Origin of the sequence: Niveispirillum sp. KHB5.9 (assembly GCF_048066115.1) — a bacterium.
Lineage (GTDB): Bacteria > Pseudomonadota > Alphaproteobacteria > Azospirillales > Azospirillaceae > Niveispirillum.
Genome location: NZ_JBLTYX010000009.1, coordinates 1 through 56299 on the forward strand (window position 1 = coordinate 1; position 56299 = coordinate 56299).

The 56299-nt window shown below is 65.5% G+C and carries 53 protein-coding genes (1 of these 53 cut by a window edge); 23 read left to right on the plus strand and 30 right to left on the minus strand.

Annotation, left to right across the window (positions count from 1 at the left end; all coding sequences use genetic code 11):
• Positions 1 to 100 precede the first annotated feature (100 nt).
• On the minus strand, positions 101 to 1621 hold the full coding sequence (locus ACM9HJ_RS15825) for an SWIM zinc finger family protein (RefSeq protein WP_416572716.1): 1521 nt from the start codon (positions 1619 to 1621) through the stop codon (positions 101 to 103).
• A gap of 827 nt (positions 1622 to 2448) precedes the next feature.
• Between ACM9HJ_RS15825 and ACM9HJ_RS15830 the strand changes: the two genes are divergently transcribed.
• The gene (locus tag ACM9HJ_RS15830) at positions 2449 to 2787 is read left to right on the plus strand and encodes a hypothetical protein (RefSeq protein WP_416572717.1); all 339 of its coding nucleotides are present in this window, start codon (positions 2449 to 2451) and stop codon (positions 2785 to 2787) included.
• Positions 2788 to 2985: 198 nt separating this feature from the next.
• On the opposite strand, the gene ACM9HJ_RS15835 is transcribed toward ACM9HJ_RS15830, so the two are convergent.
• A complete protein-coding gene (locus ACM9HJ_RS15835) occupies positions 2986 to 3915 on the minus strand; it encodes an alpha/beta fold hydrolase (RefSeq protein ID WP_416572718.1) in 930 nt (309 codons plus the stop codon).
• Positions 3916 to 4061: 146 nt separating this feature from the next.
• Here ACM9HJ_RS15835 and ACM9HJ_RS15840 point away from each other — a divergent pair, with 146 nt between their 5' ends.
• Positions 4062 to 4976 carry a LysR family transcriptional regulator gene (locus ACM9HJ_RS15840; RefSeq protein ID WP_416572719.1) on the plus strand — a complete coding sequence of 305 codons (915 nt, stop codon included), beginning with the start codon at positions 4062 to 4064 and terminating at the stop codon, positions 4974 to 4976.
• A 6-nt stretch (positions 4977 to 4982) separates the two neighbouring features.
• Here ACM9HJ_RS15840 and ACM9HJ_RS15845 read toward each other — a convergent pair whose 3' ends face one another.
• Together ACM9HJ_RS15845 and ACM9HJ_RS15850 are read right to left on the minus strand one after the other, a co-directional pair.
• On the minus strand, positions 4983 to 5864 hold the full coding sequence (locus ACM9HJ_RS15845) for an AraC family transcriptional regulator (RefSeq protein ID WP_416572720.1): 882 nt from the start codon (positions 5862 to 5864) through the stop codon (positions 4983 to 4985).
• An 81-nt stretch (positions 5865 to 5945) separates the two neighbouring features.
• The gene (locus tag ACM9HJ_RS15850) at positions 5946 to 6569 is read right to left on the minus strand and encodes an MSMEG_1061 family FMN-dependent PPOX-type flavoprotein (protein WP_416572721.1); all 624 of its coding nucleotides are present in this window, start codon (positions 6567 to 6569) and stop codon (positions 5946 to 5948) included.
• An 84-nt stretch (positions 6570 to 6653) separates the two neighbouring features.
• Between ACM9HJ_RS15850 and ACM9HJ_RS15855 the strand changes: the two genes are divergently transcribed.
• From ACM9HJ_RS15855 to ACM9HJ_RS15870, 4 genes are read left to right on the plus strand one after another with little or no spacing between them, the layout of a single operon-like run.
• Positions 6654 to 7436: an AraC family transcriptional regulator gene (locus ACM9HJ_RS15855; RefSeq protein WP_416572722.1), complete on the plus strand. Its 783-nt coding sequence runs from the start codon at positions 6654 to 6656 to the stop codon at positions 7434 to 7436.
• A 45-nt stretch (positions 7437 to 7481) separates the two neighbouring features.
• Positions 7482 to 7832 carry an ArsR/SmtB family transcription factor gene (locus tag ACM9HJ_RS15860; RefSeq protein WP_416572723.1) on the plus strand — a complete coding sequence of 117 codons (351 nt, stop codon included), beginning with the start codon at positions 7482 to 7484 and terminating at the stop codon, positions 7830 to 7832.
• An 11-nt stretch (positions 7833 to 7843) separates the two neighbouring features.
• Positions 7844 to 8101, plus strand: a complete 258-nt coding sequence (locus ACM9HJ_RS15865) for a hypothetical protein (protein WP_416572724.1) — start codon at positions 7844 to 7846, stop codon at positions 8099 to 8101.
• Positions 8102 to 8104: 3 nt separating this feature from the next.
• The gene (locus ACM9HJ_RS15870; protein WP_416572725.1) at positions 8105 to 8506 is read left to right on the plus strand and encodes a hypothetical protein; all 402 of its coding nucleotides are present in this window, start codon (positions 8105 to 8107) and stop codon (positions 8504 to 8506) included.
• Between the two features lie 3 nt (positions 8507 to 8509).
• Here the strand turns inward: ACM9HJ_RS15870 and ACM9HJ_RS15875 are convergent, their stop codons facing one another.
• Genes ACM9HJ_RS15875 through ACM9HJ_RS15885 form a run of 3 tightly spaced genes read right to left on the minus strand, consistent with a single transcriptional unit; the run spans position 8510 to position 10563 of the window.
• Positions 8510 to 9064, minus strand: coding sequence for an NADAR family protein (locus tag ACM9HJ_RS15875; protein WP_416572726.1), 555 nt, complete (start codon positions 9062 to 9064; stop codon positions 8510 to 8512).
• Between the two features lie 3 nt (positions 9065 to 9067).
• Complete coding sequence (locus tag ACM9HJ_RS15880; RefSeq protein ID WP_416572727.1) at positions 9068 to 9730, minus strand: DUF2987 domain-containing protein; 663 nt, start codon at positions 9728 to 9730, stop codon at positions 9068 to 9070.
• A gap of 14 nt (positions 9731 to 9744) precedes the next feature.
• A complete protein-coding gene (locus ACM9HJ_RS15885; RefSeq protein ID WP_416572728.1) occupies positions 9745 to 10563 on the minus strand; it encodes a class II glutamine amidotransferase in 819 nt (272 codons plus the stop codon).
• Between the two features lie 227 nt (positions 10564 to 10790).
• Here ACM9HJ_RS15885 and ACM9HJ_RS15890 point away from each other — a divergent pair, with 227 nt between their 5' ends.
• The 4 genes from ACM9HJ_RS15890 to ACM9HJ_RS15905 all read left to right on the plus strand — a co-directional run bounded on the left by ACM9HJ_RS15890 (position 10791) and on the right by ACM9HJ_RS15905 (position 15123).
• A complete protein-coding gene (locus ACM9HJ_RS15890; RefSeq protein WP_416572729.1) occupies positions 10791 to 10970 on the plus strand; it encodes a CsbD family protein in 180 nt (59 codons plus the stop codon).
• Between the two features lie 269 nt (positions 10971 to 11239).
• The gene (locus ACM9HJ_RS15895) at positions 11240 to 12172 is read left to right on the plus strand and encodes a ribose-phosphate pyrophosphokinase (protein WP_416572730.1); all 933 of its coding nucleotides are present in this window, start codon (positions 11240 to 11242) and stop codon (positions 12170 to 12172) included.
• Between the two features lie 171 nt (positions 12173 to 12343).
• Positions 12344 to 13825 (plus strand): amidohydrolase, encoded by a 1482-nt coding sequence (locus ACM9HJ_RS15900; protein WP_416572731.1) that lies wholly within the window; start codon positions 12344 to 12346, stop codon positions 13823 to 13825.
• Positions 13826 to 13833: 8 nt separating this feature from the next.
• Positions 13834 to 15123: an amidohydrolase family protein gene (locus tag ACM9HJ_RS15905; protein WP_416572732.1), complete on the plus strand. Its 1290-nt coding sequence runs from the start codon at positions 13834 to 13836 to the stop codon at positions 15121 to 15123.
• Between the two features lie 7 nt (positions 15124 to 15130).
• Here the strand turns inward: ACM9HJ_RS15905 and ACM9HJ_RS15910 are convergent, their stop codons facing one another.
• Complete coding sequence (locus tag ACM9HJ_RS15910) at positions 15131 to 16744, minus strand: serine hydrolase domain-containing protein (RefSeq protein WP_416572733.1); 1614 nt, start codon at positions 16742 to 16744, stop codon at positions 15131 to 15133.
• A 91-nt stretch (positions 16745 to 16835) separates the two neighbouring features.
• Between ACM9HJ_RS15910 and ACM9HJ_RS15915 the strand changes: the two genes are divergently transcribed.
• The 4 genes from ACM9HJ_RS15915 (at position 16836) to pth (ending at position 21117) form a co-directional block, all read left to right on the plus strand.
• On the plus strand, positions 16836 to 17366 hold the full coding sequence (locus tag ACM9HJ_RS15915) for a MarR family winged helix-turn-helix transcriptional regulator (RefSeq protein ID WP_416572734.1): 531 nt from the start codon (positions 16836 to 16838) through the stop codon (positions 17364 to 17366).
• A gap of 131 nt (positions 17367 to 17497) precedes the next feature.
• The gene (locus ACM9HJ_RS15920) at positions 17498 to 19666 is read left to right on the plus strand and encodes a TonB-dependent siderophore receptor (protein WP_416572735.1); all 2169 of its coding nucleotides are present in this window, start codon (positions 17498 to 17500) and stop codon (positions 19664 to 19666) included.
• A gap of 190 nt (positions 19667 to 19856) precedes the next feature.
• Positions 19857 to 20438: a 50S ribosomal protein L25/general stress protein Ctc gene (locus tag ACM9HJ_RS15925; protein WP_416572736.1), complete on the plus strand. Its 582-nt coding sequence runs from the start codon at positions 19857 to 19859 to the stop codon at positions 20436 to 20438.
• A 91-nt stretch (positions 20439 to 20529) separates the two neighbouring features.
• On the plus strand, positions 20530 to 21117 hold the full coding sequence (gene pth / locus ACM9HJ_RS15930) for an aminoacyl-tRNA hydrolase (protein WP_416572737.1): 588 nt from the start codon (positions 20530 to 20532) through the stop codon (positions 21115 to 21117).
• A gap of 230 nt (positions 21118 to 21347) precedes the next feature.
• Here pth and ACM9HJ_RS15935 read toward each other — a convergent pair whose 3' ends face one another.
• The 3 genes from ACM9HJ_RS15935 to lexA all read right to left on the minus strand — a co-directional run bounded on the left by ACM9HJ_RS15935 (position 21348) and on the right by lexA (position 23029).
• The gene (locus tag ACM9HJ_RS15935; protein ID WP_416572738.1) at positions 21348 to 21698 is read right to left on the minus strand and encodes a DUF1428 domain-containing protein; all 351 of its coding nucleotides are present in this window, start codon (positions 21696 to 21698) and stop codon (positions 21348 to 21350) included.
• A 243-nt stretch (positions 21699 to 21941) separates the two neighbouring features.
• Positions 21942 to 22166, minus strand: a complete 225-nt coding sequence (locus tag ACM9HJ_RS15940) for a hypothetical protein (RefSeq protein WP_416572739.1) — start codon at positions 22164 to 22166, stop codon at positions 21942 to 21944.
• Positions 22167 to 22282: 116 nt separating this feature from the next.
• A complete protein-coding gene (gene lexA, locus ACM9HJ_RS15945) occupies positions 22283 to 23029 on the minus strand; it encodes a transcriptional repressor LexA (RefSeq protein ID WP_416572740.1) in 747 nt (248 codons plus the stop codon).
• A gap of 418 nt (positions 23030 to 23447) precedes the next feature.
• Here lexA and ACM9HJ_RS15950 point away from each other — a divergent pair, with 418 nt between their 5' ends.
• Positions 23448 to 25082 (plus strand): PAS domain S-box protein, encoded by a 1635-nt coding sequence (locus tag ACM9HJ_RS15950; RefSeq protein WP_416572741.1) that lies wholly within the window; start codon positions 23448 to 23450, stop codon positions 25080 to 25082.
• A gap of 110 nt (positions 25083 to 25192) precedes the next feature.
• On the opposite strand, the gene glp is transcribed toward ACM9HJ_RS15950, so the two are convergent.
• From glp to ACM9HJ_RS15975, 5 genes are all read right to left on the minus strand, one after another.
• Complete coding sequence (gene glp, locus ACM9HJ_RS15955) at positions 25193 to 26392, minus strand: gephyrin-like molybdotransferase Glp (protein ID WP_416572742.1); 1200 nt, start codon at positions 26390 to 26392, stop codon at positions 25193 to 25195.
• 92 nt (positions 26393 to 26484) lie between these two features.
• The gene (gene moaC / locus ACM9HJ_RS15960) at positions 26485 to 26970 is read right to left on the minus strand and encodes a cyclic pyranopterin monophosphate synthase MoaC (protein WP_416572743.1); all 486 of its coding nucleotides are present in this window, start codon (positions 26968 to 26970) and stop codon (positions 26485 to 26487) included.
• Positions 26967 to 27788: an indole-3-glycerol phosphate synthase TrpC gene (trpC, locus tag ACM9HJ_RS15965; RefSeq protein ID WP_416572744.1), complete on the minus strand. Its 822-nt coding sequence runs from the start codon at positions 27786 to 27788 to the stop codon at positions 26967 to 26969. Before trpC ends, moaC begins: the two co-directional genes overlap by 4 nt.
• Positions 27785 to 28810 carry an anthranilate phosphoribosyltransferase gene (gene trpD / locus ACM9HJ_RS15970; RefSeq protein WP_416572745.1) on the minus strand — a complete coding sequence of 342 codons (1026 nt, stop codon included), beginning with the start codon at positions 28808 to 28810 and terminating at the stop codon, positions 27785 to 27787. The genes trpC and trpD overlap by 4 nt, the downstream gene beginning before the upstream one ends.
• Before the next feature lie 11 nt (positions 28811 to 28821).
• On the minus strand, positions 28822 to 29424 hold the full coding sequence (locus tag ACM9HJ_RS15975) for an anthranilate synthase component II (protein WP_416572746.1): 603 nt from the start codon (positions 29422 to 29424) through the stop codon (positions 28822 to 28824).
• A 248-nt stretch (positions 29425 to 29672) separates the two neighbouring features.
• On the opposite strand from ACM9HJ_RS15975, the gene ACM9HJ_RS15980 reads away from it, so the two are divergent.
• On the plus strand, positions 29673 to 30830 hold the full coding sequence (locus ACM9HJ_RS15980; protein WP_416572747.1) for a divergent polysaccharide deacetylase family protein: 1158 nt from the start codon (positions 29673 to 29675) through the stop codon (positions 30828 to 30830).
• 117 nt (positions 30831 to 30947) lie between these two features.
• Here the strand turns inward: ACM9HJ_RS15980 and ACM9HJ_RS15985 are convergent, their stop codons facing one another.
• From ACM9HJ_RS15985 to ACM9HJ_RS16025, 9 genes are all read right to left on the minus strand, one after another.
• Entirely contained in the window at positions 30948 to 32888 is a 1941-nt protein-coding gene (locus ACM9HJ_RS15985) for an alpha/beta hydrolase family protein (RefSeq protein ID WP_416572748.1), read from the minus strand.
• Positions 32889 to 32916: 28 nt separating this feature from the next.
• Entirely contained in the window at positions 32917 to 34851 is a 1935-nt protein-coding gene (locus ACM9HJ_RS15990) for an alpha/beta hydrolase family protein (RefSeq protein WP_416572749.1), read from the minus strand.
• 93 nt (positions 34852 to 34944) lie between these two features.
• On the minus strand, positions 34945 to 37164 hold the full coding sequence (locus ACM9HJ_RS15995) for a primosomal protein N' (protein WP_416572750.1): 2220 nt from the start codon (positions 37162 to 37164) through the stop codon (positions 34945 to 34947).
• Positions 37165 to 37166: 2 nt separating this feature from the next.
• Positions 37167 to 37517, minus strand: coding sequence for a type II toxin-antitoxin system RelE/ParE family toxin (locus ACM9HJ_RS16000; protein ID WP_416572751.1), 351 nt, complete (start codon positions 37515 to 37517; stop codon positions 37167 to 37169).
• Positions 37518 to 37522: 5 nt separating this feature from the next.
• The gene (locus tag ACM9HJ_RS16005) at positions 37523 to 37816 is read right to left on the minus strand and encodes a type II toxin-antitoxin system ParD family antitoxin (protein ID WP_416572752.1); all 294 of its coding nucleotides are present in this window, start codon (positions 37814 to 37816) and stop codon (positions 37523 to 37525) included.
• A 60-nt stretch (positions 37817 to 37876) separates the two neighbouring features.
• Positions 37877 to 39127 carry a Bcr/CflA family multidrug efflux MFS transporter gene (locus ACM9HJ_RS16010; protein ID WP_416572753.1) on the minus strand — a complete coding sequence of 417 codons (1251 nt, stop codon included), beginning with the start codon at positions 39125 to 39127 and terminating at the stop codon, positions 37877 to 37879.
• A gap of 297 nt (positions 39128 to 39424) precedes the next feature.
• The gene (locus ACM9HJ_RS16015) at positions 39425 to 39958 is read right to left on the minus strand and encodes an SRPBCC family protein (RefSeq protein WP_416572754.1); all 534 of its coding nucleotides are present in this window, start codon (positions 39956 to 39958) and stop codon (positions 39425 to 39427) included.
• Complete coding sequence (locus ACM9HJ_RS16020) at positions 39951 to 40274, minus strand: ArsR/SmtB family transcription factor (RefSeq protein WP_416572755.1); 324 nt, start codon at positions 40272 to 40274, stop codon at positions 39951 to 39953. The genes ACM9HJ_RS16015 and ACM9HJ_RS16020 overlap by 8 nt, the downstream gene beginning before the upstream one ends.
• 128 nt (positions 40275 to 40402) lie before the next feature.
• Positions 40403 to 42529 carry a methyl-accepting chemotaxis protein gene (locus ACM9HJ_RS16025; protein ID WP_416572756.1) on the minus strand — a complete coding sequence of 709 codons (2127 nt, stop codon included), beginning with the start codon at positions 42527 to 42529 and terminating at the stop codon, positions 40403 to 40405.
• Between the two features lie 361 nt (positions 42530 to 42890).
• Between ACM9HJ_RS16025 and ACM9HJ_RS16030 the strand changes: the two genes are divergently transcribed.
• The 3 genes from ACM9HJ_RS16030 (at position 42891) to aat (ending at position 45823) form a co-directional block, all read left to right on the plus strand.
• Positions 42891 to 43697 (plus strand): ATP-binding cassette domain-containing protein, encoded by an 807-nt coding sequence (locus ACM9HJ_RS16030; protein ID WP_416572757.1) that lies wholly within the window; start codon positions 42891 to 42893, stop codon positions 43695 to 43697.
• A complete protein-coding gene (locus ACM9HJ_RS16035) occupies positions 43694 to 45100 on the plus strand; it encodes a hypothetical protein (protein WP_416572758.1) in 1407 nt (468 codons plus the stop codon). The genes ACM9HJ_RS16030 and ACM9HJ_RS16035 overlap by 4 nt, the downstream gene beginning before the upstream one ends.
• 69 nt (positions 45101 to 45169) lie before the next feature.
• A complete protein-coding gene (aat, locus tag ACM9HJ_RS16040) occupies positions 45170 to 45823 on the plus strand; it encodes a leucyl/phenylalanyl-tRNA--protein transferase (RefSeq protein WP_416572918.1) in 654 nt (217 codons plus the stop codon).
• Here the strand turns inward: aat and ACM9HJ_RS16045 are convergent.
• The 4 genes from ACM9HJ_RS16045 to ACM9HJ_RS16060 all read right to left on the minus strand — a co-directional run bounded on the left by ACM9HJ_RS16045 (position 45757) and on the right by ACM9HJ_RS16060 (position 48590).
• The gene (locus tag ACM9HJ_RS16045) at positions 45757 to 46251 is read right to left on the minus strand and encodes a DUF2155 domain-containing protein (RefSeq protein ID WP_416572759.1); all 495 of its coding nucleotides are present in this window, start codon (positions 46249 to 46251) and stop codon (positions 45757 to 45759) included. The genes aat and ACM9HJ_RS16045 overlap by 67 nt on opposite strands.
• An 83-nt stretch (positions 46252 to 46334) precedes the next feature.
• Positions 46335 to 46820: an outer membrane lipid asymmetry maintenance protein MlaD gene (mlaD, locus tag ACM9HJ_RS16050; RefSeq protein WP_416572760.1), complete on the minus strand. Its 486-nt coding sequence runs from the start codon at positions 46818 to 46820 to the stop codon at positions 46335 to 46337.
• Between the two features lie 247 nt (positions 46821 to 47067).
• Complete coding sequence (locus ACM9HJ_RS16055) at positions 47068 to 47457, minus strand: NADH:ubiquinone oxidoreductase subunit NDUFA12 (RefSeq protein WP_416572761.1); 390 nt, start codon at positions 47455 to 47457, stop codon at positions 47068 to 47070.
• 92 nt (positions 47458 to 47549) lie between these two features.
• The gene (locus tag ACM9HJ_RS16060; protein WP_416572762.1) at positions 47550 to 48590 is read right to left on the minus strand and encodes a UPF0104 family protein; all 1041 of its coding nucleotides are present in this window, start codon (positions 48588 to 48590) and stop codon (positions 47550 to 47552) included.
• A 410-nt stretch (positions 48591 to 49000) separates the two neighbouring features.
• On the opposite strand from ACM9HJ_RS16060, the gene ACM9HJ_RS16065 reads away from it, so the two are divergent.
• From ACM9HJ_RS16065 to ACM9HJ_RS16080, 4 genes are all read left to right on the plus strand, one after another.
• Positions 49001 to 52780 (plus strand): vitamin B12-dependent ribonucleotide reductase, encoded by a 3780-nt coding sequence (locus tag ACM9HJ_RS16065; RefSeq protein ID WP_416572763.1) that lies wholly within the window; start codon positions 49001 to 49003, stop codon positions 52778 to 52780.
• A gap of 221 nt (positions 52781 to 53001) precedes the next feature.
• Positions 53002 to 53775, plus strand: coding sequence for an N-acetylmuramoyl-L-alanine amidase family protein (locus tag ACM9HJ_RS16070; protein ID WP_416572764.1), 774 nt, complete (start codon positions 53002 to 53004; stop codon positions 53773 to 53775).
• A gap of 121 nt (positions 53776 to 53896) precedes the next feature.
• Positions 53897 to 54463 (plus strand): BON domain-containing protein, encoded by a 567-nt coding sequence (locus tag ACM9HJ_RS16075; RefSeq protein WP_416572765.1) that lies wholly within the window; start codon positions 53897 to 53899, stop codon positions 54461 to 54463.
• The gene (locus ACM9HJ_RS16080; RefSeq protein ID WP_416572766.1) at positions 54444 to 55814 is read left to right on the plus strand and encodes a hypothetical protein; all 1371 of its coding nucleotides are present in this window, start codon (positions 54444 to 54446) and stop codon (positions 55812 to 55814) included. The genes ACM9HJ_RS16075 and ACM9HJ_RS16080 overlap by 20 nt, the downstream gene beginning before the upstream one ends.
• A 10-nt stretch (positions 55815 to 55824) precedes the next feature.
• On the opposite strand, the gene ACM9HJ_RS16085 is transcribed toward ACM9HJ_RS16080, so the two are convergent.
• A protein-coding gene (locus ACM9HJ_RS16085) for an MmcB family DNA repair protein (RefSeq protein ID WP_416572767.1) crosses the window boundary here: on the minus strand, positions 55825 to 56299 show its 3' portion. Its footprint extends 35 nt past the window's final position; the window shows 475 of its 510 coding nt (coding positions 36-510); its start codon lies off the right edge, out of view; the stop codon is at positions 55825 to 55827.

Below are 56299 nucleotides of genomic sequence, written 5' to 3' on the forward strand. Positions count from 1 at the left end.
CTCTCAACGAGTGCCGCCTGCGCGGCCGGGGGCTGGAGGGCGGCCATGCGGGCAAGCAGCCGGCAGGCCTCGGCATAGTTGCCATTGCCGCCTTGCTCGATCAGCTTGTCGATATGGGCGGCATAGATGGCCAGCGCTTCGCCAGGATGCGTGGCCTCCCCGACAGCCGCAACCCGTCGGAGAGGCGGTGCTGGCGGGCGGCGTCCCAGGCGTCGGCGATCAGACCTTCCTCCAGCTGGACCCGGACCAGAAGGTCGGCCGGGAAATCCCAGCCGTTTCCGGGCGCCGCCTTGGCCAGTTTTCCGCGCAGCCAGTCAATGGCATGGTCGCGGAAATCCGGACCCAGCACCTCGCGGACGTACCGGTAAAGATCAAGGCTTGGCAGCCGCGTGAAGCACTTCCAGAGAAGGGAGGCGGCCTTCTCCGTCCGCCCGGCATCCAGCAGCAGCCTTGCCGCCAGCTTGACTAGGCGCTCGTCGGGACGGTCATCCTCGAACAGCCAGAGCCCATCCTCCGCCCATTGCAGGGCCGCCTCCGTCCGCCCGGCCGAGAGGCAGAATTCCGCCAGATGCAGATAGTCCCAGGGATTTCTCAGCACCTTGGCCCGGATGGCGATGCGGGCATCGACATCGCCGTCACGCGCCGCGAAGAAATCGAGGATGCCCATCAGGCGCGGCCGGTCAGTGTCCGCGTCATAGGCCGCCTTGCGCCCCGGGGACAGGGCTGGCAGCCGGTTCCAGGCCTCGGTGGCCAGCCTTCGATATTCCGCCAGGCCGGTGTCGCCGAGGATGTCGGCATAGGTCTCGGCTGCGCGGGCGAACTGGCCCCACTCATCCTCCATCTCCCGCTCGAACAGGTCGCGGGCCAAATCGACGGGAGCGGGCGGGGCTGCCCGGCAGGTGTCCAGATGTAGTCTTGCCACCTGTTCCAGCAGGTTCGAACCCTGTCCGTCCTCGTCGGTCTCGGCTAGGGCGCCCCCGATCCGGGAGCAGGCATGCTCGGCCAGCCGCAGGGCCAATGCCGCCTTGCCGGCCGGGATCAGGCCGGCAATGGCATCCAGCACCGCTTCCACTCCCGCCGCCCAATCGTCGATCTCCTCATAATCGACATGGCCGCCCGTGCGGGTGGCGTCGTTGATGGCCTGCCGGAAACGGGTCAGCAGGGCCTCGTCATCCCCATCGGCAGCCGTGGAGGCCAGGTCCAGCCGGCGGAACAGGGTATCGTCCCGCTCGGCCAGGTCGGTCAGCATCGCCACCAGCGTGTCGATATCCAGTCCGCGCAGATGGCGGCGGATGCGGTCCATCGGGCTGGCTGAGGGGGCGACGCCCGCGCTGATTGCGTCATTGGCGGTCAGACCGACGGCCACCAGGTGCTTGCAGAAGCCGTAATCCTCGAAGGCGGGACAGGTGCATTCGCCCCCGATCCGCTTGGCCTTGCCCATCAGCACGGACCGGTAGGTCTCGCTGCCCGCCACCCGGGCCAGCACGCGGTCCGCCTCCAGCGACAGGATCGTGACCTGTCCCGCCTTGTGGTAGTCGCGGCCCCGCGCGAATGCCCGATCGCCGGCCAGGCTCCGCAAGGTCTCGACATCGAAGCGCGATGGGGCGGCGGGGGCGGGCATTCAAATCCTGTCCTGGCAGATGTCGATCCGGGCGATGGTCATGCGGGTGCCCCGGCATGCCCGGATCACCATCATAATAATGCAGCCACGGTCGCAACCCTCACCTTGCCGATCCCAGAGGCCCCGAGCCATTTCAACACGTCAGCCGTTGCGGCATGATGCTGTGGAAACATCGTTAGCTTGTGGCAGATGTATTCACGGCATCGGTCCCAATGGGCTAGGTCGGATTTCCCATTCCGGCGAGGAAGGGGGTGAATACCCTGATCGTGAAGCCCGGCAGCCAAGGGAGAGCTTCCCTCCTATGCGTCTATTGCGCATCTGGACTGCGTTTATGCGTGAATGGACAATGAAAAGTCAGCCCGACTGCTCTGTACTGGGAGAGGCCACGAAGCCTACTTCCGAGGTTATTTGATGTAGATTTCGGAATTTCATAGAGCGATGATTCCGTTTGAGAAAATGTCGGTGCTAAATTTCGGTAGTCATATGATATCGTAGCATCGGCGGAACGCACTTTCCGCCCAAAATTATTTTCTATGACTTTCACATTCATGATAGATGCCGAAAATATACTCCATTGATGCACTGGAAAAAGCGCAATGTTTTCAGAAGCTCTCCATTTTGGAGAAGTTCTGATCGATACCCAATTGACGTAAAAATATTTTTTGCATTCATTTCAATGCGTTGACGGCCTGGTTGAGAAACGAGTGGGAATGAGACGAGGCTTCAACCTAATCATGGTATCGGGTGAGCCTCACGACGACGTGAAAGGCATGTTCATCCACCGATGAACATGCCTTTCACGTGGGGCATTTCCCGAGGGAGGCTTAATGGCTTGGTCGGCGGCAACTGAAAGCGAAATCCGGGACAGCATAAACGCCGCCGAAGAGAGGATGTCGGCTGAGCAGTTGCGCCTATGGGAGTGCATCTCAGTCATCCCGAACAAATGGGTGCAGCACCCATATGGTGATCTCGGAGGCGGCTTTTGGGTAGTAGCGATCGTCGGTAGATTTGTTGTCTGGTTCAACGACATTGAAGATGGCTTTGACGTCTCCGAGTATAGCGTTTACGGCGAGATCTCAGGATACGGTGCTTCACAGTATGCTCTTGAAGTCGCTGTCCAGCACCTCGTCAACATGATCGCCAACGGGATAGGCCGACGCATCTAACGGCAAGTTTCATCTGTCCTGCCGACCCAGCTAAACGACCAACATTGGGGCGACGCCCAGTCATGGCATTTTTCATGGCATCGGGCGATGATGTGCACAAAATATTGAAATATGATCTGTTTTCGGAATTTTATCATCGAGCGGGAGTGATCTGAACCATCCCCGGCGCGTCATACCCACGACGCGCCGGGGACGTTCTTACTTACCCCCATCCAGGAACCCCCGGATCAGCTTCACCGTTGCCTCGGGCTGTTCCTCCATCACCCAATGGCCGGAATTGGGCACGATCCCTTCGGTGACATTCTCCGCTGCATACCGCATGACCGCCGCCATGGCCGGGCCGAAGGATTTCTCGCCCCCCACGGCCAGGACCGGCATGGTCAGCTTGCCTTCCGCCAGGAATTCCTTGTCATCGATCGCATCCTGATCGAACGCCGCGAACTGGGCGAAGCCGGCATGCATGGCGCCAGGCTGGGCATAGAGCTTGGCGTAATGCACACGCGCTTCTTCACTGAACTTGGCCGGCGTGGCCGAAAACTCGTTCCAGAACCGGTCCAGATAGATGCGCTCCCGCCCCGCGACCAGCCGTTCCATGTCCGGCCCGCCGAAGCGGAAATGCCAGAGCAGCGGATTCTTCAATATCTCTTCCCACGGCCCGATGCCAGGCAGCGGCGCATCCATCAGGGCGAAGCGTGAAACCCGGTCGCGATTCTGCGCGACGAAGGCATAGCCGACCATGTTACCGATATCATGGGTGACCAGATCGACCTTGCCGACCTTCAGCGCATCCAGCATCCCCGCAATGTCGCGCCCCTGGGTCTTCTTATCATAGCCACTGGGCGGCTTGGCCGACAGGCCCATGCCGCGCAGGTCGGGCACGATGACGGTATGATCGCGCATCAGGTCGGTGGCCAGCGGCACCCACATGTCCCCGGTCTCGCCATAGCCGTGCAGCAGCACGACGGCCGGCCCCTTGCCGCCGACCCGCACATACAGGGTCGTGCCGTTGGTCTGTATTTCCTTCGTCTGGAATCCCGGCGGATAGGTCAAACCCACCGCCCCCGCCTGACCTGACACAATCATACCGGCAACAAGCAGCGCGCCGGCGACGATGTTCCGCAATTTCACTTCGGCCTCCCCAAGGGTCGTGTTTGCGGGAAACGCGTGCATGAAAATGAACAGCAGCTAGGCGATATCCCGCTGATCTGTATATACTTTACCGCTCACACCCCTTACAGGTCGGAAAATCCGAACCAACCGTCCGGAGATGTCGAATGATGAAGCTCGATGGCATCGTGGCCTTCGTCGCGGTGGCGGACAGGGGATCGATCAACGAGGCGGCGCGTCATCTTCGCCTGTCGAAATCGGCGATCAGCGAACGCCTGACCGAACTGGAGCGCGCGCTCGGCGCCAGCCTGCTTCAACGCAACAGTCGGCAACTGGCCCTGACGGAAGACGGCCTGACCTTTCTGGAACGCGCCCGCCGCATCGTGGTCGAGGCGAACGAGGCCGCCGACGAACTGGCACAGCGGCGGGGCGAAGTGTCCGGCCCCCTGCGCATCGCCGGCCCGCGCGGCTTCGGCGACCAGCATCTGGGGGCCGCCCTCTATGGCTTCATGGCGCGCTATCCCGATGTCGCGGTCACCGCCGATTTCGATGATAGGATCAGCGAGGCGGCGGGCGGGTACGACGCCGTCATCCGCATCATGGCCGGCGAATTGCCGAAACTGGCCGTACAGCCCCTGACCACCAGCCGCCGCACGCTGGTGGCCGCCCCCGCCTATCTGGAACAGTACGGCCGTCCGACCAGCATAGATGACCTCACCCGGCACAAGGCCATCCATTACATGGAACGCGGCCCGGATGACTGGGCTTTCAAGAGCGAGAATGAGCTGCTGATCGCCCGCGTAGCCCCCCGGCTGCGCGTCACCTCCTGCATGGCGATGCGGGAGGCGGCGATTGCCGGGCTGGGCATCGCCATGCTGCCCACCTTCCACACCCACAAGGCACTGAAGGCCGGTGCGCTGGAGATCATCGATATCGGCACCGCCCCCGACCTCACGCAGATCGTCATCGCCTATCCGAACGACCCGCGCCCGTCGGCCAAGCTGACCGCCCTGATCGGGCATCTGCGGCTGGCCTTCGGCGATCCGCCCTATTGGGATGAGGGGTTGCCCATCCCTGCGTAACCGGCGTCATTTCAGCGGCAGGAACAGTTCCGCTACCGCCTCATGCTCCGGCACTTCCGGGAACAGGCTCAGCCGCTGGCAATAGATCGGGAAGTCGCGCGCTTCTTTGCCACTGGCCGGCAGCCAGTCGTGATAGAGGTATAAGGCGGCAGGTTCCAGATTGTCGGTATTGCCGACAACGCGCAGCACGGCGCAGCGCCCGCCGGGGATCTCACCCGCCTTGATCTGCCCCCCATGCGCGTCGATCGGTTTGTCAGTGCCGGCACACAGGTCCACGCTGTAATCGGCAATCAATGCGGGACAGCGTTCGGAACGCCAGACATTGAAGGTCGGACTGATCCTGGGGTGCGGGCCGGCAGCCTTTCGCCAGGCGATGAAGCGCTGGATCGTGGTGCCCAGCGTTGCCGGGTCGCCGCGATGCTCCATGATCGCCACCTTGATGGTGGGAACGTCCCGGATCGTCACATCGTCGGCACTGTAAATCTTCTGCATCAGCTTGCACCTCGCATCATCGAGAGGCCCGAAGGCCGCAAGCCACGGTTCCCAGTCGGGCGACTGCCGGAACGACAGGGGCGATTGCCCGAACCGTTGCCGAAAGGCACGGGCGAAGGCGTCCGGCGCCTCGTATCCGGCATCCATCGCGATATCGGTGACGCGTTCATCGTCCCGATAGGCCAGCCGGTATGAAGCGCGCTTCATGCGGGCCAGTTGGATATAGCGATGCGTGGAGACCCCAAAGGTCGCCGTGAACTGCCGGTGGAAGTGAAACTTCGAGAAGGCGGCGACCGCGCTCAGCACATCAAGGTCGAGATCGTCATCGAGATGCCGGTCGATATGGTCCAGCACCCGCTGCATCCGCCTGTGATAGTTCTGAACCGCTGCGGTCATCTTCGTCCCGGTCTCCGTGGCAGCCCAACCTTGATCGCTCCGGCGACAGGCTGCTCCACCGAACTTGCGGTTCTGCGCGGATCACCCATAAAGACCGTTATGCATGGCGTGATCATAATGCGCGTCGATGGCAACGGCCGCCGCCTCATCCTGCTTGTTCATCGCCGCCGCCATCTTGCCCGGACTGGGCAGGGTCTTACGGTCGATCAGCGAGTCCGCGGACCAGAGTTTGGCCCGGTTGATGGCCTTGCCGCAATGGAACAGCACCTCCTCCACCGCCACGACAGTCGCGGTCTTCGGCACCTTGCTGCCTTCCGCCAGGCTGGCGCACAGGGCCGCATCGTCGGTGACGCGGCCACGGCCATTGATCCGCATGAAGATGTCCAGGCCGGGGAACAGGAACAGCATGGCCAGCCGGTCATCGGCCACGATATTGCGCAGGGATTCGATGCGGTTGTTGCCCGGCCAATCGGCGAACATCACGGTTTTCGCATCCAGCACCTTCACGAAGCCCGCCGGCCCGCCGCGCGGTGAAGCATCCAGGCCCGTCTCCCGCCCCGTCGCCAGACAGAAAAAGGTCGCGCGGGCCAGATAGTCCAGATGGAACGGAATCAGTTCCTTCACCACGCCCTTCTGCACATGCTCCATCGGCGGATCGTAAAGGCTGTCCAGGTCGGGCGTCTGTTGGGCGTCGTGGTCGGTCATCCTGTCCTCCTGTCAAGGAACATCCTACCCAAGCCGGAACGGCGCCGCTAAGCTACAGCAGCCAATCGATAGCGGGTTTACGCCATGTCGGAAGAGAGATTCGCCCGCGCCGCCGCCGATCCCCACAACCCGGTGATCCTGGCCATCTATGAAACCCAGGCCGAACATCGCGACCTGGGCATGCACAGCCATCCGCGCGGCCAGCTTTCCGGCATCCGTCGCGGACTGCTGACCATGGGGACCGAGGCCGGTGCCTGGGTGGTGCCCGCCGACCAGGCGGTGTGGCTGCCGCCGCACCAGCCGCATTATGGCTACACCCATGGCGCGGTGGAGGGCTGGGTCTGCTACATCGCAGAAGCCGCCTGTGGGCAATTGCCCGACCGGCCCTGCACGATCCGGGCATCCGGTCTGCTGCGCGAGGCGGTGATCCGCGCATCGGCCTGGGAAGGCACGGCGATGGACGCGGCACAGCAGCGCATCGCCATGGTCATCCTGGATGAATTGCGCGTCGCCCCCGTCGAGCCCTTCAACCTGCCCATGCCCAGCGACCCGCGCCTGGTGCTGATCGCGCGGGCCATGCTGCGCGATCCGGGGGAACGGCGGGGCATGGATGAATGGGCCGCAATGGCCGGCCTGTCGAAACGCACGCTCAGCCGTCGCTTCGTGGCCGAGACCGGCTACAGCTATACCGCCTGGCGCCAGCGGGCCTGCCTGATGCGGGCACTGGAAATGCTGGCGGAGGGGATGCCGGTCACCACCGTTGCCATCGACCTTGGCTATGACAGCGTCAGCGCCTTCATCGCCCTGTTCAAGCGCACCCTGGGCGTCACGCCATCGGCCTATTTCAATCACGTCACCGCCCCATAAACAGCCTCTTGACATTATCTTTCACATGTAAGAAAAACCTTACACATGAAAGACGCAATGCAGATAGCCGATGCGGCATGTGACGGGGGGCAGGTCCTGGCGGCCCTGTCGGCGCTGGCCAACCCGCACCGGCTGCGCATCGTGGCGCTGCTGGCGGGCGGCGGGCGGCATTATGTCAGCCAGCTGGCCCGCGAGATGGGGATCAGCCGGCCGCTGCTGCATTTGCATGTGCAGAAACTGCTGGAGGCGGGGCTGGTCACGTCGCGGCTGGAACTGTCGGATGATGGCAAGGCTTTGAACTATCTGGAACTGGCGCCATTCCACCTGGACCTGACGGCGGAGAGCATCCGCGAGGCCATGGAAAGCCTGCCAGGGCCGGGCGATACGGGGAACTGAGGGGAACGCGAATGGCCGATGATACCTATCTCTACTCGATTTTCTGGTTCGTGGTGCTGATCGTCTCGGTCTTCGCCATGCGCATGGTCACCACCCTGATCCAGGCCCGCAACAGGCAGGCCGAGGAACAGAGCTACCGCACGCTGGCCGAACGCGCCGTGGCGGCGCTGGAGGAACAGACCGGCACCATCACGGCACTGCGCGGCGAGCTGGCCGCCGCCCGCGTCACGCTGGCCAATGTCGAAAAAATCCTGAAGCAGGTGGAGTGAACCATGCATGACATCGCCGTCTGGCGCCTGAACCTGCTGCGCGCCGTCTATCTGCTGATGGCCGTGGGCGCCGGTTTCCTGAACTGGTCGCAGATCCTGGACGGGTCACGGCAATGGGAATTGATGCAGGGCGTGGTGGTCGCCATGCTGGGGGCAATGTCGCTGCTGGCCCTGCTGGGCCTGCGCCAGCCGCTGCGCATGTTGCCGCTGCTGTTCTGGGAGATGGCTTGGAAACTGATCTGGCTGGCCCGTGTGGCCCTGCCGGCCTGGCAAGAGGACCGGATCGACGAGGTGCTGGCCGCCAACATCTTCGCCTGCGGGCTGGTGGTGGTGATCATCGTGGCCGTGCCCTGGGATCATGTCTGGCGGCACTATGTGAAGGGCCCGGCGGAGGCGTGGCGGTAAGCCCTATCCCCGACGCGACCTGTGGCCCGGCTTGAACCGGGCCGCGCGTTCGGGAATACCGCCGGCCGCCTGCTCCGACAGCAATTGATCGCGCAGTTGTGTCAGCACCGTGCCAAGCAGGTTCAATCCCCGCCAATTGGCACGGTCGAGAATGGCCGGATCGTCGGCCGCCAATCCCACGCCCCAGATCGTGTCCAGGGGACTGGCCTCCACCAGTTCCGTCCCATCGGTTTCCAGCAGCAGGGCCAGCAGATCGCCATGGGTGGTGAACTTGGCCCGGTTGCCCCGCTGGACGATGGCAAGCCGGACCGCGTTCCAGGCCTCTTCCGTGAACCCCGCAACCCGGCGTCCTGCCGCCTTCTGGTCGCGTGGATGGCCTGCCGCCATGATCTTCGCCAGCGCCTGTTCATCGCCGAACAGCCGCGCCTTCTCCGCCATCATATATTGTTCGGCGCAATTGTAGATGGCGCCGTCGACGGCAAAGTTGCAGCGATGCCATTGAGAGAACGGGCCGTTCCAGAAGAAGGTGAAACGGTCGTATTGGCGCGGCGGCAGCATGTCCTACCCCTTCGTCGTCAGCACCGTATAGGCCACCGGCCGGCTGACATTCAGCACCGGGTTCTCCTTCGCCAGCGCCTTGTCGTTGGGAATGTTCACCCGACCCCTGGCATCGGCCCTCAGGACACGCGACCCCTTCGTCCCCTCCAGGGTCACCGTGCAATCCACCCCGCAGAACAGGCGCAAGGTCTTGGCGGACGGGGCCAGGAAGGAGGCCACCCCCGCCTCGTTCTCGATCAGCCGGTCGAACTGGTCGAAGGCCGCCTTCACATCGGCATAGGCAAGCCGCGTGGTACCGGCCGGCACCTTCATGCCGATCTGCGCCTTCATATTATAGGTGCCGGGCGCCTGATTGACCGTGACGCTGGCACCCGCCGCCAGCCAGTCGGCGCGGTAGGGGATGTCCACCTCGTTATCGTCGCCAATGGCAAGCGGCACCGTCCCTTCCGGGGCGGTCACCAGCATGCTGACCGGGCTGGCCAGCGGCTGGTCATCCTTGGCCGGCTGCACCGACAGGCGCAGGGCCAGACGGTCGTGACCCTGGCCATAGAACCGGGCCATCTGGTCGTGGAATTCCTTATAGGGTGCCGTATGGCTGCCGGGGGCGGCCAGCGACGCGGCCGGCACTAGACACAGGACAAGGGCGAACCAGGACGACCGGCGCATATCAGGGGGCTCCGTCAGCCGAGCGGATTGAAGGATTGTACCGTGACGCGCCCGCCCTCGGCCACCAGGAAGCTGCCCTCCGCCACCTCGTTCCAGTGGCTGGCATCCTCGTCCAGCGGTTCGGACAGGACCATCACCGAATCGTCGCCCTCCTCCAGGCAGACGCGGCCGTCGCGGCAGCCATCGACATGGCCCTGGGTCCAATAGAGGCTGGGTGAGCGTCCGTCGCATGACCAGCGCACGGCATAAAGCCGTTTGCCATCGGTGCAGGCCGCCGTCATGCGGAACGGCTCCGCCACACCCTCACGCCGCATCTTGCCCACGATCTGCGCGACCGTCAGGGCAAACGCGCTGGCCGGGTCCTCCATCAAGCCATTGCCCAGCGCCAGATAGAAGAAGGCCTCGCTGTCGGTGGAGCCCTCACGATGGCGGTACAGGTCCTTGCGGATCATGCCCTCCACATCCTGGCGCACCAGGGGCCAGCCGCCGACCTGGCCATTATGCATGAACAGCCAGTCGCCATAGCGGAACGGATGGCAGTTCAGGCGGGACGTGGCGGTACCCGTCGAGGCCCGCACATGGGCGAAGAACAGGGGCGATCGGATCTGTTCGGCCAGCGAGCGCAGATTGGCATCCGACCAGGCCGGCATCGTGTCGCGATACAGGCCCGGCCGGGCCAGGTCGCCATACCAGCCCAGGCCGAATCCATCGCCATTGGTCGGCGCCACGCTGCGCTGGGCCGACAGCGACTGCCGGATCAGGGAGTTGGTGGGCTGGAACAGCAGCGTGTCCATCGCAATGGGAATACCGGCATAGGCCAGCCAACGGCACATCTTGCATCACCTGAAAAGTTCGGGACCGGAACCACGCCCGCCTAACTGTTAAATCAAGCCGCCATGGCGGAACAAGGGCAATCCCGTGGCATTTTGAACGCCGCTCAAACAGTTGCTACCTGTGACATCGCCATCCCGCTCTGAAACAATCACCCCGCCCCGCCGTTTCATCCATGAGGGTCGCCGAGAGGGCCGGCCCCGACGAGACAACATGAAGGAGACGTCCCATGGGCGCCGAAATCATCAAGGGTAAGCTGAACGAGGCCAAGGGTGCCGTGAAGAAGGCCGTGGGTAAGGCCACGGACGATCCGGCGCTGGAACTGGAAGGCCGGGCCGACAAGGCCAAGGGCAAGGCCCAGCAGGCCGCCGGCCACCTGAAGGAAGCGGCCCGCGCCGTGACCCGCTGATTGCCGCCGCAGCTATTAGGGCTGCAGAGGTTAAGCGAAGTACCGACCCCGGCCATCTGGCCGGGGTCGTTGCGTTTGGATGGAACGGGTCATGTCGCCTTCTTCCATGCCGTGGCCGCCTGCCACACCGTTGTAGGCTGCAACGGTCGCGGCGTTTACAGGCGGGGGGTCGGGGGTTATGGTGCGCCCGCCTTTGTGAAGGTTCGGCGTCACCGTCCGCGGTGGGGCCGCTCACCCCTGGTTCTCCACCTCAGACGGGCAGCACGCACATGAAGCTGATCGCCGGTAACAGCAATCAGCCTTTGGCTGAAGCCATTTCGCACTGCCTTGAGGTCCCGCTGACCAAGGCTTCGATCCGTCGCTTCGCCGACAACGAGATCTTCGTCGAGATCAACGAGAATGTGCGCGGCGAGGATGTATTCGTCATCCAGTCGACCTCGTTCCCGGCGAACGACCATCTGATGGAACTGCTGGTCATCATCGACGCGCTGCGCCGGGGTTCCGCCCGCCGCATCACGGCCGTGGTCCCCTATTACGGCTATGCCCGTCAGGACCGCAAGACCGGCCCCCGCACGCCGATCTCCGCCAAGCTGGTGGCCAACCTGATCACCACGGCCGGCGCCAACCGCGTGCTGACCATGGATTTGCATGCCGGCCAGATCCAGGGCTTCTTTGACATCCCCGTCGACAATCTGGTCGCCGGTGGCGAGTTCACCAAGGACATCCAGGAACAGGTCACCGGCGGCAAGCTGATGGTCGTGTCGCCCGACGTGGGCGGCGTGGTCCGCGCCCGCGCCATCGCCAGCCGGCTGGAGGCCGACCTGGCCATCATCGACAAGCGCCGCGAACGCGCCGGCGTGTCGGAGGTGATGAATGTCATCGGTGACGTGTCGGGCCGCGACTGCATCCTGATCGATGATATCGTCGACAGCGCCGGCACGCTCTGCAACGCCGCCGTGGCCCTGAAGGCCCGTGGCGCCAATTCGGTCCGCGCCTATGTCACCCACGGCGTGCTGTCCGGTGGTGCCGTGGCCCGCGTCTCCGGCTCGCCCCTGGATGAACTGGTGATCACCGACAGCATCGTGGCCACCGACGCCGTGAAGCAGTCCCCCAATATCCGCCAGCGCTCCATCGCCCGGCTGATGGCCGACGCCATCGACCGGATCAGCAATGAGCGGTCGGTTTCCAGCCTCTTCATCTGAGCAGGTTCAAAACCAAGCAGAAAGGCGCCGGCGATCCCGGCGCCTTTCTTGTTTTCGGCATATCCGGGTGCAAACAGTTACACGACCGTTACATGCTAAGCCGTTGACACAAAATAGCCATGATCGCCACACTCCGGGCCATTGTTTCAATGGCAACAATGGAGTGGGGGCATGGCGCGGTCACGGACCGGTCGCTGGATGGTGGCGGGGCTGGCCTTGGTGCTGGCCGGTTGCGCCACGGGACAGGCGGCCAACCAATCCAAGGACAAGGGCAAAGGCGAGGACAAGGCCGCACTGGCGCAGGGCCTGGACCCCGCCGCCAACCGCGACCCCTTCCCCAGCCGGTACAAGCCGGAACCCGGCGGGCTGGTCGCCCTGACTGGCGCCACGGTGCTGACCGGCACGGGCCAGCGGATCGAGAACGGCACCGTCATCCTGCGCGACGGCAAGATCGAAGCGGTGGGTGCCGGCCTGCCCGTACCGGCCGGTGCCACAATCGTGGATGCCACGGGCCGCTGGATCACGCCCGGCGTGATCGACATGCATTCCCATCTGGGTGTCTACGCCTCACCCGCCGTGAAGGCCCATTCCGACGGGAACGAGATCACCGACCCCAACACCGCCCAGGTCTGGGCCGAACATTCGCTGTGGCCGCAGGATCCGGGCTTTGAACGCGCCCTGCGTGGCGGCGTGACCAGCCTGCAGATCCTGCCAGGCTCCGCCAACCTGTTCGGCGGGCGCAGCGTGACGATCAAGAACGTCACCGCCCGCAACGTACAGGAGATGAAGTTCCCCGGCGCGCCCTATGGTCTGAAGATGGCCTGCGGCGAGAATCCCAAGCGCGTCTATGGCGACAAGAGCCGCGCGCCCGGCAGCCGCATGGCCAATGTCGCCGGCTACCGCAAGGCCTGGATCGAGGCGGCGGATTACCAGCGCAAGTGGGACGCCTATTACAAGAAGCAGAAGAATGGCGGCGATGACGGCAAGGGTCCGGGCGACCCGCCCAAGCGCGACCTGCAGCTCGACACGCTGGCCGGCGTGCTGCGTGGTGAAATCCTGGTACAGAACCACTGCTACCGTGCCGATGAGATGTCGGTGATGCTCGATGTGGCCAAGGAGTTCGGCTACAAGGTCACCGCCTTCCACCACGCCACCGAAGCCTACAAGATCGCCGACCTATTGAAGGAAAGCGGCACCTGCACCGCCACCTGGGCGCATTGGTGGGGCTTCAAGATGGAAGCCTATGACGGGGTGCCGGCCAACGCCGCCATCGTCCACCATGCCGGCGCCTGCGCCGTCATCCATTCCGATGACGAGACGCTGATCCAGCATCTGAACAAGGAAGCCGCCCAGGCCATGGCCGAGGGCCATTATCTGGGGATCGACATCAAGGAGGAGGAGGCGATCGCCTGGATCACCGCCAATCCCGCCAAGGCCATCGGCATCCTGGACAAGACCGGGACGCTGGAAGCCGGCAAGATGGCCGACGTGGTGGTGTGGAGCGGCAACCCCTTCTCCATCTATACGCTGGCCGACCTGGTCTATATCGATGGCGTCCTGAAGCATGACCGCGCCCATCCGCCCGCCTTGCCGCGGTCGGATTTCGAACTGGGCCAGTCGGGTGCCGACATCTTCAAGGCGGGGGCGAAGTGATGAACGGATTGAAGACGCTTCTTCTGGGTACCGCGTTCGCCGTCTTGGCCACCGGTGCCGCCCATGCGCAGACCATCGCCATCCAGGGCGCGACCCTGGTCAATGGTACCAGCGCGTCGCTGCCCGGCGCCACCATCGTCATCAGTAACGGTATCGTCACGGCGGCCGGTGCGGGTGCGGCGGTGCCGGCCGGTGCCACCCTCATCGACGGTACGGGCAAGGTGGTGACGCCGGGCCTGTTCGTGTCCAGCAGCGATATCGGCATCGAGGAGGTCAGCGCCGTCTCGCAGGCCAATGATAGCAAGGCCGACAATGCCAACCTGTCCGTGGCCTACGACCCGTCCTATTCAGTGAACCCGGCCAGCACCCTGCTGCCGCTGGCCCGCACGGGCGGCATCACCCGCGCCGTGATCATGCCCGCCGCGGCCTTCGGCGACGGGGCGCACGCGCATGAGGCGGATACCGCCGGCCATACGGAGGAACCGCTGTTCCAGGGCCAGCCGGCGATCATCCATACCGGTGCCGCCCCCGATATCGTGGTTCGCACCCGCATCGGCGTAGCCCTGCCGCTGGGTGAAGGGGCGGCCAAGAATGCCGGCGGCAGCCGCAGCCTGACGGTCGCGGTGCTGAAGGCCGCATTGGAGGATGCCCGCCACTATGCCACCAACAGGGCGGCCTTCAACCAGGGCGGTACGCGCGAATACAGCCTGTCACGCCTGGACCTGGACGCCCTGCTGCCCGTGGCCAAGGGCGAGGCGCCCTTGTTCCTGGCCGTGTCGCGCGCCGCCGACATCCGCCTGGCCCTGCGCCTGGCGAAGGAGGAGAAACTGCGGCTGGTCCTGCTGGGTGTGGAGGAAGGCTGGATCGTGGCGGACGAGATCGCGGCGGCCGGCGTGCCCGTCGTGGTGAAGCCCACCACCAACCTGCCCGGCCGGTTCGAAACGCAGCGTGCGCGGCTGGAGAACGCCGCCCTGCTGGAAAAGGCCGGCGTGACGGTGATCATCACCACCACGGCCGACGGCCATTACGCCAACCAGGTCCGGTTCGAGGCGGGCACGGCCGTGGCCTATGGCATGCCCAAGGACAAGGCCCTGGCCGCCATCACCAGCCGGCCGGCCGCGGTATTCGGCGCCAAGGACGCCGGCGTGATCAGTGTCGGCAAGCCCGCCGACCTGGTCCTGTGGGGTGGCGACCCGCTGGAACCGACCACGCTGGCGGAGAAAGTGTTCGTGAACGGGGTGGAGCAATCGCTCCAGACCCGCCAGCGGGCACTGGAGGAACGCTACCTGAAGCGTTAAGCACCGGTCAGGAACGGCCCGGCGCCCCCTGCGCCGGGCCGCTTCGTTTGAAATCCAGCTTGTAGACGCGGGGCGTCTGGAACCGCAGCCCTTCCACCCGCCCCCGCCGGTCGCGCAGGATACGCATCAGATATCCCGACCCCTTGAAGCCATCGCGGAACAGTGCCGTCAGGCGTACCGCGCCATCCGGACGATCACCCGGCGTCAGCACCAGGGCACCGTCCTTCATTTCAAGCCGGAAGCTGCCATTCGCCTCCTCGCTTGAATAGGTGCCGACCAGCATCGCCAGATCGGCGGGCAAGGGCGTCACCCGGTTTTCCCTGACATAAAGCTGCACCCCACCATCGCGGTGCCTTTCAAGCCCCTGGGCCATGAAGCGCAGTTCGCTGGTTCCCAACCGGTATCGTCCCGGCGCCAGGAATTCCAAAGCTGTCCCCCCGACGGTCCGCAAGCGCCCGTCCCCGGCAACCAGTTCCAGCAGGTCGAACGGCCCCTCCCCGACATACAACCCCACGCGCGCTTCAAGCTCCGCCGCATCCGGCAGGGCGGAGGTCGTACGTTCGGGTTCAGGGGGCAGGAACAGGCCGGCGACCTTGCGGGCCTGCGTATCGGGACCGACCGTGCGGCCATTGCACAGCATCGCGATGCCCAGCCCCTGCTCGGGATAACGCCCCAACCAAGCCTGATAGCCGTTGGTGCCGCCATTGTGAAAAATCTCCCGCTGACCCCGGAAGGTGCCAAGCACCAGGCCACGACCATAGGCCGCCGGCTGCCCCTGCTCCGTATGCGCCACCTCCTGGAGCTTGCCGGTGACGAAGGGGCCCAGGGTTCCCTTGTCCAGGGCCGCCAGCCATTTCAGCAGGTCGACGACATTCGTCAGCATCCCGCCACTGCCATAGGCATTCTCCATGGGAATGCCCAGCAACAGGCGATCATCCTCCCGTGTATAGCCGACCGCCCGGTCGGGCACGATCCGCCGGTAATCATCCCGCCACCCGGACCTTTCCATGCCCAGCGGCGTGAAGATGCGTTCCTGCGTGAACGCGGCCAGGCTCTGGCCCGACACCCGCTCCACAATGACGGCCAGCAGGTTATAACCCGTGTTGGTATAGGCGAACCGCTCCCCCGGCCTATGGTTCAGTGCCCGCTGGCGCGACGCCACCAGCAGGGCGTCGCTGTTGGAATAGGCGCGGGAATAGCGCGGCCAGCCGCTGAAATCGACAATGTCACCCCAGTCGCGCAGGCCGCTCATATGGGTCAGCAGATGGTCGATCGTGATGGGCACGCCATAGTCCGGCATCTCCGGAAGATACCGGCGGATATCATCGCCCAGCGCCAGCTTTCCATCCTCCACCAGCATCAGCACCGAAGCGGCGGTGAACTGCTTGGCGACCGATCCCGTCTCGAACACGGTCTGCGCCGACACGGGCACGCCCCGCTCCAGGTCGGCCATGCCATAGGCGCGCAGGATCTGGGCTCCATTCCCCTGGGTAATGGCCAGGGCGCAACCCGGCCGGTCACTGCCGGTCCACAGTGCGAAGGCATCATCGATCGCATCGCCGCGGGCCGCCGGCGCCAGCAGGAAGGCGGACAGCGTGAACAGACGTAGCGCACGGATCATTTCGCCTCGCTGAACCGACTTGGCCATGGAGTTATGCAAGCTATTGTGCAATTCATTACATATGTCAATTGCAGCCAGGGAATCATCGCGCATGCGACCGGACCGGGAAGCGGATTTCATCCAATCACTGGGTCCCGCCTTTCTGGCGCACCTGCTGCGCCGGGTGTCTGACCAGTTGGTGGAGGCGGATCAGCAATGGCATGCCGAAGCCGGCGTGCTGAACCCGCCGCGCACCTCCTCCACTCTGCTGGCACTGGATGCGAAGGGGCCGATGTCGGTCACCCAGCTGGCGGGCCTGTTGCGGCAATCCCATCAACTGGTCATGCAGTGGATCGACGCGCTGCGCGCCGCCGGGCTGGTGGAAACGATCCGTGACCCCAAAGATGCGCGCCGCCTGATCGTGTCCCTGACCGATGCCGGCCGCGACCAGATGCCGGCATTGCGGCGCACCATTGCCGCCGTGGAACAGGCAACCCAGGCGATGCTTGCGGAGATCGCCCCCGGTCTCTTTGAAAACCTTTGGGGCCTTGAACGCGCCCTGCGCAATGCCCCCTTCGTCGATCAGATTCGCGCCGCGAACCAGTCTCTGCCGGACCCGTCAATTCCGCAGGAGAAGGACTGACACGAACGACAGGCCGACACACACCCATGCGTTCAGCGCACCATTCATATACAGTTAATAGTCATTCTCAGTATCAAATTATGTCAATAGAAGCATTTGCGAATGATTATCAATAAATGATGGAGCCTGACATGCCGTCCCACCCGGTCCGCATCCCGGCCGCGCGGCTGGTGCTTGTGTCGTTGTTGCTGGGGGGCGTGTCGGCCCCGGTGCTGGCCCAAGCCCTGGCCAGCGATACGGAGGTGGCCCAGACCATCGACCGGGACCAGGTGGTCGTGGTGGGCGACCGCGCCCGGCGGGCCGGCGGCGGCACCAAGACCGACACGCCCGTCGCCATCACCCCGCAATCCATCGCCGTGATCACGGCCGACCAGATGATCGAACGCGGTGCGCTCTCCTTGCAGGACGCGCTGATGTACAGCGCCGGCGTACGGTCGGACGCCTATGGCAATGACAGCCGCATCGACAGCTATCTGGTGCGCGGCACCCGCCCGCTCCAGTATCTGGACGGCATGCGCACCTCCTTCGACAGCTACAATGTCGCCCGCAACGACACCTACATGCTGGAACGGGTGGAGGTGGTGAAGGGTCCGGCCTCCGTGCTCTATGGCCAGGGCAGCGTCGGCGGTGTCATCAACCTGACCTCCAAGCGCCCCGGCTTCACCGCGTCGAACGAGGTGCTGCTGTCCTATGGCAGCCATAACCGCAAGCAGGCGCAGGTCGATCTGACCGGCCCGGTGGATGAGGCGGGCACCCTGGCCTTCCGCGTCACCGGCCTGTTCCGCACTGCCGACACCCAGGTCGATCATGTCGATGATGATCGCTGGTTCATCGCCCCGCAGCTGACCTGGCGGCCCACCGACCGCACCGAAGCCACCATCCAGCTGTACCACCAGAAGGACGACACCGGCCTGACCACCCAGTTCTTCCCCTGGTCGGGCACGCTCTATGACAATCCCAACGGCAAGATCGATTTCGATACCTTCATCGGCGAGCCGGCCTTCGATGATTTCAAGGCCGAACAGACCAATGTCTCCGCCTTCCTGGCGCAGGGGATCACCGACTGGCTGCAGGTGCGCCAGAATTTCCGCGCGGCGTGGAGCGAAGTCACCTATCAGACGATCTATTCCAACTCCTTCTCCAACCCGCTGAACCCGTTCCTGTCGGCCGGCCAAGCCGGCTATACCGGGCCGCAGCGCAATGTCACCCGCTATCTGTCCGGGACATATCCCGACGTGCGCATCCTGTCGTCGGACACCCAGCTGCAGGGCGACATCAATACGGGCACGATCAGCCACATGCTGCTGGCCGGCATGGACTGGCAGGATTACCGGCAGGAGTTGGAACAGATCACCAGCCGCCTGACCAGCGCCATCGACCTGTTCAACCCGGTCTATAACGCCAACTTCACCGCGCCGGCCCGCACCAAGGGCAACACCGCCGAACAGAAGCAGATGGGCTTCTATTTCCAGGACCAGATCAAGTGGGAAGGCTGGAACCTGCTGCTGGGCCTGCGCCATGACAGTGCCAAGTCCAGCACCCTGACCCCGGCCGGCGTGAAGACCAGGAAGAAGGATGACGCCACCTCCTACCGCGCCGGTCTGCTGTACGAGGCGACGGGCGGCATCGCGCCCTATATCAGCTATTCGGAAAGCTTCCTGCCCGTGGCCGGCACCAACCTGGCCGGCGTACCCTTCGATCCGCAGATCGGCAAGCAGTGGGAAGCCGGCGTGAAGTGGCAGCCGCAGGCCGACATCCTGGTCACCACCGCCATCTTCGACCTGCGCGACACCAACCGCGTCACCACCAGCCCCACCAACCCGCTGGACCGGGTGCAGACGGGTGAGATCAAGGCCCAGGGCTTCGAGTTCGAGGCGCAGGCCACCGTGGCCGAACTCTATACCGTCACCGCCAGCTATACCTATACCGACGCCAAGACGTCGAAGAGCAATGTGGCGACGGAGATCGGCAAGCCGGCCAGTTCCACCCCGCGCCATCTGGCCTCGGCCTTCATCACCCGCACCTTCCCGCTGGAAAACGGGGCGGAAATCAAGGTCGGCGGCGGCGTGCGCTATGTCGGCAGCCAGACCGACCAGAACAGTGCGCGCACCATCATCATCAATACGCCGGCCAACACGTTGGCCGACCTGATGATGTCCTACAATTACGAGGCCTGGCGGCTCAGCCTGAACGTCACCAATGTGACGGATGAGAGCTATATCTCCACCTGCCTGGCGCGAGGCGGCTGCTTCCTGGGCTCGCGCCGTTCCATCGTGGGCACGGTGGGGTACCGGTTCTGACGCAAAGGAGGGGTCGGGTTGCGCATTTGGGCAGGCCCGACCCCGGCCCCCTGCCTTGACTCTGCGGGCATTTCCGCCTAAAAGGCCGGACCATTTTCAACGGCGTACAGCACCCCTGGAGGCTGGCGCCACACCCGGACCCGACGCGGGGCAACCGCGACCGGGTCTTTTTTCGTACTAGGAGAGTACCATGACCCAGATTATCGCGCTCGCCGCCACGGCTCGCGACCGGGCCGGAAAGGGGACCGCCCGGGCCACGCGTCGTGCTGGTTCGATTCCGGCTGTGATCTACGGCAACAAGGAAAAGCCGGTGATGATCGCCCTGGATACCACGAAGTTCACCCGTGAGATCCATCGTCCGGGCTTCTTCACCCACCTGTTCGACATCACGGTCGACGGCCAGACGCACCGCGTGCTGCCGCGCGACGTTCAGCTGGACCCGGTCTATGACCGTCCGCTGCATGCCGACTTCCTGCGCGTCAGCGACACCACCGAGATCACCCTGAAGGTGCCGGTGGAGTTCGTGAACGTCGAGACCTGCCCCGGCATCAAGAAGGGTGGCGTCCTGAACGTCGTCCGTCACGATATCGAGGTCTTCGCCAAGGCTTCCGACCTGCCGGAAAAGATCGTCGTCGATCTGGCCGGTTTCGAGGTCGGTGCTTCGGTCCACATCTCCTCGGTCAAGCTGCCGGAAGGCGTGCGCCCGACCATCACCGATCGCGACTTCACCGTCGCCACGATCGCCGCGCCAACCGTCAAGGCCGACGCCTGATCATTTGATCGGTGACCACGCGTTTCCGGGCCCGCCCCGGAAACGCGACGGCGGCAATGCCGCCTGAGGAACTGAATTACGGAACCTGATAATGCGCCTGCTGGTCGGACTGGGCAATCCTGGCCCGGAATATGAGCGGCACCGGCACAATGTCGGGTTCATGGCCGTGGATGAAATCCATGGCCGCTACGGCTTCAGCCCCTGGAAGCGGCGCTTCCAGGGGCTGGTCGCCGAAGGGATCGCAGGCGGCGAAAAATGCTTCCTGCTGAAACCCCAGACCTTCATGAATCTGTCCGGCCAATCGGTCGGTGAAGCCATGCGCTTCTACAAGCTGACGCCCGACGACACCATCGTCCTGCATGACGAACTGGACGTCTCCCCGGCCAAGATCCGGGTGAAGCGGGGCGGCGGCCATGGCGGGCATAACGGCCTGCGTTCCATCGACGATCATATCGGCAAGGAATATTGGCGCGTGCGCATCGGTATCGGCCATCCCGGCGAAAAGGATCGGGTGCATGGCTGGGTGCTGGGCAATTTCGCCAAGGCCGACGAGACCTGGCTGCCTACCCTGCTGGACGTGCTGGCCAAGGAACTGCCGCTGCTGGTCAAGGGCGAGCCGGAGAAATACGCCTCCCGCGTCGCAGCATTGACCAGCTCGCCTAATACCAATTCTCGATGAGTTGGACTCATCGGGAATTGGTTCGGCGGCGACTGCCGCCGCGCGCCTCGTGGCGCGTAGCCAAGCCGCCGGATGGCGGCGCCGGCCCCTGAAACGAAGCAGCCCCCTGCGAAAGGTTGAACCTTCCGCAAAGGGCTGCGCGTAGGGCAAACCCATGCCAACGGTCATTGTCCATGACCATTGAAGGCCGGCAGTCGCCGGATGGCGGCGCCCGGCTTCTCTAGGGAACGTCAAGCTTCGACCAGAGGGGTGAAGCCGCCCCAGAACATGCGCTTGGCATCGAACGGCATGTCATTGGGGTCGCACTTGATGCGCGGATCGCTCATCACCTTGGCGTTGCAGGCGTCGCGCACTTCCTTGGACGGGTAGGTGATCCAGGCCAGGACCACCACCTCATCCTCCGTCAACTGCACGGAACGGGGGAAGGACGTGACCTCGCCATAGGCGACATCATCGGCCACGCATTCCACATAGGACAGCGCGCCATGATCCTTCCAGACCTGGGAAGCGACCGTGGCCAGTTCCTTGTAGGCGTCCAGCTTGTCCTTGGGCACCGGCAATACGAAACCGTCGACATACATGGGATCCTCCTGCGTTTGGTTATCCATACCACTACCAAGTTCCGATCAACTGGCTGATCGGAACTTGATACGGCGGCGACTGCCGCCGCGCCGCATATGCGGCGTAGCCAAGCCGCCGGATGGCGGCGCCGGCGACTGAGGCCCGGTGATCGGTGACGATCACCGGGAACTGATATAAGACGATGGTGCCTTGTGGGTTCCGACAGGAGGCATGAAATTTTTTTGTGACTACGCTGCCCTGCTCTATCGCCGGCCACCCGACAGGCAGCCTTTCTCCACCGACTGCGCCGCCAATTCCTGGAACCGCGCCAGATAGCGCCCGTCCCCGGCCATGGCCGGGTCGCGGATCGTGTCGGCGTTCAACTGGCGCATTTCGTCATCGATGCGCTGACAGGGGCTGGCGCAACCCGACAGGACCGGCGGCAGCAACAGCAGCGGCAGAAGCATCAGACGGAACAGGGTGGGCATGAAGGGGCCATCCGGACATGGGGCGGAAAACCCGAAGCCTGCCTGTCCGACCGGGCGAAAGCACGGCCGCCCGGTGACGGGATTGGGGCAGAGAGGCCCCTGCCCCAATCCCCCTATCAATAGCGGCGGATCAGGCCCACCAGCCGGCCCTGCACATTCACCCGGTCGGAACCGAACACCCGCGTCTCGTAATTCGGGTTGGCCGGTTCCAGGGCGATGGAATTGCCCTTGCGGCGCAGGCGCTTCAAGGTGACTTCCTGCTGATCGACCAGGGCCACGACGATGGTGCCGTTCTCCGCCGATTCACAGCGCTGGATGACGACGGTGTCACCATCCAGGATGCCCGCCTCGACCATGCTGTCGCCCGCAACTTCCAGCGCGTAATGATCGCCGGCGGCCAGCATGGAGGCCGGGATGTCGATGGTGACGGAATTGTCGCGCATCGCCTCGATCGGCAGACCAGCCGCGATGCGGCCGTAAAGCGGCAGGGCCACCGCGTCGGCATCGTTGCTGGCCGGACGGCCGGGCAGGCTGTTGCGGAAATCGCCGCGGATGACATTGGGCTTGAACCGGGGGGAAACCTCCTGCGCCGGCGGCGGGGCCGCGACGGGAGCCGCCGTGGCGGTCGCCTTGGCCTTGGGCGCCGGTTTCTCCGGCAGGCGCAGTACCTCCAGCGCGCGGGCGCGGTGCGGCAGGCGGCGGATGAAGCCCCGCTCCTCCAGCCCGGTGATCAGGCGGTGGATACCGGATTTCGACTTCAGCCCCAGGGCGTCCTTCATTTCGTCGAAAGAGGGAGAGACCCCGCCCTCGTTCAGGCGCTCGTTGATGAAGAACAGCAATTCCTGTTGTTTGCGCGTCAGCATGACATCCCCTCGCCCCGCAACGGCCGCCGTCCATCCGGCGCCATCGATGTGACCGCGATCACTATAGAACAATCCCGGAACGCCAATCAATGTTCTATTTTGGTTCGTATTGGATCAGCACGGGAAGGGCGTATAAGGAATGATATTTCTCCTATTGGGAATGACTGTTTCAAAGTCGTTTTGACACTATCGCCTTCGTACTATGGACAATAGAGTTTAATATGATTATAAATCGCAAACGGCTGATGGAAGGCGCAATATTTCCGCCAGCACATGACAAGTCGATAACATGGCGATTGGAGCGGGTATCTTCCTATTGAAAACAATGGGAAATCCACCGGATCGAACGTTGTTTCCATAAGGAAATTCTGACATGCGGCGATTAATACCTTTTCAGCATACCCGCTTATTATCGGCCATGCGCGATGCCATCAACAGATCCCAATGCGTCATCGAATTTGATTCAGACGGCAACATATTAGAATTCAATCAAATTTTTCTCTCCACATTCGGATACGCCGTGGGAGAATTGAACGGAAAACACCACCGTATGTTTTTACGCCCGGTCGATCATCAGGGATCGGATTATCAGCAATTCTGGGAAAGGCTTCGCCACGGGCAATCCCATACCGGCGTCTACCGGCGCCTGACGAAATCCGGGCAGGAATTGTGGTTGCGCGCCACCTATATCCCCGTTCTGGACGCTGATGGGCGGGTGACCCGGGTGGTCAAGCTGGCCAATGACATCACCGATGCGGTCCGCCGCAATGTCGACATGGCCGGCCAGGTCGCCGCCATCCACCGCACCCAGGCCGTCATCGAATTCACGCCGACAGGCGAAATCCTGGCCGCCAACGACCATTTCCTGTCGACCCTGGGCTATCGGCTGGACGAGATCAAGGGCGGCCATCACCACCGGTTCGTGCCGGCCGAAGAGCGTGGCACGCCGGAATATGGCCGTTTCTGGGAACGGCTGGGCAATGGGGAATTCTTCAGCGGGGAATTCCGGCGCGTGGCCAGGGATGGAAGCGACGTGTGGATCCAGGCCACATATACGCCCATCCTGGATGAGGATGGCAATGTCACCAAGGTGGTGAAGTTCGCTTCCGATATCACGGCCCAGAAACAGATCGCCGCCGATTGCGCCAGCCAGCTGGACGCGATTTCGAAAAGCCAGGCGGTCATCGAATTCAACCTGGACGGCACGATCCGGACGGCGAACGCCAACTTCCTGTCCGCCATGGGTTATCGGCTGGAGGAGGTCCAGGGCCGTCACCATGCGCTGTTCATGCCGGAGGCGAACCGCGACAGCGCCGAATATCGCGATTTCTGGCGCCGGCTGGCCCAGGGTGAGTATCAGGCCGGCGAGTTCAAGCGCGCGGCCAAGGGCGGGCGCGAGGTATGGATCCAGGCCTCCTACAACCCGATCATCGGTCTGGATGGCAAGCCCTACAAGGTCGTGAAATATGCCAGCGACGTGACGCGACAGGTGCTGGCCCGCCAGCGCAGCGAATATGTGCGTTCCATGATGGAAAGCGTGGCCTCGGGCGCGGAGGAGATGAACGCCTCCATCCGCGAGATCGCCGACAGCATGGCCAAATCCCGCGACGAGGCCGAAGCCGCCAACCAACGGGTGGAGGATGCCGGCGCGGTCACCGCACGGCTGACCAGCCTGTCGGACAGCATGGTCGACATCGTCAACCTGATCACCGGCATCACCAGCCAGATCAACCTGCTGGCGTTGAACGCCTCGATCGAGGCGGCACGCGCCGGTGAGGCCGGCAAGGGCTTCGCCGTGGTCGCGCAGGAAGTGAAGAGCCTGGCCAACCAGGCCCGTGCCGCCACCGACCGCATCGCCGTGGATATCGGCGGACTGCGTGACACAGCCGGGCAGGTGGTCAGCACACTGGGTGGCATCCGCGATGCCATCGGCCAGGTGAATGACTATGTCGGTTCCATCGCCGTGGCGGTGGAACAGCAGAGTGCCGTGGCCAACGAAATGTCGTCCAGCATGCAGCGCGCCGCCGAGGAGGCTGCACGCATTGGCGCTTGAGAGTGGTTTTCGCAACCGCAAGCCACTCCGGCGGCGACCGCCGCCGCGCCGCACGTGCGGCGTGAAGCCAAGCCGCGGATGCGGCGCCGGCGTCTGAGGAACAAAAGGACTTACAGCGCGTCCAGCGGCATGATCCGCACCCGTTCGCCTGCCTTCACCGGCGGCGCATGCGGTGCGCGCAGGATTAGGCAGTCGGCCCAGGCCAGCCGGCTCAACATGCCGCTATCCTGCTTGGGGAACGGTTCAGCCACCAGCCGTCCCTCCGCATCGGTCGACAGTTTGGCGCGCACGAAATCGGCGCGGCTGTCATTGGCCCCCATGTCGCGGGCCAGCACCGCATCGCGCAAATCGTCATCCGACGGCAGCCCCTGCATGGCCAGCAGCAGCGGGCGCAGGAACAGCCAAGCGCAGACCAGCGAGGAAACGGGATTGCCCGGCAGACCCATCATCGGCACGCCATGCATCTGCCCGAACATCAGCGGCTTGCCCGGCCGCATGGCGATTTTCCAGAAATCCAGCTGAAGGCCCGCCGCGCCTAAGACGGAGCGGACAAGGTCATGCTCCCCCACCGACGCCCCACCGATGGTGACCAGCAGGTCGGTGCCCGACGCGGCGGAAACCAGGGTGGACAGGCTGTCGGCACTGTCGCCGGCAATGCCCAGATCCACCGGCTCCCCGCCCAACTGCCGCACCAGGGCCGCCAGCGCCAGGGAATTGGAACTGACGATCTGGCCCGGCGCCAGCGTGTCACCGGGCATCACCACCTCATCACCCGTCGCCAGGATAGAAACGCGGGGACGGCGGCGCACGCGCAGCCAGGGTACATTCATGGCCGCCGCCAGCGCCACATCGCGCACCGTCAGCCGGCGGCCGGCGGGCACACCGACATCACCAATGGCGAAATCCTGCCCCGCCGGGCGGACCCAGCGGCCGGGACCACCGCCATCCTTGCATGTGACGGTAGCACCATGATCGTCGGCATCCTCCTGCACCACCACCGTGTCGGCCCCGTCCGGCATGGCACCGCCGGTGAAGATGCGCACCGCCTGTCCCACCTGCACGGTGCCCGCAAAGGGCCGGCCGGCCGGCGCCTCGCCAATCCGGGTCAAAGTCACCGGGAACGACACGATATCCGCCGTACGCACGGCCCAGCCATCCATGGCGCTGACCGCCGTGGGCGGATGGGTGACGCGCGCCACGACATCGGCGGCCAGCACGCGGCCCAGCCCCTGGGTGATCGGCACCTGTTCAGCGGGCAGCAGCTTCGCCGCCGCCAGGATGCGCGCGCGGGCTTCGGAAAGCGGGATCAATCGGATGCTCCGTTGCACAATAGACGCGACATATTGGGGCATATATCACGCGGGGCAAGCGGTGGAATCCTGATAATTCCCCGATGAAGCCCTCAGGCCGCCGGCCCCACATAGGTGCCGGACTTGCCGCCTTCCTTGTAGGTCAGGTGGATGGCACCAATGACCATGCCCTTATCCACGGCCTTGCACATGTCATAGATAGTCAGGGCCGCCACCGACACGGCGGTCAGCGCCTCCATCTCCACGCCCGTGCGGCCCTTCAGCTTCACCGTCGCTTCGATATGAACGCGCGACGCCGCTTCATCGATGGTGAAATCGACCGTCACCTTGGACAGCATCAGCGGATGGCAGAGCGGGATCAGGTCCGGCGTCTTCTTCGCCGCCATGATCCCGGCCAGCCGCGCCACGCCCAGCACGTCGCCCTTCTCCATCCCCCCATCGCGGATCAGGGCCAGGGTCTCCGGTTTCATCTCCACATGGCCGCGCGCCGTGGCGATGCGCACCGTCTCGTCCTTGGCCGAGACATCGACCATGGCGGCGTTGCCGGCCTCGTCGAAATGGGTCAGGGGATTGCTCATGCCGCCTCGATCATCGGGGTGGACAGAAGCGCCCGGGTCGCCGCCGTCACGTCGGGCTTGGCCATCAGGCTTTCACCGATCAGGAAGCGCCGCGCACCGGCCTGGGCCAGGCGGGTCAGGTCGGCCGGGCTGTGGATGCCGCTTTCCGCCACCAGATGCCGGTCGGCCGGCACCATGGCGGCCAACCGCTCCGTCGTCGCCAGATCGATGGACAGCGTCTTCAGATTGCGGTTGTTCACGCCCAGCAGGCCACCGGGCAGCTTCAGGGCCCGTTCCATCTCCGCCTCGTCATGCACCTCGACCAGCACATCCATGCCAAGGTCCACGGTGGCATCATAAAGCTCACGCGCCAACCCATCGTCCAGGCAGGCCATGATCAGCAGGATGCAATCGGCACCCAGCGCCCGGCTTTCCACGATCTGATAGGGATCGATCATGAAATCCTTGCGCAGCGCCGGCAATTCGACGGCAGCCCGCGCGGCTTGAAGGAACGCATCGTCCCCCTGGAAATAGGGCACGTCGGTCAGCACCGACAGGCAGGTGGCACCGGCATCGCGATAGGCCTTGGCCAGCGTCGGGGGATCGAAATCGGCCCGGATCAGGCCCTTGGACGGGCTGGCCTTCTTGATCTCGGCGATCAGGGCCCAGCGGCCGGCGGCGACCGTGGTCTCCAGGGCGTTGGCGAAGCCGCGCGGGGCCGGCTGGGCCTTGGCCAGTTCCTCCACCAAAGCCAGCGGCCGGACGGCCTTGGCGCGGGCGATATGGTCGGCCTTGTCTTCATTGATGCGGGCCAGAACGTCGGGGGTTTGGTTGCTCATATCGTCAACGGCGTGTTGGTGATGGAGACAAGCCGGTCCAGCGCCAAGGTCGCCTGACCGGATGCGATACAATCGGCGGCCTTGGCCACGCCCGTCTTCAGGTCGGGCACGGCATCGGCCACGACCAGGGCGGCGGCGGCATTCAGCAGTACAATATCCCGATAGGGACCCGTGGCACCGGACAGCACCGCCCGCAACGCCTCGGCATTCTCCTCCGGCGTGCCGCCACGCAGGTCGGCCAGGGTGACACGGGACAGACCCGCCTCCTCCGGCGTCACGGTGAAGGTCCGCACCTGCCCGTCGCGCAGCTCCGCCACATGGGTGAGGCCGGTGGTGGTGATCTCGTCCAGACCGTCGGCACCGCTGACCACCCAGGCGCGGGTGGACCCCAGATTGCGCAGCACCTGGGCCAGCGGCTCCAGCCATCTCGCGTCATAGACACCCATCAGCTGCCGCTTGGCCCCCGCCGGGTTGGACAAAGGCCCCATCAGGTTGAAGATGGTGCGCGTGCCCAGCTCCACCCGCGTCGGCCCGACATTGCGCATGGCGGTGTGATGCCGCGTGGCCAGCAGGAAGCCGATATGGGCATCGAACAAAGCCCGCTTCACCAGGGCGAAATCGGCATCCAGATTGACGCCCAGCGCCGACAGCACATCGCCGGCGCCCGACTTGGACGAGATGGCGCGGTTGCCATGCTTGGCCACCGGCACGCCGCAGCCGGCGATGACGAAGGCCACGGCGGTGGAAATATTGTACGTATGCGCCCCGTCGCCGCCCGTGCCGCAGGTATCGATGATGCCGTCCGGCGCCTCGATCTTCAGGGCCTTGGCCCGCATGGCGCGGACGGCACCGGTGATCTCCCCCACTGTCTCCCCGCGCACGCGCAGGGCCATCAGGAACCCGCCCATCTGGGACGGCGTGGCATTGCCCGACATGATGATGGAGAAGGCATGTTCCGCCTCCGCCTCGCTGAGGGTGGCACCGGTGGCGACCCGCGCCAGCAATGCCTTGAAATCACCCATGTCCCCCGACATCACGCCACACGCAGCTGCGGCCCGCGGGTCACGCCGGCCAGCTTCAGGAAATTGTCGAAGATCTTGTGCCCATGTTCGGACGCGATGCTTTCCGGATGGAACTGCACGCCATGGATGGGCAGGGTCTTGTGCGACAGCGACATGATCATGCCATCGGGCAGCCAGGAGGTGGCTTCCAGGCAATCCGGCAGCGTCTCCTTCTCCACGATCAGGGAGTGGTAACGCGTGGCCTTGAACGGGCTGGGCAGATCGGCCATCAGGCCGCGCCCCTCATGGAACACGTCGGACAGCTTGCCATGCATGGGCTCCGGCGCGCGGATCACCTTGCCGCCAAACGCCTGGCCGATGGCCTGGTGGCCCAGGCACACGCCCATCAGGGGAATCCTGTGCTCCGCCGCAGCATGGATCAGAGGCAGGCAGATGCCGGCCCTGTCCGGGTCGCAGGGGCCGGGGGACAGCACGATGGCCTCCGGCTTCAACGCCAAAGCCCCCTCGACATCCAGCGCGTCGTTACGCCAAACCGCCATGTCCGCGCCCAATTCGCCCAGATAATGCACCAGGTTCCAGGTGAAACTGTCGTAATTGTCGATGAACAGCAGCATGGCTCTATTCCAGCATCGGCCCCCAAGGCCTTGGACCGCGAAGCCTACAGACAGGTGGCCCTGATTTCCAGTCCGCGCAGCCCTGCCGCGCGCGGCGGGCGGCATTGCGGCTGGGGCATTGCGCCGCTGGCCGTGTTTATAGCAGTAAGCTCTTTACCATCCCGACGCCGAGGTCCGTTCCCATCATGCCTCCCCGTTCCCGCCCCCCCGGCCACAGAAATACCCGTCCCGGCACCGGCAAGGCGCGCGTGCGTGTGGGGGCCGGTGCCGCCAAGCGCGGGCGCGACAAGGTTGTGCGGGCACGGCGCCAGGTGATGCTCTGGCTGTCACGGCTGGGCACGGGCGGACGCATCGGCCTGGCATTGCTGGCCCTGGTGCTGGTGGCCGGCGGCCTGACCGCCCTGCTGGGCCAGGAACGCTATCATCCCGTCTCCGCCGGCCCCGCCCTGACCCCGATGGAGGAACAGGCCGACGCCACCGCCCCGGACGAACCGGAGGATGCCAGCGACGAGGAGGCGGCGGAAACCGCCGACCTGCCCACGCGGCCGGGAACCGCCCCCGCCGTGCCCACCGCCACGCCCCCGGCCCCGCCGGCACAGGCTTCGGAACCCGCCAAGCCCGCAGCACCCCCGCCCCAGGTGGCGGCCTTGCCCGCCGCCCCACCGCGCCCCCTGCCCCCGCTGGCCCCTGCCCCCGCCGGCACCCCGACCTGGAAGCATTTCGCCCTGGCTGCCCCCGCCGCCAACGGCCATCCGCGCATCATCATCGTCATCGACGATATGGGCGTGGACCGGCACCGGTCTGACAAGGTGGTGGCCCTGCCCGGTCCCCTCACCCTGGCCTGGCTGCCCTATGCGCGCGAACTGCCGCACCAGACGGAAAAGGCGCGGGCGCGCGGGCATGAGTTGATCGTGCATATGCCCATGGAACCCACGGGCAAGGACAATCCGGGACCGGACGCCCTGCTGACCAAGCTGGATGAGGCGACCTTGCGCCAGCGCCTGTCGGCCAACCTGTCGGCTTTCCAGGGCTTCGTCGGCATCAACAACCATATGGGCAGCCGCTTCACCGCCGATCGTGACGGCATGGCGGTGGTCATGGCCGAACTGGGCTCCCGCGGTCTGCTGTTCCTGGACAGCCGCACCACGGCCGACACCAAGGCCGGCCCCCTGTCGGCCCATTATCATGTGCCCATGCTGTCGCGCGACGTGTTCCTGGATCATGTGATGACGGCACAGGGCGTGGCCGCTTCCCTGGCCAAGGTCGAACAGATCGCCCGCAAGAACGGCTTGGCCATCGCCATCGGCCACCCGCACGATGTGACGACGGCGGCGTTGGCCCAGTGGCTGCCGACGCTGGAAGCCAAGGGATTCCAGCTGGTACCGCTGACGGCGGCGGTGAGGTGAGTCTCGCGCGCCCTCAGGCGCCGGGCGGGCGCATCCGCGCCCTTGGCTTGACAGCGCACGTGCGGCGCGGCGGCAGTCGCCGCCGTACCACCGGTCATCAACTGATGACCGGTGGAATCACTTCCCGATATGCTTTTTCAGGAACTGTTCCCAGGCCGTCAGGATTCGGGTCATCTGCTCGGCGGTGTTGGGGGCGTGGTCCATATCGTCGATCAGCAGCGATTGCACCGGCTTGCCCGCCTTCTGCATAGCCTTGACCATGTCGCGTGTATGGAAGACGGGGGCCTGGACATCCAGCTCACCATGGATCAGCAGGATGGGGATGCGGATATTCTCCACCTGTCGCGACGGGGAGAGCGATATCTGCGTCGCCTCGTCCGCGTCGGGATCCAAGCCCTGATAGTACCAGTCACGCAAGCCCCGCCGCACCTGTTCATAGACACGGGCGACATTCGACACCGGTGCCGTGGCCACGGCGCATTTGAACAGGTTCGGCGTCTTCACCGCCGCCATCAGCGCCGCATAGCCGCCATAGGACCAGCCCACGATGCACATGCGCGACGGGTCGGCATAGCCCTCGGCCGCGGCCCAGTTGGCGGCATCCGTCACATCATCCTGCATCACCCCGCCCCATTGCTTGTCGCCGGCTTCGTGGAAGGCACGGCCATAGCCGGTGGAGCCCCGGAAATTGGGCTGCAGCACGCCATAGCCACGGCTGGCCAGGAATTGCGACAGCACATCGAAGGAACCGACATCGCGGCCCCACGGGCCGCCATGCGGCATGATGATGAAGGGCAGGTTGCGGTCGGGACTGCCATCGACGGGAAGGGTCAGGTATCCCGGAATGGTGCTGCCATCGCGCACCGCGATCTGCACGGGCCGGCGGGGCGCCACCAGCGGCTGCGGAATGAAGGGATAGCTGTCCCCGATCATGTCGAAATGGTTCGTCGTCTTGTCGAACAGCCGGTACAGGGTCGGCGCATCGCCGGCCACGGAGGCGACAAGGGTGAAGCGCCCATCGGCACTCTGGTCGATGATCACTTCCCGGCTGCCGGGCACGGCCTTGTCCAGCACGTCCTGAAGACGCTGGCGCTTGGGGTCCAGCCAGCGGATAGCCCGCAGGTCGTCGGTCCAGGAAAAGCCATGCATGGCCCCTTGCGATATCATCGCACCGGTCACGTCATAGGGCGTATCTTCCGACAGGCGCTTGCCGAAGGCCCCCTTGTCTAGGTCGAACTCATAGATCGCCATGCGGTCACCCTCGTGCCGGGAGGCGACATAGAGCGTCTGCCCGTCGGATGAGAAACCCAGCACCTTGAACCCCGGCTGATCCTCCCCCGGACGTCTGATCTTCTCGTAGGTGCCATCCTCCTTGCGGCGCAGATATGTCGTTTCTTCCGTCCGTTCGTCATACTGCACGGCGATCCGGACCTGACCGGTGGGATCGGGCAGATATTGCATGATGCCCGGTGCCGCCGACCGCACATGCTCGCGCTCACCCGTATAGACATCAACCTTGACGATGTCGGGATAGGGTGAGCGGTTGTTGGGGTAAAGCGCCAGGATATGCCGGTCGTCGATGAACTGGAGAACCGGTGTCGCTTGCATGTAATAGGTGCTGGACAGGGGTGGCTTCTGCAAAAGCGGCACCCGGTTCGACAGATCGTGGTTGAGCGCCATGAGGCGGGAAAACCGCAACGGCTGGCGCATCAGCCCGTACTGGGTGTCGACCACGACGCGCTCCGTGAACTCCATGTTCAGCAGCAGCCGGTCATTGTTCACCCATTCGAAGCCGCCGATCTCGGCATTGGACGGCTCCAGCACGGTCTGCTCACCCGCATTGTTGATGGGAAGCGACCGCACGAACAGGTGCATCCGCCCCTTGACCGGCCCCCGGTAGGCGATGCGCTTGCCGTCCGGCGACAGGTCGATATCCTGGAAATAGGGGCCGTTGGCGAAAGCATCCACGGGGATGTCGCCGGGACGCTGGGGCGGCACCTGTGCCACCGCCAAGGCCGGAACCAGCATCGTGATGACGCACGCAACCCATCGCCGCATACCCATATGCCCTCCTCCCCCGCCCAACTCACCCGCCGATATGCGCCTTCAGGAACCTCTCCCACGCCTCGAACACCGTCTTGCGCTGGGCGGTCACCAGGGGTGAATGGTCCATGCCCTCGATCTCGATATATTCCACCGGCTTGCCGGCCCGTTTCAGGGCGCGCTCCATGTCGCGGCTATGGGCGACATGGGCCTGGTAATCCAGGTCGCCATGGATCAGCAGGACGGGGATCTTGATCTTGTCGGCCTGGTGATAGGGGGAGATGGGCAGCAGCGCGTCGGGATTGTCGCCGAAATAGAGGCCGCGGTTGAGGTTCTTAAAGGTTGAGTTCCGGAACTCGTCATAGAGACGTTCCATATTGGCCACCGGTGCCGTCGCCACCGCGCATTTGAACAGGTCCGGTGTCTTCACCGCCGCCATCAGTGCGGCATAGCCGCCATAGGACCAGCCCAGGATGCACATGCGCGCGCCATCGGCGATGCCCTGGGACACCACCCATTTGGCGGCATCCGTGACGTCATCCTGCATCAGCCCGCCCCATTGCCGCTCACCTGCCTCGTTGAAGGCGGAACCATAGCCGGTGGAGCCCCGGAAATTGGGCTGGAACACGCCATAGCCGCGATTGGCCAGGAACTGGGCCATCACGTCGAACTCGCCATCATCCCGGCTGAACGGGCCGCCATGGGGCATGATGATGAAGGGCAGGTTCCGGCCCTCCACACCCACGGGCAGGGTCAGGTAACCGGGGATCTCCGTGCCGTCCGTGGCCTTGAAACTGATCGGCTGGCGGGGGCTGACCACGTCCTGGGTGATGGCGGGATAGGTATCGCCGAACAGGGCGAATTCCTTGGTCCGCCGGTCGAATAGGCGATAGGTGGTGGGGGCCGACATGGAATAGCTGGCCACCAGCGCCAGGTTGCCGTCCGCCGCCATGTCCAGGATCACTTCCCGGCTGTCGGGCACGACCTTGTCTAGCGCGTCCTGCAGCTTCTGCACCGCCGGGTCCAGCCATTTGCGGCGCGGCAGATCGTCGGTCCAGGCGATGGCCACCACGGCACCGCGCTGCACGATGGCGCTGTTGACGTCAAAGCGCGGATCGTCGGCCACCTTCTCCATCATCTGGTCGCTGGCCATGTCGTACCGGTATATGGCCGACCGGTCGCCTTCATGCCGGGAGGTGACATAGAGATTCTGGCCCGACGCATCGAAGCCCAGGATGCCGTAGCCGCCATCCTTCTCCAGCAGCTTGTCCTTCAGCATCAGTTCGAAATCGCCACCCGGCGCGCGGCGCAGGTAACGGCTTTCGACCTCCTTGTCATGATAGGTCTCGGCGATGCGGATTTCCCCCGTGGGATCGGGGATGTAGCTCACGACATTGCGGATGGGCCGGCGCACGCGGGTATAATTGCCGGTCAGCACGTTCAGCCGCACCACCCCCGGCCACGGGCCATCCTCCGTGGGGAATTCGGCCAGCACATGCTCGTCATCGATGAATTGCAGGATGGGTGTGTGCTGCAGCCAATAGCCATTATCCGGCGGGCGCTGCAACAGCACCTTCATCTCCTGCAGGTCACGGGAGATGGAGACGGTGCGGGTGAAGCGCAGCGGCACGCGCCCGCTGCTGGTCGACACCTTCTCCGTCGCCAGGATGCGCAGCAGCAGCCGTTCATTGCTGATCCAGTCGAACCCTAGGATTTCCGCATCCGACGGGCCGATGATCGCCGGCTTCTCCCCTGGCGTGATCGGCAGCTTGCGCACCACCAGATGCTGGCGCCCGGACACCGGCGCCAGGAAAGCGACATGGCTGCCGTCGGGCGACAGATCCACGTCCGACATCACCGGCTGGTGCGCGAAATATTCCACCGGCAGCACCGGGGCCGGCTCCGCCAGCGCCGTACCCGCGAACAGCACCCCCAACAGCGCCCCGGCAATCCGGACCGCACCCCCGAACGACCCCATTCCCACTCCCCATCCTTGATGGCGTTCCTCAACACCGTGTGGACAGGAGCCTAGAATAATCACGCCGGGCCGGTAAAGGCCCGGCAGCACGTTTTAGAGGAAACTGTAGGGGTCGATATCAACTTGCACACGTATGGATGCGGGGATTTCCACCCGGCCCAGCCATTCATGCAGGATTGCCTGCAATGGAACCGCTTTCGGTCCTTTCAGCAGCAACCGGCGGCGGTAACGGCCGCGCAGCACGGCCAGCGGTGCGGGGGCGGGACCGAGAATCACCAGCTCCTCCCGCTCACGCGGGGCGGTGCGGCCAAGCGCGGCCGCCACCCCATCCACGCCCGCCTCATCCTCCCCCGACACGATCAGCGCCGCCATACGGCCGAAGGGCGGCATCTCCAGTTGCTGGCGCTGCTCCGCCTCGATCGCCAGAAAACTGTCGCGGTCATGGGTGGCCAGGGCCTGCATCACCGGGTTTTCCGGCATATAGGTCTGCAGCATGACGCGGCCCGGCCTTTGTTCCCGGCCCGCGCGGCCAGCCACCTGGTGCAGAAGCTGGAAGGTGCGTTCCGAGGCGCGGGGATCACCGCCGGCCAACCCGAGGTCGGCATCCACCACCCCCACAAGGGTCAGCATCGGGAAATGGTGGCCCTTGGCCATGACCTGGGTGCCGATCAGCAGGTCGATGGTGCCATCCTTGACCTGTTCGATCACCTCGCGTAGCGCGCGGGGGCCGGACAGGGTGTCCGACGTCATCATCGCCACACGCGCCTGCGGGAACAGGGTAACCACCTCCTCCGCCACCCGCTCCACACCGGGACCGCAGGCGACGAAACTGCCCTCCGCCTCGCATTCGGGGCAGGCATCGGGGCTTTTCGCCTGATAGCCGCAATGATGGCATTGCAGGCGCCGCGACAGCCGGTGCTCCACCAGCCATGCGGTGCAGTTGGGGCATTGCAGGCGGTGACCGCAGCTCCGGCACAGGGTCAGCGGCGCATAGCCGCGGCGGTTCAGGAACAGCATGCCCTGTTCGCCGGCCAGCATGGTCTGCGACAGCGCCTCGCGCAGCACGGGCGACAGCCATTGCCTGGCCGGTGGCGCCTGGTCCTTGCGGCGCATGTCGATCAGGGTGACGTCGGGCATGGTCGCCCCGCCATGGCGGGACGGCAGGTCGATGCGGGCGTACCGTCCCGTCTCGGCGTTGACCAGCGTCTCCAGCGACGGGGTGGCGCTGGCCAGGACGATGGGGATGCGGCCCAGATGGGCGCGGGCCACGGCCATGTCGCGGGCATGGTAGATGACCCCGTCCTCCTGCTTGAAAGCGGCCTCATGCTCCTCATCCACCACGATCAGGCCCAGGTCGGGAAAGGGCAGGAACAGGGCGGACCGGGCGCCGACCACGACGCGCGCATCCCCCTTGGCCACGGCACGCCAGGTGTGGCGGCGCAGCGGTGGGGCCATTTCCGAATGCCATTCCGCCGGCCGCACCCCGAACCGAACCGCGAACCGGTCCAGCCATTGCGCCGACAGCGCGATTTCCGGCAGCAGGACCAATGCCTGCCTGCCCGCGCGCAGTGCAGCCGCCACCGCCTCGAAATACACCTCCGTCTTGCCGGACCCGGTGACGCCGTCCAGCAGGGTGGCGCTGTAACCGCCTTCCGCCGCCTTGACCATCAGGTCGTCAGCCGCCAGCCGCTGCGCCCCCGAGAGGGTCTTGGGATTGGCATCCGGATCGGGCCGGGGAAAGCGCGGCAGGGCCAGCATGGGCACCGTGACCAGGGCACCCGCTTCCGCCAGCCCGCGCACCACGCCCGTGCCACATCCTGCCTCCGCCGCCAGATCGGCAGCCAGACGCGGCGGGCCATCGGACAACAGTTCCAGGATACGCTTGCGGGCCGGCGTCAGGCGCAGCGTCTCCGGCACCTCCCTATCCGCCCGCATATAGGCGGTCAGGGCGCGCGGGTCTTCCAGCGCTGCCGACACCGACACGGCCATGCGCAGCACGGCACCCACCGGCGACATGGTGTAGGCCGCCACCCATTCCACGAACCGCCGCGTGATGTCGGGCATGGGCGGCAGGTCGATGGCACGGATCACCGGGCGCAGCTTGCGTTCCTCGACAGCGCCTTCCCCACCCCCATCCGCCCAGACCACCCCGAACAGCCGGCGCGGGCCCAGCGGCACCTCGACATACAAACCGGGCACCAGCGCCATGTCGCCCGGCACCTTATAATCATAGGGTCCCGGCAGCGGCAGCGGCAGTTGCACGCGAACACGGGGCGGAGGCGCGGTGACGCCGGAGAGAAGGTCATCCTGCATCTTCAGTCCTCCAGATGCCGGTGCGCTTCCATCCGGTCATGGAGAACACGCAGGATATCCACAAAGCCGGGACCAACGATGCGATAGAACAGCATGTGTCGTGGCCGCAGCACGCGCCCCGTGGCCACTGTCCGCTTGGGGCAGTGGCGCAGATGGAATGCCATGTAACCATTGCCCAGATCCGGCCGCGCGATGGCACCCAGCCGCTGCGGACGATCCGCCACGAGGGCGAACGCCGCTTCCAACAGCGCGCGATAGCGCCGCCTTGCTTCGGAACCGAAATTGATCTCGCTATGGGCCAGGATTTCCACCACGTCGGAACGGACGGCCGGCGCCAGACGGTATCGCGCCATCAGGTCTACCGGACCTGCTCGGCTGCAACATGCCGGGCCTCGACCTCCATCGCATCGAACAGGTCGGACAGACCGTCCTCATCCACCTCGATGAAATCGCCACTGTCGATCTGTGCCGCACCCAGATGGACCGCCGTGCGTAGCGCCTCCAGCTTGGCCTTATCGGCCGCCTCGCGCTTCTCGATCAGGCGGATACCTTCGCGCAGCACCTCGCTGGCATTCTGGTAACGGCCGGAGCGCACCAGCTCCTCGATCACCTTCTCATGATGGTCGGTCAGAACGACGTTGCGGGTGGGCATGGGCGGCCTCCATTGGGACCACCCATCTTCCCACAATTGGCAGATCATGCCAATGCCGGCTCAGGTACGGCGCATCAGCAGCCGGTCGGACGCCAGCCCGGCGAAGGCGCAACCGCAGAGCACCACGCACATGGGCAGCGGCGATCCGCCTTCCGACAAGGCCCCCACCAGCCCGCCGGCCATGGCCCCTATACAGAGCTGCAGGGCACCCGACAGGGACGACGCCGTGCCCGCCATGTGCGGAAAGGCCGCCAGCGATCCCGCCGCACCATTGGCCCCCACCAGACCCAGCGCCCCCAGATAGAGGAACAGCGGAATGGCGATGCCGGCAATACCGCCGATGCCGAAGCCCCCGGTGATGATCAGCAGCGCGCCGATGCCGGCCGTGGCCATGATGCCCCAGCCCATCATCCGGTCCACGCCATACCGCAGGACCAGCCGGCTGTTGATGATGTTGGAGATCATCAGGGCGACGACATTGACCCCGAACAGCAGGCCGAACTGTTCCGCCGGCACACCGAAATGCTCGATATAGACGAAGGGCGTGCCGGAGATATAGGCGAACATGCCGGCAAAGACGAAGCCGCTGGACAGCGCATAACCCATGAAACGCCGGTCCACCAGCAGCAGCGCATAGTTGGACAGCAGCCCGCCGGCCCGATGCCCGACCGCACGCCCCGTCTCCTTCACGGTCAGCAGACCCAGCCCCGCCACCATGCCGAAACCGCACAGGCACCAGAAGATGCCGCGCCAGCCGACATGGTCCAGCACCTGCCCACCGGCCAGCGGCGCCACCATCGGGGCCACGCCCATAACCAGCATCATCAGCGACATGACCGAGGCCCCGCGGTCACGATCGAAGGCATCGCGCACCATGGCACGGGCGATCACCGGGGCGGCACAGGCCCCGACCCCATGCACGAAGCGCCAGATGGTCAGCGACCAGATATCGCCCGCCATGGCACAGCCGGCCGAGGAGATGACAAACAGCACGATGCCCAGCGCCGCCGGCCCCTTGCGGCCATACCGGTCGCCCAGCGGCCCCCACAGCAACTGACCGGCGCCATAGCCGATCAGGAAGATGGACAGGGTCATCTGCACACTGGCCTGATCGACACCCAGATCGGTGCCGATAGCGGGCAGTGCCGGCAGATACATGTCGATGGCCATCGGCCCGAACATGGTCAGGAAACCCATGACGATGACGAACCAGCTGAAGCTGGTGCCCGGCGGCAGGCCCGCCGGCACAGAAAGGGGCCGACCGCCCGCCGTCTGTTCGGCGGGATTGCTGCCGATGTCACCGCTGCGCATGTTCAAATCGTCCCGGATCCGGAAACCCGGTCGGTACCGGGTGGTACATTAATTAAACCACCACCCCCGCCGCAGCGCACCAAACCTGTCCCCATGGCAGCCGCCCGCCGGTCGCATGGCGTCACGATCCAAACTGATCGCAGGTCGAACCACCAGATCCCGATAAGTTGACTCATCGGGATCTGGTTCGGCGGCGACCGCCGCCGCCGCCGCGCGCCCCGTGGCGCGTAGCCAAGCCGCCGGATGGCGGCGCCGGCGATTGAGGTCGGTGATCGGTACGATCACCGAGACATGATCTCAGGGCAGCCGCCCCTCATATTCCGCCTCCAACGCGGTATGGCGGGTCCAGAAGCCCGGCGCCGGCGTACCCGACAGTTCCGCCGCCAGCACGTCGAGATGCGTATGCCAGCCGCCCGAAACGCTGATCATCATGTCGCGATTATCCAGCCGGCGATGGGTCAGCACCAGGCGCACCTTGTCCCCCTCCTCACTCAGCTCGATCGTCACCAGCGACGGCGTCCCTTCCTCGGCCCAGGTGAAGGAGAGCAGCCGGAACGGCTCCCATGCCTGGATCACGCCATGGGTGGCAACCCCGTCCTGGCAATTGTCGCGGTACTTGGCCGGGATATCAGTGTCGCCCGGCCCCAGCTTGCAATTATGGAATTCCAGGCGGAAGGTTGCTCCCACCCGCCCCTCCATGGCACCGAAGGCCAGCCAGCGCCCGCGCTTGTCGCTGTCGGTCAGGAAGGACCAGACCCGTTCCACCGGCCCCGGCAGCAGCCGGTCGAACCGCACGGCACCCGCTTCCGTCACCAATCCGAAATCACTCATCGTCCGCATCCTCCCGCAGGGTCTGTTCCAGCGCATCCAGCCGTGCGGCCCAGAAACCGCGTACCCGCGCGATCCAGGCATCCATGGCGTCCAGACCCGCCGGGTCCAGGCTGTAGATGCGGCGCTGACCGTCCACCTTCACCCGCACCAGCCCCGCCTCGCGCAGCACCTTCAGATGCTGGGAGACGGCGGGCGCACTGATGGCGCCCGCCTGCTGCAATCGGGTCACGATATCCCCGGCGCCATGGGGCTGCCGCCCCAGCATCTCCAGGATCGAACGCCGCGTCGGATCGGCAAGGGCGGTGAAGCTGTCCATGGGTGTATATTTTCGAATCTACTTAATTAAGTCAATTAAAAAATACACGACTCCAATATCAACCAGCCCACGACCACATGGTCGCGCAAGCCAAGCCGCCGCCGGCGCCCGGCGATCGAGGGACTGATTTAAGCCGCCTGACGCTGGCTGTCGGCCAGAATGGCGTCCAGCCGTTCACGCAGCGCCCGCATTTCCGCCGTCACCTGGGTGGCGCGGTGGCCCAGATCCTGGGACAGGGTCCGCGTCTCGCTGGCGTCGGCCGCCACCGACCGGATACGGTCGGACACTTCCATCGTGCCACCGGCGGCACCGGCCGCACTCATGCTGATGCTTTCCGTGGCGCTGCCCTGTTCCGTCACGGCGGCGCTGATCGAACCGGCAATGTCATCGATGCGGGCGATGACGTCGTGCAGCTGGTGGATATCGGCGATCACCCGTTCCGTGGCCCGCTGCACGGCGGTGATCTGCGAGGTGATCTCCTCCGTCGCGATACCGGTCTGGCTGGACAGGTTCTTCACCTCCGCTGCCACCACGGCAAAGCCGCGCCCGGCCTCACCCGCCCGCGCCGCCTCGATCGTGGCGTTCAGGGCCAGCAGGTTGGTCTGACCGGAAATATCGCCGATCAGCAGCGCCGCGCGGCCGATATTCTGCGCGGCATCGGCCAGCTGGTTGACCATGGCACGGGTCTGCGCACCGCGTTCCACGGCGGCATGCACCATGTCCGCCACCTCCGTCACCTGCCGTCCGATCTCCCGGGAAGAGGTGGCCAGTTCCTCCGTGGCCGCCGCCACCGCCTGCACATTGCTGGTGGCATCCTGGGCGGCCCCGGCCACACCGTCGGACTGTTCGCCGGTGCGGGTGGCGGCCCCGGTCATGCTCTCGGCCATGGCGGCGATGCCGGCGGCTTCCGACAGCACGGCCTCCACGCGCCGCGTCATCTCCTGCTCCAGCGCCTGGCCCAGGCTGCCCAGCCGGTCGGCCATCTCCTGCTTATGCTCGCGCTCGCGCTCCTGCTCCTCCGCCTTCAGGCGGTCCATCTCCTCCGCGTTCACCCGGAACACGTCGATGGCGCGGGCCATGTCGCCGATCTCATCCTTGCGGCCGGTGCCGGGGATGAAGGACAGGCGCTCACCGCGTGCCAGCCCCTCCATCGCCCCTTCGATCTGGGCCAGCGGTCCGGTGATCGACCGGACCAGCAGCAGCGACAGGCCGCAGAACAGGGCCACCAGCGTGCCGCCGATGGCCATGGTCAGGCGCTGGGTCTGCTTGCGGATGCCGCTTTCCGCCGTCTTCGCCTCCCCCAGGCCGGCCTTGGTATAGGTGAACAGCCGGTCCAGCAGCGGGGCCGTCTCCGCGAACGCCGCACCGAATTCCTTCACCGCCTTGGCCTGGGTGGTGGTGGCCGATGCCAGGGCCACCATGTCCTGCCGGTACTGGCGCGACAGCGTGTCGATGGCTTCCTTAGTCTGCGGGTCCAACTGGCTTTCCGGGATGAAGAACGAGAATTCGTTGAAGGCCTTGCGATGCTGGCCGACATACTTGTCCTCGCCGGTCATCAGGAACGATTTCTCGGCATTGCGCATTTCCGCCATGCCGATGAACAGCTGGGCACCCATGGTCGCCGGCCATTTCTTCAGCTCGGCCTCCGCCGCCGCGACCGACCGGAACATCTGGCCGCGCAAGCCATCCTCGTCAGTGAAGCCCACCGCGCGCGTGGCCTGATCCACCGCATCGAACGAAGCCTTCAACTGCGACAGTTTCCCGGCCAGCGCCGTGGCGGTCTCCGCCTCCTCCCCCAGCGCCGGGTGGGTTGCCAGAGCAGCGGCGGTCTTTTCCACCTCCGACAGCGTCGATTTGAACGCGTCGCCGGCGGCGGCGTCGCGTTCGCGCAGGAAGCGGGTGACGTGCAATTGCAGGGCCGTCATGCCGCGGTTCAGGTCCGCCGCCGTTTCCGCCAGCGACGACAGGCCGGTCATCCGGTCGGTGGCGCTTTCCCGCCGTGCATCACCCAGCAGGAACAGGCCCGCCGTCAGCAGCACGGTCAGCAGGGCCGCCCCCACCAGGAAACCGATGCGGGTGGAGATGGACAGGTGCGCCAGCCAGCCGCCATCCCCGTCCCGGCGGCCATAGCGCCAGGTGGATGCGTCCAGCAGCGTCGCCAGCCAGCCCCCCGAACGCTTGCGCCGGCGATCGCCGCCTTCGGGCAGGCTCTCGTTTGAGGAAACATCATCGCCGGACAAGGTCAGTTCGGTCATGCCGCGCACCCCACCTGTTGGATTTTGCTAAAATCCCAGCAAAATCCGATTCCTACCGCCCCGCGTGCGGCCGGAAACTGCCGCCAGCGCGGGGGCTCGCCGAAAGACATAGGGATGGGTTGGTAAAGCTCACGCGGCAGTTTCGTGAAGTTTCCATGACGGAGGTACCTCCGATGGGATTGCGGCAAGGCGGACTGCGGCTTACCATCACCCGCATGACGCCCATGCGGCATCTGTATGACGATCACAGCATAGCGGCCCGCCCATGCCCCATAGCGCATTAACCCCGCCTGAACCCGTGACGCTGCGGGGCCTGGGCCGACGATTTGGGGATTTCCAGGCTGTTGGGGATGTGGATTGGGTGCTGGGACCGGGCATCCACGGGCTGCTGGGGCCGAACGGGGCCGGCAAGTCGACTCTGCTGTCCATGCTGGCCGGCACGCTGGAACCCAGCGCCGGCACCGTGGCGCGCGGCGGCACCGATATCCGCAAAAACCTGCGCGCCCATCACGCCCGGCTGGGATACGCCCCGCAATCGGTGGATCTGCCGGTGCAGGCCACGCCGCGCCAGCTGCTGGCCTATATGGCCGCCTTGAAGGGCCTGCCCGGCCGCGCCGCCAAGCAGCAGGCGGAAGGGCTGGCGGAAACCCTGAACCTGTCGGCCAAGCTGGACACGGCCGTCGGTGAGCTGTCGGGCGGCATGCGCCGCCGGCTGGTGGTGGCGCAATCGCTGCTGGGTCGCCCCGACCTGCTGCTGCTGGACGAGCCGACGGCGGAACTGGACGGATTCGAAAAGCTGGCGCTGCAATCGCTGCTGGCCGAGATGGCGTCCCACACCATCATCCTGTTCTCCAGCCATATCGTGTCGGACCTGGAGGCCATTGCCGACGACCTGCTGATCATGTCGCGCGGCCGGGCCATCGCGCATGGACGGCCGGAGACGCTGGCGGCGGCGCTGGACGGGCGCGTCGTCACCCTGACCGTACCGGCCAGCGCCGCCGAACAGGCGGGCCGGCTGGGCACCGTGACGGGGCGCAAGCGCATGGCCGACGGCATCCGCCTGCGGCTGGTGCTGGCAGAGGGCCAGCCCTATCCGGCCGGCGCCATTCCCGAGGCCCCCAGCCTTGAGGATGCCTATCTGGCCGCCGTGGCGGAGCGCGTGGCATGAACCTGTCCGCCATCCTGGCCGTGGCCCGGTTCCAGCTGGCGGGCGCTTCACGGCGCCGGGGCCTGTGGGCCTGGCTGGCGCTGGCCTGCATGCTGGCCAATCTGGCCCTGCCGCCGGGCACCGCCGATTACGTCACCCTGTCGGTCGCCAACCAGCGGCCGGTCTATACGCCGGAAACGGTGGGCTTCATCCTGGGCGCGCTGGGGGTCTCCCTGATGCTGCCCGCCCATTTCGCAGCATTGCGTGTGGCTTTCCCGGTCGGCCGCCACCCGCTGCTGCTGGCCGCCGCAACGCCGGTCAGCGATACGGAATTCGCCCTGGGCCGCTGGCTGGCCGACACGGCCTTCCTGTCCGCCTTCCTGCTGTGCTTCGGGATCGGCGGCCTGTTCATCCAGTGGCTACGCGGCGACGCGCCCGTGGAACAGCCGCTGGTCCTGCTGGGCCCGCTGCTGCTGGTCGGCGTGCCCACCGCATCGCTGCTGGCGGGGTTCCGGGGACTGGTGGAGGCGCGGCGCTGGACACGCGGACCGGCCATGGCCGGTATCCTGATGATGGTGGCCTGGCTGGTGGTGCTGCCGCTGACCACGGCCGTGTCACGCACCCTGATGGGGCCTGGGGCCGATCCGCTGGGCATCGGCCTGCCCATGCGCGACCTGGGCGGCGGCATCGGGCCGGAGCGGGAGGGGGCCAGCTTCGGCATCCGCGTCGGCGGGGCGATGAAGGGCAGCTTCACCTGGGACGGGTTCGACTGGCTGGACGGTTCCTATGCCGGCGCACGCGGCCTGTGGTTCCTTGCCGGAGCCGGGCTGGCCACGATGGCAGGCCTTGCCGGCGACCGGTTCCGCCGCCCGGCCGGGACGGCGAAGCAGCCGGCACCCGTGGAACGGACCAGTGCCGCGCGCATCGCGCCGCCGCTTCCCCTGCCTGGCGCTCGTACCGGCTGGCCCGGCCTGCTGCTGGCGGAACTGCAACTGCTGCGGCCCGGCTGGAAGCAGGGTCTGGCCTGGCTGGCGGCGGCAGTGGCCGTGACCCTGCTGGTGGACGGGGCCGATGGCGTCAACCAGGGGGTGGCGGCATTGCTGGTCCCGGCCCTGTTCGCCCTGGGCGATCTGGGTGTGCGGGCCGGCGGACGGTCGCTGCTGCCCCTGACGGCGGCGGTGCCGGCATCGGCCATCTCCCGGCTGGCCGCGGGATATGTGGCGGGGCTGGTGATGGCCCTGCTGCCCATGGTCGGGCTGCTGGCCACGGCACTGCTACGCGGGCATATGGCGGCGGCAGGACTGGTGCTGGCCGTGGTGGGGATCGCCCCGGCCACCGCCCTGGCCCTCGGCCGGCTGACCGGGTCGGGCCAGGCCTTTTCCATGCTGGGGCTGGTTGCCTGCTACACCCTGTTCTCGGCCTGAAGATTTGAAAGCGGGCCATGGGCGGTGCTATGGTCGTGCGGAGCCCCTGCCACTACGCGCCAGGGAATGATGGCGATACTGACGCCCGAACTGTTGATCCGCGCCTATGCCGGTGGGGTGTTCCCCATGGCGGAGAGTGCCGAAGCAGATGATCTTCTGTGGTTCGACCCGCCGTTCCGGGGGGTGCTGCCGCTGGACGGGTTCCATGTGCCGCGCCGGCTGCGCAAGACATTGCGGCACTTTCCCTTCGATGTCCGGGTCGACAGCGATTTCCGCCAGACCATGGCGCATTGTGCCGAACCGGCCCCCGACCGGCCGCAGACCTGGATCAATGCCGACATCACCGAGGCCTATTGCCAGCTGCACGCCATGGGCCGCGCCCATTCGGTGGAATGCTGGCAGGATGGCGCGATGGTGGGCGGGCTCTATGGCGTATCGCTGGGGGCAGCGTTTTTCGGGGAGAGCATGTTTTCCCGCGCCACGGACGCCAGCAAGATCGCCCTGGTGCATCTGGTGGCCCGGCTGACCGCCGGCGGCTATCTGCTGCTGGACACGCAGTTCCTGACCGAGCATCTGTCGCAGTTCGGCGCCAAGGAAATCCCCCGCCACCGCTACCGCGCGCAGCTGTCAAAGGCCGTGGCGGCGCCGGCCGATTTTCATTGTTTGGAGGATGAGCGGGCCTTGCTGTCCGACTTCTTGCAATCCTTGACCCAGACATCATAGACCGGGTGTTCCATGGCCGACAGGGCCGGGCTGGACGCGAACATCCAGCCCTGGAACACCGGCGCCACGCTGCCATCCGCCCGCTTTTCCTGCGCATCCAGGAAGGCGGCGGATTCCGGCGGATCGATGGGCGAGGCCTTCTGGCAGGCCTTGACCAGGATGGTCAGCTGACCGAAGGCGACAGGCTCGCCCACCTTCGCCTCGAACGTGCTGGTGCGGGCCGTCACCTTGTCCAGCCCCTGCAAAAGCGCCACCGGCATCGGATCGAACTTGCGCGCGGGCGGCGGCGGCGGGGCCGGCCGCTGCACGGCACCCACGGGCACCTGCACCTCGGGGGGCGTGGCCGCCGGATCGGCAGGTGGTGCCTCCTGCGCGAAGGCCGGCAGGGTCAGGGCAAGGGCAAGGCCGATCAGGGCGAGGCGGGGCATGGGGCTCTGGGCGATAGGGGGCCGGCGGGGGCGCCAGAAAAACAGCCTATTGGGGCGGCATCATGGCCGCCTGCACGTTGCGGTTACGGCGTCGCGGGTGCTGCCGCGTCGGCCTTCTTCTCCCCGCCACCGGCGGAATTGAAGATGAAGCGGCCCAGCAGCTCTTCCAGGTTCACCGCCGACTGCGTGTACTCGATCGTGTCGCCGGGCTTCAACTTGTCCTCTTCCCCACCCGGATCGAGCTGGAGATAGCGGCCACCCAGCAGGCTTTCGCTGGCGATGCTGGCCGTGGTGTCGCGCGGCAGCTGGACATTGCTGTCGATCTGCATGGCGACCACGGCCTGGAAGGTCTGCTTGTCCAGGTGCTGGCCGGTGACCGTGCCCACCTTGACGCCGGAGATGCGGACATCCGACCCCGCCGACAGGCCGCCCGTGCTGCTGAACCGCGCCTCCAGCGCATATCCCGACACGGCCTTCACGCTGCTGGACGTGTAGGCGAAGAACAGGAAGAAGCCGGCGACCAGAAGGACGACGGCACCCAGGACGGTTTCGATCACGTTCTTGCGCATGGGACTGTTCAGCTCCTGATGGACCCGGACCGGGTACCCCTTAATACCAAATCCCGATGAGTTCACTCGTCGGGATTTGGTTCGGCGGCGACCGCCGCCGCGCGGCACATGCCGCGTGCCCGAGCCCACGGATGTGGGCGCCGGCGATTGAGGCCGATGACCGGCAGATCATCGGAACGCAGTATAAAAGTTCATGGCGGCGCTTTTGCGGCGCCGCCATGCGGACATCCCCTGAAGATAGGGATGATCAGTTCGGCGTCCAGGCCTCGTAATCGCCCGTGGCCTTGTCGCGCTTGCCCCCGGAGAACAGGTGGCCGGGCGGACGATAGGCCTGCACCGTGCCCGTCGGGTTGGGCTGGTGCGGCTTCACCCAGGACTTGTGGTACTCGCTGCCCTCGGGCAGGGGCGAGGCCATGTTGTAATGCATCCAGCCATGCCATTCCGGCGGCACCTTGCTGGCGTCCGGCTCACCCCGGTACAGCACCCAGCGGCGGGCCTTCATGCCCTTGCGGGCCTTCTTTTCCTCGAAATAGCGATTCCCCAGGGCGTCGGTCCCGACCTGACGGGCGGCGCGCCACACAAGCAGCCTGATCTGAATGTTGGCCATCCAGGTGGACAGGGAAATACGGTCGCTCATTGGAATTTCCGTGATGCGGAACAAAAGATCGGCCGGACTATGCACCGGCGGCGGTGAGCTTGTCCACTGCAACGGGGCCTACCCTGCCCCGCTCAGCCCTCACCGTCCTTGTGCCCGCGCAGCCGGTCGGCCGCCCGGCCGATGCGGCCGGTATGGTGGCGGATTTCCCAGATGGCGATGGACAGGCCGGCCACGGCCAGCGGCAGCACATAATAGATGAAGCGATAGGCCAGCAGCGCCCCCAGGATGGAACTGGCCGCGTCATGATCGGCCATGCCCAGCAGGATGATGCTCTCGAACACGCCGATCCCGCCCGGCACATGGCTGAAGATGGCGACGATCAGCGCGGCGCAGAACAGGGCCACGAAAGCGGTGAAGGGCACCACCACATCGACGGGCAGCAGCATCCACAGGATGGCCGCCGTTACCACCAGCTCGGCCGACCCGATGGTGATCTGCGACACCACGCCGCCCCAGCTGGGCAGCTGGATCGACCAGCGCCAGATCTTCACCGGCTTGTGCGTCACCGCCGTGATCACGCAGATGGCCAGCAGACCCAGCAGCATGACCGCCCCCGCCGCCTGCACCGCCAGTTCCGGGATTTTCAGCAGGACGGAGACGGGGTGCGCCCCGACGATCATGCCGACCGCCCCGGTGAAGGTCAGGCCCAGCGTGAAGGTGGTGGTTGAAAACACCACGACGCGGGCCACATCCGCCGCCTTCAGCCCCGCCGCCCCATAGGCGCGCAGGCGTACACCCGCCCCGCTGATCACCGCCCAGCCGACATTGTTGGAGATGGCATAGCCGCAGGCCGCCGCGAAGGCGGTGGTGCTGTAGGGCACCTTCTTCTTCAGATAGATCAGGGCCGACAGGTCGTAGAGCGTCAGCAGCCAGTAGGCGAGTGCGGTCAGGGCCACGGCCTTCACCACCTTGGACAGCGGCAGCGCCTCCAGATAGGCCAGGACCTCCGCCAGGTTGACCTCGGCCATTACATGACGGACGGCAACGACCAGCAGCACACCCAGGAACAGCACCGTGCCGATGCCCAGCAACGCCTTCATCCGCCGGCTCATGCCTTCGGCGGCAGGCGCGGTCGGGGGCGTGGGGGACTCGGGATCGGGGGTCAGGGACATTCAGGGGCGCTTACGCAATGATACCGGCCACATTTGGCGGGCGCACCCTGCCACCGTTGGGGACGGAATGAAACCCCCTGTCCGGTGTGCATATACAATGCGGCGGGGCACCTGACCTTATGCGTTAAGCGGAGATGGGGTCGCGGACGACTCACGCAAGGGGCCGGCCCGCATTATCCAGATTTTCCGCCACTGACGACCGGCCGCAGCGGAACTCCCCAGCACCCGCAACGTCAACCACAATAAGCGGTATGTGCGTCGGAATTACCCAACAAAATCTCGTTGCCGTACCAGCCCCTGTGGCCTAGCCTTCCCGCCGTTACCACATATAGCGGCATGGGCCACGAAGCCTGTCCTTTCCGGACGGGATGGATCGGCACCGCCGCCTTGTCTGGGAAGGGGCAGAGGACATGCGTATCGAACGCCGTTTCACCGTCGAAGGTCAGGATGCCTATGCGGACATCCCGTTCCGAACGGCCACGAGCGAGATTCGCAATCCCGACGGCTCCATCGTCTTCCAGGCCAAGGATATCGAGGTACCGGCGGAATGGAGCCAGGTCGCCTGCGACATCCTGGCCCAGAAATATTTCCGCCGCGCCGGGGTGCCCGTGAAGCTGAAAGCGGTGGAGGAGAACAGCGTTCCCCCCTTCCTGTGGCGCCATGTCGCGGACGAGAAAGCACTCGCCAAACTACCGGCCGAGGGCCGCAAGGGCGGAGAGACCTCCGCCCGGCAGGTTTTCGACCGTCTGGCCGGCACTTGGACCTATTGGGGCTGGAAGGGCAGCTATTTCGATTCGGAAGCGGATGCATCCGCCTTCTATGACGAGATGCGCTTCATGCTGGCCCGCCAGATGGCGGCCCCCAATAGCCCGCAATGGTTCAATACCGGCCTGCACTGGGCCTATGGCATCGACGGACCCAGCCAGGGGCATTTCTATGTCGACCCTGCCAACGGCACCGTCGTCCCATCGCGCTCCGCCTATGAACGGCCGCAGCCACATGCCTGCTTCATCCAGTCCGTCGCCGACGATCTGGTGAATGAGGGCGGGATCATGGACCTCTGGGTTCGCGAGGCCCGACTGTTCAAATATGGTTCTGGAAGCGGAACGAACTTCTCCCGCCTGCGCGGCGAGGATGAGAAATTGTCGGGCGGCGGCAAGTCGTCCGGTCTGATGAGCTTCCTGAAGATCGGCGACCGTGCCGCCGGTGCCATCAAGTCCGGCGGCACCACGCGGCGTGCCGCCAAGATGGTGACGGTCGACCTCGATCACCCCGATATCGAATCCTATATCGACTGGAAGGTGGTGGAGGAACAGAAGGTCGCCGCCCTGGTCACCGGGTCCAAGCAGGTGTCGCGTCACCTCAATATGGTGATGGCCGCCTGCAATGAAGGCATCGGTGCCGATGCCGACCGGCTGGACCCGACGAAGAACCGCGCCCTGAAGCGCGCGATCATCGCCGCGCGCCGCGATCTGGTGCCGGAAAACTATATCCAGCGCGCCATCCAGTTGGCCGGCCAGGGCTATGCGGAGATGGATATCCGCACCTTCGACACCGACTGGGATTCCGAAGCCTACCTGACGGTCAGCGGCCAGAATTCCAACAATTCGGTGCGCGTGCCCAACGCGTTTCTGGAGGCGGTGCAGACCGACGGTCCCTGGAACCTGATCCGCCGCACCGACGGCAAGGTGGCCAAGACGCTGCGCGCCCGCGACCTGTGGGACAAGATCGGCTATGCCGCCTGGCAATCGGCCGATCCCGGCGTGCAGTTCGACAGCACTATCAATGAATGGCACACCTGCCCGGAATCTGGCCGCATCAACGCGTCCAACCCGTGCAGCGAATACATGTTCCTGGACGACACGGCCTGCAACCTGGCGTCCCTGAACCTGATGGAGTTCCGCCGGCCCGACGGACGTTTCGATATCGAATCGTTCACCCATGCCTGCCGGCTATGGACCATGGTGCTGGAAATCTCCGTGGCCATGGCGCAGTTCCCCAGCCGCGAGATCGCCCGCCTGTCCTATGATTTCCGCACCCTGGGCCTGGGCTTCGCCAATATCGGCGGCCTGCTGATGGCCGCCGGCCTGCCCTATGACAGTGTCGAGGGCCGGGCCCTGACCGGCGCCATCACCGCGCTGATGACCGGCGTGTCCTACGCCACCTCGGCCGAAATGGCCGGTGAGTTGGGTCCCTTCCCCGGCTTTGCCGCCAACCGCGAACCGATGCTGCGCGTCATCGCCAACCATCGCCGCGCCGCCCATGGCGCACGCACAGGCTATGAGGGCCTGTCGGTGACACCGGTGCCGCTGATCGCCGATGAATGCCCCGATGGTGATCTGGTCACCGCCGCGCGCGAGGCCTGGGACGATGCCCTGGCCCTGGGCAAGAAGCATGGCTATCGCAACGCCCAGGCCACCGTCATCGCCCCCACCGGCACCATCGGCCTGGTGATGGATTGCGACACGACAGGGATCGAGCCGGACTTCGCCCTGGTGAAATTCAAGAAGCTGGCCGGCGGCGGCTATTTCAAGATCATCAACCGCGTCGTACCGGAGGCGCTGTCGCGCCTGGGCTATGACGACGCGACGATTGCGAAGATCGAACGCTATGCGGTCGGCCACGGCACCCTGGTCGGCGCCCCCGGCATCAATCATGACCGGCTGCGCAAGCTGGGCTTCGGCGATGGGGAGATCGCGACGGTCGAAGGTGCCCTGGCATCGGCATTCGACATCAAATTCGTCTTCAACAAATGGACCCTGGGCACGGAATTCTGCACCCGCACCCTGGGCGTGCCCGCCGACCTGCTGGACGCTTCCGGCTTCGACCTGCTTTCCCATCTGGGCTTCACCAGGAAGGAGATCGAGGCCGCCAACGTCTACGTGGCCGGCGCCATGACGCTGGAAGGGGCACCCGGCCTGAAGGACGCCCACCTGCCCGTCTTCGACTGCGCCAGCCCCTGCGGCAAGATCGGCACGCGCTTCCTGTCGGCCGAGGCCCATATCCGCATGATGGCGGCGTCGCAGCCCTTCATCTCCGGCGCCATTTCCAAAACCATCAACATGCCCAACGGCGCGTCGGTGGATGCCTGCAACGATGCCTACATGCTGTCCTGGCGCCTGGGCATCAAGGCCAACGCGCTGTACCGCGACGGCTCCAAGCTCTCCCAGCCTCTCAACGCCCAGGTGCTGGAAGAGGATGAGGAGGATCTGGACAGCGAGGACCAGACGCTACTGGAACGCATCGTCGAGGCGCCGGCCGCCGAGCGTATCGTTCATGTGGCCGAACGCGTCGTGGAACGCGTGGTCGAGCGGGTGGTGGAAAAGGTCGTGCAGTCCGGGGCGCGCGAAAAGCTGCCGCAACGGCGCAAGGGCTACACCCAGAAGGCCATGGTCGGCGGGCACAAGGTCTATCTGCGTACCGGCGAATATGTCGATGGCCGCCTGGGCGAGATCTTCATCGACATGCACAAGGAAGGGGCCGCCTTCCGCTCGATGATGAACAATTTCGCCATCGCCGTGTCGCTGGGCCTGCAATATGGCGTGCCGCTGGAGGAATATGTCGAGGCCTTCACCTTCACCCGGTTCGAACCGGCGGGCATGGTGCAGGGCAACGACGCCATCAAGATGTCGACCAGCATCCTGGATTACGTGTTCCGCGAACTGGCCATCAGCTACCTCGGCCGCAACGACCTGGCCCACGCCACGCCGGAGGATCTGCTGCCCGACACGATGGGCCGCGGCGATGCCCAGGCCGATCTGGCGGGCATGCCGGAAGCCGCCAATACCGCCCCCGAACTGCCCGACCATGCCGCCCGCATGACGCAGGAGACATTGGCCGCCGTGGCTCGCATCGCGTCCACCGGCTATATGCGCTCCAACCTGCGCGTCGTCTCGGGCGGGTTGCAGGACCGTATCCTGGCCGGGTTCCAGCAGGCGGCAACCGGTCTGGCCGCCACGGGCACCACAGGTTACGCCAGCGGCGGCACGGTCCATTCCGACAGCCTGTCCAGCACCGCCATCCGCGGCGGCACGGTCGGCCGCCAGGACGCGCGGTTCGAACGGATCAAGGAAGCCCGGGCGCGGGGCTACGAAGGCGACCCCTGCCCCGAATGCCAGAACATGACGCTGGTGCGCAACGGCACGTGCCTGAAATGCGACACTTGCGGCGGAACGACGGGATGCAGTTGAGCTTTGGCGCATTATTGGGCTGACTCTCACCTGTAGCCTTGCAGGCACACAATGCCGCAGTTGCGCAACAGGCACGCATGTTTCTGTTGCGCAACGGTGCGGCGGGGTCCAAACATGGACAGTTGACGAGGGCCTGAATTTTCCCGGCCCGCATGGTGGTCGCGTCGATGAATCGCAGGGATTTGCTCCGTTTCGCTTTGACTGTCCCGGCCGTCGTGCCGATGGCATCAGTCACTCTGTTGCACGTCCCCCCGTCGCACGCCCAGGCGCAGGAAGGCGGCAAGCCCAAGCCGCCGTCGCGCAAGCCCCGCCCCCCCCGCCTGATCATGCTGGACCCCGGCCATGGCGGCCACGATCCCGGCTGCATCGGCGCTAAAGGCACCTATGAGAAGAATGTCGTCCTCGACATCGCCAAGGAGGTCGCCCGCCAGCTGGCCAAGGCCAAGGGCTGGCAGGTGGAACTGACCCGCGACAACGACAGTTTCATCGACCTGAAGGAACGGGTGCGCATGGCCCAGGGGGCCAAGGCCGACCTGTTCATCTCCCTTCACGCCGACAGCGCCCCCAACAAGGCGGCGCGCGGGATGTCCGCCTATACCCTGTCGGAGAAGGCCAGCGACGATTTCGCCGCCGCCATCGCCCAGCAGGAGAATATCGCCGGCGGCCTGGGCGTGGACGTGTCCGGCCTGGACGAAAAGGTGGCCGGCATCCTGATGGATCTGGCCGCGCGCCATACGGTGACGGCGGCCCTGCATGCCAAGCAATCGATCATCTCCGGTGCCGGCAAGGATGTCCGCCTGCTGGAAAACCCCATGCGGTCGGCGAATTTCGCGGTGCTGAAGGCGCCGGACATCCCGTCGCTGCTGATCGAAACCGGATTTCTGTCCAATACCCAGGATGAGACGCTGCTGCGCGATGCCACGGCCCGCCGCAACATCGCCGGCATCCTGGCCCGTGAACTGACGGCGGTAGTGACCGCCGCCCCCTTTGCCTGAGGCGCCCAATGACCCACCCCGCCGGGGCGGAAACCGCATCCCCCGGCCCGGTTCTGACCACATTTCACCGTTAAGGTTCGGCCGCACAACGCGAAACAGGCGGCCGCAGGAGGCATGAAAAATGGGGAACATGCGCCTTTGGGCGCCGAGCGGTCTGGGGATGGCGATGCTGGTGGCGGCCGGTCTGGCCCTGACCGGTCCGGCCATCGCCAATGATGGCGGGGATACAAAGCCGGCGGCGGCGGTGCTGGATGATAACGGCCTGCGCAACGCCATCGAAAAAAGCTGGCTGGCAGCGGGCGAGCTTGGCGACCGCATGCGGGTGGAGGTGCGCGATGCCCGCGTGCTGCTGACAGGCCGTGCGGCCAATCCCGATGAGCGGGTGTTGGCGGTCAAGCTGGCCTGGCAGGTCGACGGCGTGAAGGAAGTGATCAACGAGATCGGCATCGGCGACGAAAGCAGCCTGTCCGACCGCACCGCCGACATGTGGATCACGGCGAAGCTGCGCAAGGATCTGATGACTGATCCGGAGATCACGTCGGGCAATTACACGATCGAGACGGTCAATCAGGTCATCTACCTGATGGGCCGCGCCCGGTCGCCGCAGGAGCTTGAGCGGGTACGCAACCATGCGCGGGAAATCTCGCGGGTCCGGCGGGTGGTGAGCCATGTCCAAGTCCCCAACTGAGGGCACGCGCCACCGGATCGGCGATTGGGGCCGCGCCCTGTTCGCCCCCGCCCTGCTGGCCTTCACGCTGATCCTGTCGCCGTCCGTCGCCTGGGCGCAGAGTGCCGACCAGAACGCGCAGGCCAACCGCCAGTTCGTGCAGGCCATGCAGGCCATCCGTCAGGCCGACCAATCCTATGACGAGGCTGAACAGTCCAAGCTGTTGCAGCAGGCCGACGCGTTGCTGGCCGACATCGTCACCCGCCTGCCGGAAAGCACGCTGGCCGTGCAGCTGATGACCAACCAGTTCATCGGCGATTTCGACTATGTCGAATTCAAGAACCGGCTGCGCGGCCTGGTCTGTGCCGATCCGAAATCCAATGCCTGCCTGCTGCACCGGATCGAGGCGCTGGTGACGCCCATCGAATATCCCATCGCAGCCCCGCGCTGGGACTGGCTGTCGCTGGCCATCACCCATTACCAGATCGGGGACAAGGAAAGGGTCCGGCCCATCGTCGCCCCTTTCGCCCAGGCCCTGCGCACGGGTGGGGCCAAGGGCGACGTCAGCCCGGACCTGTTCGTCAGCCGGACCCTGGCCCTGACGGGCGAGGTGGACCGGGCCCTGGCGATCACCCGCGGCTTTCATGATTGCGCCACCCGCGTCTACAACCTGTCCGACATTGTCGAAGCGTTGGTCTGGCGCGGCGACATGGCCAAGGCGACCGAGATCACCGAGGAGGTGACGGAGTTCGCCCGCACCCAGGGCTGCGCCTGGGAACTGGGCCTGGTGGCACAGTCGCTGCTGCATGTCGGGCTGGAGGCACGGGCCCGCACCCTGTTCCTGAACACGGTGCAGGAACAGTTCAGCCGCTTCAAGGACCGCCAGGGCAATTGCTGCCCGCCGGAACTGGCCGTGGCCGCCGGCGACCTGGGCGATACCAACCTCGCCCTGGGGCTTCTGCGCACGGTGCAGGAGGAAAGCCCCTGGACCATCCCGCAGGTGTTGGGCCGGCTGGAGGCGCGGGGGGAAAAGGTGCTGACCCTGACCTATGCCGACCAGCTGCAGGATAATGACCTGAAGGCTGAAACCTATGTCGAGCTGATCGACGGCGCCCTGAAGGCCAAGGACCGGCCGCAGGCCGACACGCTGTCGGCCCGGCTGGACAAGACCGTCACCGACAGCCGCACGCCCATCACCCTGGTACAGCGGGCGCGCGCCGACAAGCTGCTCTATACCGACAACCGCTGGCGCGGCACCTTCCAGGCCGCCATTTCCGAAGCCGAGCGCGGCACCGGCCAGCGCCGCGACATCGCCGTGCCGCTGTTGGCGGCCCTGGTGGAGATCGAAACGGGATTGCCGATGCTGGAATAGGGGTCACACCCTACTCTGCAATCCTGAAGCTTGGATCTTCCACCCGGTGCAGCCGGCCCATGGCCACCTGTGCGACCCGCAAGGTCAGGGCCTTGCGCCGTGCGGGCGCCAGTTTGGCCTGGGGTGCCGGGCGGATGATCTCCGCCCCGAAGGCATCGGCAATGATCAGCCCGCATTCGGCAGGGATCAGTTCGATCGGAAAGTCGGCACCGACCGCGAAATAGAACCGGTCGCAGAATTCCAGATATTCCGGCCATTTCTGGTCGGTCTTGTAATCGATGGCCCCGCTCTTGACCTCCACGATTGTCACCTCGCCATCGGGGCCAAGCGCCAATATGTCGGCCCGCCTGCCATTGGCCAGCGGGAATTCCACCAGCCCACGCAACCCGCGTTCGGCCAGCATGCGCCGCGCACCACGCGTGATCGCCACCGCCGCGTCCGACAGGGGGCGCGGCAGCGGCACCGCCGGCAAGGACGGGGTGGCG

Bases quoted from the DNA above. Each gene is read 5' to 3' on its own strand.
- ACM9HJ_RS15925 (WP_416572736.1), top strand. From the start codon at position 19,857: ATGACCCAGATTATCGCGCTCGCCGCCACGGCTCGCGACCGGGCCGGA.
- ACM9HJ_RS15825 (WP_416572716.1), bottom strand. From the start codon at position 1,621: ATGCCCGCCCCCGCCGCCCCATCGCGCTTCGATGTCGAGACCTTGCGG.
- moaC (WP_416572743.1), bottom strand. From the start codon at position 26,970: ATGAGCAATCCCCTGACCCATTTCGACGAGGCCGGCAACGCCGCCATG.
- ACM9HJ_RS16075 (WP_416572765.1), top strand. From the start codon at position 53,897: ATGGGGAACATGCGCCTTTGGGCGCCGAGCGGTCTGGGGATGGCGATG.
- ACM9HJ_RS15865 (WP_416572724.1), top strand. From the start codon at position 7,844: ATGGCCGATGATACCTATCTCTACTCGATTTTCTGGTTCGTGGTGCTG.
- ACM9HJ_RS15995 (WP_416572750.1), bottom strand. From the start codon at position 37,164: ATGCAGGATGACCTTCTCTCCGGCGTCACCGCGCCTCCGCCCCGTGTT.
- ACM9HJ_RS16010 (WP_416572753.1), bottom strand. From the start codon at position 39,127: ATGCGCAGCGGTGACATCGGCAGCAATCCCGCCGAACAGACGGCGGGC.
- ACM9HJ_RS15830 (WP_416572717.1), top strand. From the start codon at position 2,449: ATGGCTTGGTCGGCGGCAACTGAAAGCGAAATCCGGGACAGCATAAAC.
- ACM9HJ_RS15885 (WP_416572728.1), bottom strand. From the start codon at position 10,563: ATGTGCCGTTGGCTGGCCTATGCCGGTATTCCCATTGCGATGGACACG.
- mlaD (WP_416572760.1), bottom strand. From the start codon at position 46,820: ATGCGCAAGAACGTGATCGAAACCGTCCTGGGTGCCGTCGTCCTTCTG.
- ACM9HJ_RS16055 (WP_416572761.1), bottom strand. From the start codon at position 47,457: ATGAGCGACCGTATTTCCCTGTCCACCTGGATGGCCAACATTCAGATC.
- ACM9HJ_RS15990 (WP_416572749.1), bottom strand. From the start codon at position 34,851: ATGGGGTCGTTCGGGGGTGCGGTCCGGATTGCCGGGGCGCTGTTGGGG.
- ACM9HJ_RS16005 (WP_416572752.1), bottom strand. From the start codon at position 37,816: ATGCCCACCCGCAACGTCGTTCTGACCGACCATCATGAGAAGGTGATC.
- ACM9HJ_RS16035 (WP_416572758.1), top strand. From the start codon at position 43,694: ATGAACCTGTCCGCCATCCTGGCCGTGGCCCGGTTCCAGCTGGCGGGC.
- ACM9HJ_RS15890 (WP_416572729.1), top strand. From the start codon at position 10,791: ATGGGCGCCGAAATCATCAAGGGTAAGCTGAACGAGGCCAAGGGTGCC.
- aat (WP_416572918.1), top strand. From the start codon at position 45,170: ATGGCGATACTGACGCCCGAACTGTTGATCCGCGCCTATGCCGGTGGG.
- ACM9HJ_RS15840 (WP_416572719.1), top strand. From the start codon at position 4,062: ATGATGAAGCTCGATGGCATCGTGGCCTTCGTCGCGGTGGCGGACAGG.
- ACM9HJ_RS16080 (WP_416572766.1), top strand. From the start codon at position 54,444: ATGTCCAAGTCCCCAACTGAGGGCACGCGCCACCGGATCGGCGATTGG.
- trpC (WP_416572744.1), bottom strand. From the start codon at position 27,788: ATGAGCAACCAAACCCCCGACGTTCTGGCCCGCATCAATGAAGACAAG.
- ACM9HJ_RS16045 (WP_416572759.1), bottom strand. From the start codon at position 46,251: ATGCCCCGCCTCGCCCTGATCGGCCTTGCCCTTGCCCTGACCCTGCCG.
- ACM9HJ_RS15985 (WP_416572748.1), bottom strand. From the start codon at position 32,888: ATGCGGCGATGGGTTGCGTGCGTCATCACGATGCTGGTTCCGGCCTTG.
- ACM9HJ_RS15950 (WP_416572741.1), top strand. From the start codon at position 23,448: ATGCGCGATGCCATCAACAGATCCCAATGCGTCATCGAATTTGATTCA.
- ACM9HJ_RS15860 (WP_416572723.1), top strand. From the start codon at position 7,482: ATGAAAGACGCAATGCAGATAGCCGATGCGGCATGTGACGGGGGGCAG.
- ACM9HJ_RS15880 (WP_416572727.1), bottom strand. From the start codon at position 9,730: ATGCGCCGGTCGTCCTGGTTCGCCCTTGTCCTGTGTCTAGTGCCGGCC.
- ACM9HJ_RS15875 (WP_416572726.1), bottom strand. From the start codon at position 9,064: ATGCTGCCGCCGCGCCAATACGACCGTTTCACCTTCTTCTGGAACGGC.
- ACM9HJ_RS15845 (WP_416572720.1), bottom strand. From the start codon at position 5,864: ATGACCGCAGCGGTTCAGAACTATCACAGGCGGATGCAGCGGGTGCTG.
- ACM9HJ_RS16065 (WP_416572763.1), top strand. From the start codon at position 49,001: ATGCGTATCGAACGCCGTTTCACCGTCGAAGGTCAGGATGCCTATGCG.
- ACM9HJ_RS15915 (WP_416572734.1), top strand. From the start codon at position 16,836: ATGCGACCGGACCGGGAAGCGGATTTCATCCAATCACTGGGTCCCGCC.
- ACM9HJ_RS15920 (WP_416572735.1), top strand. From the start codon at position 17,498: ATGCCGTCCCACCCGGTCCGCATCCCGGCCGCGCGGCTGGTGCTTGTG.
- pth (WP_416572737.1), top strand. From the start codon at position 20,530: ATGCGCCTGCTGGTCGGACTGGGCAATCCTGGCCCGGAATATGAGCGG.
- ACM9HJ_RS15910 (WP_416572733.1), bottom strand. From the start codon at position 16,744: ATGATCCGTGCGCTACGTCTGTTCACGCTGTCCGCCTTCCTGCTGGCG.
- ACM9HJ_RS16070 (WP_416572764.1), top strand. From the start codon at position 53,002: ATGGCATCAGTCACTCTGTTGCACGTCCCCCCGTCGCACGCCCAGGCG.
- ACM9HJ_RS15900 (WP_416572731.1), top strand. From the start codon at position 12,344: ATGGCGCGGTCACGGACCGGTCGCTGGATGGTGGCGGGGCTGGCCTTG.
- ACM9HJ_RS16025 (WP_416572756.1), bottom strand. From the start codon at position 42,529: ATGACCGAACTGACCTTGTCCGGCGATGATGTTTCCTCAAACGAGAGC.
- ACM9HJ_RS15895 (WP_416572730.1), top strand. From the start codon at position 11,240: ATGAAGCTGATCGCCGGTAACAGCAATCAGCCTTTGGCTGAAGCCATT.
- ACM9HJ_RS15975 (WP_416572746.1), bottom strand. From the start codon at position 29,424: ATGCTGCTGTTCATCGACAATTACGACAGTTTCACCTGGAACCTGGTG.
- lexA (WP_416572740.1), bottom strand. From the start codon at position 23,029: ATGCTGACGCGCAAACAACAGGAATTGCTGTTCTTCATCAACGAGCGC.
- ACM9HJ_RS15940 (WP_416572739.1), bottom strand. From the start codon at position 22,166: ATGCCCACCCTGTTCCGTCTGATGCTTCTGCCGCTGCTGTTGCTGCCG.
- ACM9HJ_RS16060 (WP_416572762.1), bottom strand. From the start codon at position 48,590: ATGTCCCTGACCCCCGATCCCGAGTCCCCCACGCCCCCGACCGCGCCT.
- ACM9HJ_RS16020 (WP_416572755.1), bottom strand. From the start codon at position 40,274: ATGGACAGCTTCACCGCCCTTGCCGATCCGACGCGGCGTTCGATCCTG.
- ACM9HJ_RS15935 (WP_416572738.1), bottom strand. From the start codon at position 21,698: ATGTATGTCGACGGTTTCGTATTGCCGGTGCCCAAGGACAAGCTGGAC.
- ACM9HJ_RS15850 (WP_416572721.1), bottom strand. From the start codon at position 6,569: ATGACCGACCACGACGCCCAACAGACGCCCGACCTGGACAGCCTTTAC.
- ACM9HJ_RS15855 (WP_416572722.1), top strand. From the start codon at position 6,654: ATGTCGGAAGAGAGATTCGCCCGCGCCGCCGCCGATCCCCACAACCCG.
- ACM9HJ_RS15870 (WP_416572725.1), top strand. From the start codon at position 8,105: ATGCATGACATCGCCGTCTGGCGCCTGAACCTGCTGCGCGCCGTCTAT.
- trpD (WP_416572745.1), bottom strand. From the start codon at position 28,810: ATGGGTGATTTCAAGGCATTGCTGGCGCGGGTCGCCACCGGTGCCACC.
- ACM9HJ_RS16015 (WP_416572754.1), bottom strand. From the start codon at position 39,958: ATGAGTGATTTCGGATTGGTGACGGAAGCGGGTGCCGTGCGGTTCGAC.
- ACM9HJ_RS16000 (WP_416572751.1), bottom strand. From the start codon at position 37,517: ATGGCGCGATACCGTCTGGCGCCGGCCGTCCGTTCCGACGTGGTGGAA.